This window comes from Lacisediminimonas profundi (assembly GCF_008831265.1).
In the GTDB taxonomy this organism is placed as follows: domain Bacteria; phylum Pseudomonadota; class Gammaproteobacteria; order Burkholderiales; family Burkholderiaceae_D; genus Lacisediminimonas; species Lacisediminimonas profundi.
The window spans coordinates 171,737-228,984 of the sequence record NZ_VTTH01000001.1 but is presented as its reverse complement, the minus strand read 5'-3'; the positions used below and the strand labels follow the sequence as shown (position 1 = coordinate 228,984).

Below are 57,248 nucleotides of genomic sequence, written 5' to 3'. Positions count from 1 at the left end.
CCATGTCACCGCCAATGATGCAAACAGCATCATTCCCGCCAGCAACCAGGGCGAATAGTCTCCGTCACGGGGCCCCGGCATGGCAGGCTCAACGCCGGATGATGACGATGGAAAATCTGGTGGCTGCATCTGCGTTCTGACTGGAGCAGCCCTGATTGGTTTCCCTGCAACAGCCCGCTTCGGGACGTTGCTTGCCGATTCGCAAGAGATGCCTCGAAAAGCGGCAGCCCTCCGCGCGCTGACTACCTTCCTACCAGTAGGTGAACAGCATTTTCGTCGCCAGCGCATACAGAAGGAAAGCGAAGATGCGCTTGAGATGGAGCACCGGCAAACGGTGCGAAACGCGCGCGCCCAGGCGGGCAGTCAGCATGCTGCCGCTGGACACACCGGCCAGTGCAAGCAGGGAAACGAAGCCAAGCGCGTCAGCCGGAAGGTGCGGTGTGCTCCAGCCTGAGACCAGGTAACCGATGGTACCGACCATCGCCACCGGAATGCCCAGCATCGAGCCGGTGCCGATCGCCCTGTGGATGGGTATGCCGCACCACAACATGAAGGGCACGGTCAGGAAAGCGCCGCCAGCCGATACCAGCCCGCAAATGATGCCGATGGCAAACCCCACGCACAGCAGCGGGATGGGTCCGGGCACGGTGCGGCCGGGAGACGGCTTACGGTTCAACAGGATTTGCGTGGCGCCGGCATACACGATCACGGCAAAGGCCAGCGCCAGCGCGCGCTGCTCTATCCATCCCGCTGCCAGCGCAGAGGCCAGGCTACCCGCCACCATGCCTGGCGCGATTTTCCAGACCAGGGCGAAGTCGACCGCGCCCAGCCGCGCGTGGGCGCGCGTGCTGGCCGCGGAGGTGAACATGATCGACGCCATTCCCGTGCCCAGCGCCAGGTGGACCACATGGTCCGGCGCAAATTGCTGGGCGGTGAACAGCGCCGCCAGGATCGGCACCAGCATCATGCCACCGCCAATGCCCAGCAGGCCCGCCAGGAATCCGATGATGGCGCCAGCAAGGCAGTAAGCAGCAAACCAGATCATATTGTTCCTGTTATCGAAATAGGCAAGGGATGGAGGCAATAAAGGGAAAGAAGGGGGAAATCAGCGCAACCAGTGGACTGCGGCCGAAAAAGTCAGGAACGAGAGCGCAGTCGAGATCATGATGATGCGCGCGATCCGGCCATTGTCCGCGCCGAAGCGTTCCGCCAGCATCGACACGTTGCTGGCGCTGGGCAGGCAGGCAACCAGCACCATCACGGTGATCGCGAACCGGTCCAGCGGGACACCCGCCGACACCGCCACCGTGGCCCCCGCCAGCACCAGCGCCGGATGCAGCACCAGCTTGGCCACGGCGATCGGCAGATAGTCGGCCAGCGGCGTCGCCTTGCTGCTGTTGGTACGGGAACGCGCCAGCACGGCGCCGATCGTAAACAGGGCAACCGGCGACGCGGCATCGGCCAGCATGTCCAGCGTCTGCATCAGCGGCTGCGGCAGCGCCAGCGCCAGGGCTGAACTGAGCCCGCCAAGCAGGATCGACCACGGCATGGGATTGAGCGCCACCCCCTTCAGCGCCTGGCCTGCGGCCGAGCGCGCGCCACGGCTGCCAGCGCCATCCAGCCGCGACAGGGCAATGCACAGCGAGCTGGTGATCACCAGGTCGACCAGGATCGTGACGATCGCGGGCCCCGCCGCCCGCTTGCCGAGCAGCGCAACCAGCAGCGGCACGCCCATGAATCCGGTATTGGGAAAGGCAGCGACCAGCGCGCCGAAGGCGCTGTCGTTCCAGGTGAGTTGCGCGCGCCGGGCGGCGAACACAGCCAGGCCGACCATCAGCAGCGCGCACAGCAGGTAGACGAAAAATACCCCCGGGTCGAGCATTTCCCTGATCGGGGTCTGGGCGCCAAAGCGGTACAGCATGCATGGCAGCGCAAAGTACAGGACGAAGGTATTCAGGCCGGGTATGGCGGCCAGCGGCAACAGCCCGCCGCGGGCGGCCAGATAACCGCACAGCACCAGCGCGAAGAAGGGAAACGTGACGACGAATATGGACAGCAAGGTGGATGTTCTGCTTTGCGGATCGATGCCGGATTATAGAGGGCGCAGCGGGTGGCGTGTTTCCGGCCTGCAATGAGGTGAAATGCAGTTCATAATCAGCCGACCCGGCGGATCGGCCCGGATCGGAGTTGAGCGGCGGCCGGGGATGCGGACGAGCACAGGGAATACGATGAAGATATTGATACTGGGAGCAGGCGGCGTAGGCGGCTATTTCGGCGCGCGCCTGCAAGAAGCCGGCGCTGATGTAACCTGGCTGGTCAGGCCGAAGCGGCTGCAAGCCTTGCGCGAAAACGGACTGCGGGTCGAAAGCCCGGCCGGCAAGCTGCATTTGAAGGTGCAGCTGGTAACAGCGGAAACCGTCACGCCCGACTACGACCTGGTGATGATGGCGCCCAAGGCCTACGACCTGGAAGACAGCCTGGCCGCGCTGGACCGCGCGCTGCAGGGGCGGGCACTGTTGCTGCCGTTCCTGAATGGCCTCACCCATCTCGAGCTGCTCGACCGCCGCTTTGGCCGCGAAAGGGTGGCGGGCGGCGTCGCCCATATCGGCGCGATGCTGGGTCCGGATGGCACGATCATGCATCTCAACCAGTTGCATAGCCTGACCGTGGGTCCGCGAGCGCCCGGGCAGGCAGCCCTGCTGAAGACATTTTTCGAGCTGTGCCAGCGCACCCGCTTCGACGCGATATATGTAGATGAGCGCACGGATAGCATCGAACAGCATCTGTGGACCAAATGGACCTTCCTGGCCACGCTGGCTGGCTCGACCACGCTGTATCGGGGATCGATCGGAAAAATCATGGCGACCGTCGAGGGAGAAGCGCTGGTCCGCGAGATGTACGAGGAATGCCTGGCCGTCGCCGCGGCCCATGGCCATCCGGTGCCGGCGCAAGGCAGGAGCAGCGCAATGGCCGTGCTGGCGCAGCACGGCTCCGATTTCACGGCATCGATGTACCGCGACCTGATGTCAGGGCAAAGGACCGAACACGAGCATGTGCTTGGGGAGATGTGCAAGATGGCGGCAGCGCAGGGACTGGCCGCGCCGCTGATGCGCGCTGCCTGGTGCCACATGCAAGTGGAGAACCCCCGGCCAGAAAGGGAATGAACAGCAGGGCATGAACAGCAGGAAAGGCGGGCAGGCCGGCCTGCCTTTCGGCCTCAATCCACGATGAACAGCTTGGCGCCGCCCGGAGCGCGCGAACGGTGCGACTCCGCCCCGTCCGCCACCTGGTAACTCATCCCGGGCTTCAGCACGAAGCGCCGCCCATCCTGCAGTTCGGTGTGCAGCTCCCCTTCCAGGCAAAACAGGATGTGCCCTTTCTCGCACCAGTGATCGGCCACATATCCGGCCGAATATTCGACCACCCGCACCCGGATATCGCCGAATACGCGGGTGCGCCACAGCGCGGTTCCAAGGTCCCCCTTGTGCTCGGTCCGCTCCACTTGGCTCCAGTCCGTGGTGCCGAAGGGAATGTCCTGCATGCGCATGATGCTCTCCTTGGGGACGGCAGCGGCAATGCCGCTTGCCCCTATTCTTCCACTTATTCTTCCACTTCAGCGATCAGTTCGATCTCGACGCAGCTGCCCATCGGCAGTTGTGCCACGCCGAACGCCGAGCGGGCGTGGCGGCCACGTTCGCCGAACACCTCGACCAGCAATTCCGATGCCCCGTTGGTGACCAGGTGCTGCTCGGTGAAATCCGGCGTGGAGTTCACCAGGCTCATCACCTTGACGATCCGGCGCACCCGGTTCAGGTCGCCGCCGCAGGCGTCCTGCAGCGTGGCCAGCAGGTCGATCGCGACCGAACGCGCGGCGGCCCTGCCCTCCTCGGTCTGCATGTCGCGCCCGAACTGGCCGACCCAGACCTTGCCCGCCTTCTTGGCGATATGGCCGGACAGCAGGACCTGGTTGCCGCTGCGGGCGTGCATGACATAGGCGGCCGCCGGGGTGGCGACAGCGGGCAATTCGATCTGCAGTTGCTTCAGTTTTTCGTAAACGGACATGGACACTCCAGCGGGATCGGAAGAAACTGCCACCAGCAGCGGTGGCAAAAAGCGATTTTAACCCTGTCGATTGAAATCCGGCGCTTGAAATCCCGGATTCCGTCCCCACCTCCCCCGCCACCTGTCACAAACCATCCTTAGAGGAAAAAAATGGCCGTATCCGAAAAGCAGACCCTGGGTTTTCAGGCTGAGGTAAAGCAGCTGCTGCAGCTGATGATCCACTCCATGTATTCGAACAAGGAAATCTTCCTGCGCGAGCTGGTTTCCAACGCATCCGACGCCGCCGACAAGCTGCGCTTCGAAGCGATCAACAACACCGCCCTGTACGAAACCGACCCTGAACTGAAGATCCGGGTCGACTTCGACAAGGATGCCCGCACCATCACGATCGCCGACAACGGCATCGGCATGAGCCGCGACGAGGCGATCGAGCACCTGGGCACCATCGCCAAGTCGGGCACCAAGGATTTCTTCTCGAAGCTGTCCGGCGACCAGCAGAAGGACTCGGCCCTGATCGGCCAGTTCGGCGTCGGCTTCTACTCCGCCTTCATCGTCGCCGACCGCATCACCGTCGAAAGCCGGCGCGCCGGCCTGCCGGCCAGCGAAGGCGTGCGCTGGCAGTCCGGCGGCGAAGGCGATTTCACGGTCGAGACGATCGAGAAGCCTGGCCGCGGCACCGACATCGTGCTGCACCTGCGTGAAGGCGAAGACGAATTCCTGTCGTCGTGGAAGCTGAAATCGACCATCCGCCGCTACTCCGACCACATCGCCCTGCCGATCCAGATGAGGAAAGAGGCGTGGGACGAAGAGAAGAAGGAAAACGTCGTCAGCGACGAACTGGAAACGATCAACCAGGCCAGCGCGCTGTGGGCACGCAGCAAGAACGACATCACACCGGAACAGTACGACGAGTTTTACAAGCACATCTCGCACGACTACCAGGAGCCGCTGACCCACACCCATAACCGGGTCGAGGGCCGCAGCGAGTACACCCAGCTGCTGTACATCCCGTCGCATGCGCCGTTCGACCTGTGGGACCGCGAAAAGCGCGGCGGCATCAAGCTGTACGTGCGGCGCGTGTTCATCATGGACGACGCCGAGCAACTGATGCCGGTCTACCTGCGCTTCGTCAAAGGCGTGATCGACTCCAACGACCTGCCGCTGAACGTCTCGCGCGAGATCTTGCAGGAATCGCGCGACGTCAAGGCGATCCGCGAAGGTTCGACCAAGCGCGTGCTGGGCATGCTGGAAGAATTGGCCAACAGCGACGAGCAGGCGCAGAAGGACAAGTACGCGACGTTCTGGAAGGAATTCGGCCAGGTGCTGAAGGAAGGCATGGGCGAGGATGCGACCAACAAGGAGCGCTTGGCCAAACTGCTGCGTTTCGCCTCGACCCACAACGACACCGACGTGCAGAACGTCTCGTTGGCCGATTATGTGGCGCGGGCCAAGGAAGGCCAGGACAAGATCTACTATGTGACCGGCGACTCATGGACTGCGGCGCGCAATTCACCGCATCTGGAAATCTTCCGCAAGAAAGGCGTCGAGGTCCTGCTGCTGACCGACCGCGTGGATGAATGGATGCTGTCCTTCCTGACCGAATTCGAAGGAAAGGAACTGGTGTCGGTGGCCAAGGGTGACCTCGACCTTGGCAAGCTGGAAGACGAAGCCGAGAAGAAAGCACACGAAGAGACCGAAGCGCAGTACAAGGAACTGGTCGAGAAGATGAAGACATCGCTGGGCGAAAAGGCCAAGGATGTGCGCGTCACCTTTCGTCTGACCGACTCGCCGGCCTGTCTGGTGGCAGACGAGAACGAACTGTCGGGCAACCTGCTGCGGATGCTGAAGGCCGCCGGGCAGAATGCGCCGGACAGCAAGCCTATCCTGGAAATCAACCCCGATCATCCGCTGGTGCAGCGTCTGAAGTACGAGGAGGCGCGTTTCGATGACTGGTCGAGCATCTTGTTCGATCAGGCGGCGCTGGCGGAAGGCGGGACCTTGCAGGATCCAGCCGGGTTTGTGCGGCGGCTGAACGAGATGTTGCTGGCGTTGGCGGGCAAGTAATCCCGGGGGGCGGCCGTCCGTTCATGCGACGGCCGCTGTGGCCCCTGCTCCGTTTCGAGGGGTAATTGTTATCCGGGTTCGAGGTTTTGTGGTTTTGTGGTTTTGCGGCTCTTTGGCTTGCGGGTGGTGTGGCTGGGTTTGATGGTTGTGGTTGTGAAGCCGGGAGACACCCCGGCGGGTGTGTCCCTTTCTTTTCAAAAAGAAAGGAACCAAAGAAAACACCGTCAAAACCCACTTGGCCAACGCCCGCTTCGATAGCCAACCAGACTCGGATGTCTGGGCTAATCCAGTGCGACGTTCGCGAGAGATGATCCCTCGGCTGGGTGCCGCTTACCTAATCAGCCAACCCCATGAAGTGTCTTATACCGATGCCCAGCGCACCGTTGACTCTTAATGTTTTTCGAAGCTTCAAATTGGCGACTGAGGGGATCCGTTCAGGAACGGCATAGAACAGCAGAGAACGGCAGAAAATCCCCTGCGATCCCCACTCCCGCTGACAATCGGACCTCAAGAGCCAATTAGCGGCTTCGAAAACAATTGGGAGTCAACGAGCGGTGGTGTGCGGTCGGCGGCATTGAAGCGGGTTGGCTGATCCCGGTCAGAGGCGAACATGTGGCAGGAGCTTCCTCGCGAAGGTCGCACTGGTTCGGCCCAGACATCCGAGTCTGGTTGGCGTTCGGAGCGGGCGTTGGCCAAGTGGGTTTTGACGGTGTTTTCTTTGGTTCCTTTCTTTTTGAAAAGAAAGGGACACACCCGCCGGGGTGTCTCCCGGCTTCACAACCACAACCATCAAACCCAGCCACACCACCCGCAAGCCAGAGAGCCGCAAAACCACAAAACCGATCAACCACGGCCATGGGTGCTGATCACAACAGGGAGTATCGAATGCGAATACTTTTGACCGGCGCCACCGGCTTCATCGGCCGCCATCTGCTCGAAGCGCTGGTCGCCAGCGGACACCAGGTAGTGTGCGCAACAAGGCGCCCGCCCACGCTGCCTAGCGCCGCCACACCCGGCGTATCGGAAATCGCCGTCGATTTCACCCGCGACCATGACAGCGCCGAATGGCTGCCCCGACTGGCCGGCGTCGATGCCGTCATCAACGCAGTTGGCATCATCCGCGAACAAGGCAAGCAAACTTTCGACGCCATCCATCACCGGGCGCCGGTTGCCCTGTTCCAGGCCTGCGCGAAGGCTGGCGTCAAGCGCGTGATACAGGTTTCGGCCAACGGCGCTGACGAAAACGCGGCCAGCCGCTACCACCTCAGCAAGAAGCAGGCAGATGACTTCCTCGCCGCACTCCCGCTATCGAGCGCAATCGTCCAACCCTCTGTAGTTTATGGCATCGACAGCGGCGGCGCTGCGCTGTTCAATACGCTCGCCTCGATGCCGCTTGTCGGCCTGCCCGGTGGCGGCGTGCAGGGACTGCAGCCAGTCCATGTCGATGACCTCGTGCAAGTCGTGATGCGACTGCTGGAGACGACTGAACATGTCCCGCCCGGCAAACGCATCCCGGTGGTCGGCCCGGTGCCGCTGACACTCAAATCATTCCTCGTCGAGCTCGGCAATGCGATGCAGTTGCGCAGACGCTTGTTCTTCCCGGTACCGATGCCGCTGGTACGGCTGGGCGCCAGCCTTGCCGGAAAACTGCCGGGCAGCATGCTGGATCCGGAAACCTTGGCGATGCTGGAGCGCGGCAATACCGCCGACCCTGCCATCACCATGGCACTGCTGGGAAGAGCGCCGAAAGCGGTATCCGGTTTCATCGGCCCGGCCGAGCGAGCGGCAGTGCGCAGGCGGGCGCTATTCAACTGGTTGCTGCCCTTGCTGGGCATTGCGGCCGTGCTTGCGCTGGCGATCGCGTTCTATCTGGTAGCGCGAATGTGATCCTTGAGGTCTCGCGCATGCGCCAGATTCCCGGCCCGGAAACTCACTAGCCTGGAACCTTCGTTTTCTTCGACATGGAACAAACCCGGTTCCGTGCGATGCTTGCCGTGCCCGGTGCGCACGCCTATAACGAAATCGCCTACTTCCTTCAAGGAGAGCGACATGGCACGCCAATATATCGATTGCCGGGAGTTCCCGAGCGAAATGAATTGCAGCATCTCGATCGCAGCGGATGACGAGGACGAATTGATTGCCGCTGCCGTCCAGCACGCCGTCACCGTACACGGACATCAGGACACCGCCGAGTTCCGGGACCAACTGCGGCAATGCATGCACCAGGGCACCCCACCGGTGGAGCGCCCCAAGATCGCCGTATGAGTGCTTCAGGCGAAGATCTCGCCTGAAGCGCGCAGTCTCTCACCCATTTTCCTTGTCGGAATCATCCGGGCCTGCATCATCCGAGAAGGAGTCATCAGACCATGCCGAACTGTCCTGGATCAACTGGCCTGTCAGGATCTCGGTGATCTCGGTCAGTACGCGCTCGGATTCGGTATTGCGCAGCCAGTCTGTCAAGATCATGGCGAGTAGCCGTTCGTATCCTTCCTTTCCGCTCGCACGCTCCACGGTCAATGGCTGATATCCCTCCAGCTGGAGAACCAGCGGTTTCCCTGCGGGTCCCAGGCATGCGGCCTCGATCAGCGGGCCAATTTCCACCCAGTTGATCTGCGCCCTGTCACACTGCACAATGTGAAAGCGTTCCAGCGAGGTGTTCCGGCGCAAGGACTCCTGGAGCATCGCCAGGCATTGCTTGACTGTCCCTGCATCGAGCCACAACTCCTGCAGTCGCGGATTGCCGAATACATGTTCCACAAGCTGCCGCGGATCGGCCATCTCGATATCGGTGAAGCGAATGTCGAGCAGCCTGATCGACCGCTGCAAGGCGAAGGCCCGCGCGAAAGCATCCGCTTCAACGGCGGTCAGGACCAGGTGCTTCAGGCCCAGCGCTTTGAGGTGTGGATGCAGCGCGAAAAGATTCGTCAACTCGCCGCAAATGTCTTGCGCGAACTCGACACCGAAGAAATCGAGCTCAAGGAAGCGTAGCACCGATGCCGATCCGAAAGCCGAAAGCACTGCGCGGGCCTCATCGTTTTCAATCCGGTTGAGTCGCAAGGTATGCAGGTGCGGCTGCGCAGCCAGCCAGGCCGCTGTCAGCCAGCCGCTGACCGGACCCGGGTCATTGAGCACGATGGATCGGCAGGACATGGATTTCGGGATCTCGTTGCTGCGAAAGGTCCATGGCACAAGCAGCGTGCATGACTTGGCGCCGATTGACTGCCGTGTGCCGCGCAGCCTGTTCGGGCTGATATCAAAGCGCCAGGCCGGATCCTGCGCCAGTCGCTCGATGACACTGGCGAATCCGGGCACCCACCTGCGCAGGGACATGGGCGACAGCGGTGACCTGCCTATCGTGACCTGCCCACCATGCCAATGATTCGCCAGGGCATCGGCCAACTGCTGCATGGACGCGGCAGCCTCTTCTCCTCCCCACGGCCCATCGCGACTCACGGCCCGGAAGCGGATGAGGGCCTTGCAGTTACTGCTTCCGAAAAATTGTGCGAGACCCTTGCAGTCGCTCAGGTCAATCAGGTCAAGGGCCTGGATGGTGATTGCTGGTCGACGACCGGACCACGCAAGTTGCTCCAGATCCCTGCCGCGAACCACAGCCAGGCTCGCAGCCTTCCAGCCTGTCAACCCGGCGAGCAGCGCAATTGCCATCGACGGCTGCGCCATCCTGTCCAGAAAAACAAAGCCGGATTGCCGGGCCGCAGAACGAACCGCTTCTTCAGGCGTGGCGCCATTCCTGATCGCGTGCGCATGAAGCATCTCTGCGACGCATGCCGAAGCATACGAGAACGAAGAATCGAGATAGCCGTCCAGGGCCCCGCGCCAGGTTTTCGATACCAGCCTGAGGTCGCGGATCTGCTTTGGCCAGGACCCCTGGGAACGCCGGTCAAACTGGAGGTGCATGATGGTCCAGAGCACGTCCTCGGGCATGCGGCAAACCGGGCCGACAACGGGTACCTGCGCCAGAGTGGCAATGGCATCGCCGGTTGCCGGTGGCTGGTGCGCCGGGGCCGGATTGGCTCGCGGGGATAATCGCTGGGTATTCATCGTCACCTCATTCGGAAAGGTCACTTCGTGCAATGCTGGCCGGAATCGGTTCCGTCGATCCGGTCCTGCCCCGGGAAACATCCTGGAGATTTTGATTCACATCAACCGAAGTTGCCGGTAGGCTACCTATCATTTGCCCATTCACCCGCCCTCTCGCTTCCGCCCAACATGCTCCCCTCGCAATTGAACGAGTTTCTCCACCGCCGGGCCCGGGCCATACTGTTCGTCCTGGTCGCCCTGGCCGTGCTCACCGCCGTGGGCTGGCGCGCCGCGATCGGACCGGTCACCCCTGCCTTGGCGGTCGAGCGTGCCGACCTGATCCAGTCCGTGGTCGCCAGCGGCAGGATCGAGACGCCGCTACGGGTGGACGTCGGCAGCCAGCTGACCGGGACGGTTGCCGAGGTGCCGGTAGCGCAGGGGCAGGCGGTGAAGAAGGGCCAGTTGCTGATCGCCCTGGAGAGCAGCGAGCAGAGGGCTGCGGTCGAGCAGGCGCGCGCCGGCGTGTCCCAGGCGCAGGCGCGGCTGGCGCAACTGGACACGCTAAGCCTGCCGGCTGCCAGGCAAAGCCTGAACCAGGCTGAAATCAACCTGAAAAACACGCGCCGCCAATATGAGCGCACGCGCGAACTGCAACAGAAAAACTTTGTCGGACAAGCCGCACTCGACGATGCACGCCGCAACCTCGACATCGCTGAAAGCCAACTGCAGTCGACCCGACTGCAAGTGAAAAGCAACGAGGGCGGCGGCGCCGACCGCCAGCTGGCCCGTGCGGCACTGGAACAGGCCAACGCCACCCTGGCCGCGGCGCAGGCGCGGCTGGCCCTGACCCGCATCGTTGCGGCCCATGACGGCGTGCTGATCACCCGCAATGTCGAACGCGGCGATGTGGTCCAGCCGGGCAAGGTGCTGATGGTGCTGTCGCCGGCCGGCCCGACCCAGCTGGTGCTGCAGATCGACGAACGCAACCTTGCACAATTGCGCCTGGGCCTGGAAGCACTGGCCTCGGCCGATGCCTTCCCCAGCGAGCGTTTCCCGGCTCGCATCGCGTATATCAATCCGGGCATCGACGCCCAGCGCGGCTCGGTCGAAGTGCGGCTGGACGTGCTGTCGCCGCCGGCCTATTTACGCCAGGACATGACGGTCTCGGCCGATATCGAAGTGGCGCGCCGCAGCAAGGTGCTGACGGTTCCGGCAGATGCGCTGCGCGAAGCCTCATCGACGCCCTGGGTCATGAAAGCAGCGGATGGCCGCGCGACCCGGCAGCCGCTACGCCTGGGCCTGCGTGGCACAGGCAAGGTCGAGGTGCTGGATGGCCTGCGCGAGGGCGACCTGGTGCTGCCGGCAACAGCAAGCTTTGCTGAAGGCGCGCGGATCCGTGCCCGGGCAGATGGCAGCGACAGGACAGTCCGGTGAGTAATCTGCTGCCGTTCGAGTGGATAGCCGCCCTGCGCTTCTTGCGCGAGGGGCGGCTGCAATCGCTGTTCATCGTGCTTGGCGCAGCGATCGGCGTGGCCGTGATCGTGTTCATGTCGGCATTGCTGGACGGCTTGCAATCCAACTTGTTCAACCGCGTACTGTCATCGCAAGCGCATATCGTGCTGGAGCGGCCGCGCCAGGTCGCCCGCCCATTGCGCTCGCCCGCCCCTGGCGAAGCGCTCACGATACGCCAGCAGACGCCACCCCAGCGCCTGGTCTCGATCGACCAGTGGCAGAAAGTGCGGGATGAAATGCAGCTGCGCAGCGACGTCCGCGCGGTATCGCCGACATTGAATGGCTCGGGATTCGCGATTCGCGGAGACGCCAGCCAGTCCATCGTGCTGACCGGAATCGATCCCGAGCAGTACGTGCGCATCGTTGCCTTGCCCGAGAAGATGGTCGCAGGCACCTGGCGCCTGACCAATGCCGACATCCTGATCGGTACCGAACTGGCGAAGAACCTCGGCCTGCAACTCGGCGACAAGCTGCGCGTAGTTTCGCCCACCGGCAGCGACCGGACCCTGAACATCGTTGGCCTGTTCGACCTGGGCGCCCGCACCGCCAACCAGCGCAATGTCTTCGTGCTGCTGTCGACCGCGCAAAACCTGGCCGGCCTGCCCGGCGGCGTCACCAGCATCGACCTCACGGTTCACCAGCCATTCGAGGCGGAAACGATCGCCCGGGCAGTGGCCGGCCAGACCGGGCTGGAGGCCACCAGCTGGATCGAGAGCAACAGCCAGTTCTTCCTCGCCCTGCGGGCCCAGAACATGAGCAGCGCCATGATCCGCTTCTTCGTTGGCCTGTCGGTCGCGGCCGGCATTGCCAGCGTGCTGGTGGTGTCGGTGGTCCAGCGTTCGCGCGAGATCGGCATCCTGCGCGCGATGGGCGGCACCCGCGGACAGCTGATGCGGGTGTTCCTGATCCAGGGCGCGTTGGTCGGCCTGCTGGGTTCCTTGACTGGCAGCGCGATGGCAACACTGTTGCTGGCCGCATGGAAGCTGGTGGCGCGCAATCCGGATGGCAGCTCCTTGTTCGTGATTACGATCCCGCTGCAGTTGTACCTCACTGCGGCGGTACTGGCCACGGTGGTAGGACTGCTGGCAGCGGTGACGCCGGCGCTGCGCGCGGCGCGACTGGAACCGGTGGAGGCCATCCGTGGCTGAGCCGGTCCTGCGCCTGGTCGGGATCCACAAATCCTATGCGATCGGCACGCCGGCCGAGACCGAGGTATTGCACGGCATCGACCTGGAACTGCAGCGCGGCGACTTCGTCGCGCTGATGGGACCTTCCGGATCCGGCAAGAGCACGCTGCTCAACATCATCGGCCTGCTCGACCGTCCGACCAGCGGCAAGCTGTACGTGCAGGGCCGCGATACTTCGGCCATGGACGACGCCGAGATCACCCGGCTGCGCGGACACAGTATCGGATTCGTGTTCCAGCATCACCACCTGATCACCGCGTTCACCGCGCTGGAGAACGTGATGATGCCGATGCTGCTGGACCGGGGCCGGGCCAACGCAGCAATGCGCGCCAAGGCGCTGGACCTGCTGACCAAGGTCGGCCTGGAACGCTGGGCCGACAACAAGGCTGATCGCCTGTCGGGTGGGCAGCAACAGCGGGTTGCGGTTGCGCGCGCGCTGGCACAGGAGCCGCCCATGATCCTGGCCGATGAGCCGACCGGGAACCTCGATACCAAATCGGCTGATGGTGTGTTCCAGTTGATGCGGGATGTGTGCCACGAGAGCGGCAGCGCGTTCTTGCTGGTGACGCACAGCCTGGAACTGGCGAGCCGGTGCGACCGGATCGTCGAACTGGTGGACGGTAGCCTGGTGTCGCAAGGGGACTAAGCCCGGTCCCGGGCTTGCGGCCAGCACATTTTGCGCTTGCATGGCACTATTGCCCGCTGGCTTGCTTACAAATTGAAACAGTTGACGGCCGGCAGAAAAAGCCCGGAAACATCCCGGGCGCAGGATTCCTCGCATGAGACGGATTCCGGGGCGCAAGGACGCGCAAGCAAACACCCCGAGCAATCCGGTTGCGACCACAAACAAGGAAATACGCATGGACAGACGGGACCCGGCAGCCGATTCGCGCACGAGCGCCAGCAGGAAGGGGAAATTCCCGCTCGGAACAGTGATCGCCCTGCTCTCGGTGGCCTTGCTGGCGGCGCTGGTCTGGTACCTGACCAGTAATGCCGGCAAAGCGAAGCCGGGCGCACCAGGGACGGCGCAGACCGCCAGCACCGGCGCGAGTGCTGCAGGTGCTGCAGGTGCTCCCGGTGCGGCGGGTGCTGCCGGTGGAGGCGCGCGCCCGGCTGGTGCGGGCGGCGGCCGCGCTGCGGCCACCACGGTTGGCGTCGCGCGCGCCGAAAGCGCCGACATTCCGGTGCAAGTCGACGCGCTGGGCACCGTGACATCCCCGGCCATGGCAATCGTGCGTGCCCAGGTCTCGGGCGTGCTCCAGAAAATCCATTACACCGAAGGCCAGGCCGTCAAGGCCGGACAACTGCTGGCCCAGATCGATCCGCGGCCGTTCGAAATGGCGCTGATGCAAGCCAGCGGCCAGCGCCAGCGTGACGAAGCACAGCTGGATAATGCACGGGTGCTGCTCAAGCGCTTCAGCACGCTGCTGGAGCAGGACTCGATTGCGCGCCAGGAGGTCGAGGCCCAGGCCGCGCTGGTAAGGCAACTGGAAGGCACGGTGATGACTGACCGCGCCAACGAAGGAACGGCCAGGCTGAACCTGGGCTACACCAGGGTGACGGCGCCGATCGCCGGCCGGGTCGGGCTGCGTAGTGTCGACCTTGGCAACATCACCGGCCCCAACGATGCCAATGGCTTGGTCACCATCACCCAGGTTGCGCCGATCGACGTCGTGTTCGCGGTGCCGCAGGACCAGCTTCCCGCGCTGCGCCAGCAACTGAAAGCCGCCGACAAGATGACAGTGACCGCATGGGACCGGGACCGGACCAGGCTGCTGGCGACCGGCCGCTTCCTCGCGCTCGACAACCAGATCGACGCACAAACCGGCACTGCGCGCGCCAAGGCACGCTTCACAAACGAAGATTCGACACTGTTCCCCGGCCAGTTCGTCAACGTGCGCTTGCAGCTGCGCACCATTGCCGACACCGTGCTGGTGCCGATCTCCGCGCTGCGCCATGGCAGCAGCGGTGATTATGTCTATGTATTCAACCCGGAAACCAAGACAGTGAAGCTGCGCCCGGTCCAGGCCGGCCGGATCGTGGGTGACAAGGTGCAGATCGTGTCGGGCGTGAAACCCGGCTGGCCGGTGATTACCGAAGGTGCGGATCGCCTGCGCGACGGCTCGCCGGTCAACCTGCCGGGTGACCGGCCCGGCGCACGCGGCATGCGCGGCCAGGGCGGCGCTGGCCAGGCTGGCCAGGCCACGCCGGCAGGCACTGCAGCCAATGCGGGGGCGCAGGCAGCGCCCGCCGCCGGGTCAGCTGCGGCGGCTGCGGCGCCATCGGCCGCGCCCGCAGGACCTGCCGCGGCCGGAAGCCAGCGCCAGTCCAGCCCGGCGGATGCCGCGGCGCCGGCTCGCGAACAACGCCGTCGTCCTGAAGGACAGGCGCAATGAGCATGCTGCCTCCCCGCACCGCAGCTGAGTACCCTCGCAGATGAGTCCATCCACACCGTTCATCCGGCGCCCGGTTGCCACCGGCCTGCTGATGCTGGCCATCGTGCTGGCCGGATTGCTGGGCTTCCGGCTGCTGCCCTTGTCGGCGCTGCCGCAGATCGACTATCCGACCATACAGGTACAGACTCTCTACCCCGGCGCCAGTCCGGAAGTGATGAGCCAGACCGTGACCGCGCCGCTGGAGCGGCAGTTCGGCCAGATGCCCGGGCTGGCGCGCATGAGCTCGACCAGCGCCGCGGGCGTGTCGCTGGTAACGCTGCAATTCGATCTTGGCCTGGGGCTGGATGTCGCGGAGCAGTCGGTGCAGGCTGCAATCAATGCCGGCGGCTCGCTGCTGCCGGCGGACTTGCCGGCGCCGCCGGTGTACGCCAAGGTCAACCCGGCCGATGCGCCAGTGCTGACGCTGGCGATCACCTCCGACACCCTGCCGCTGACCGAGGTCCAGAACATCGTCAACACGCAGCTGGCGCTGAAGATCAGCCAGGTCAACGGCGTTGGCCTGGTCACGCTGTCGGGCGGACAACGGCCGGCAGTCAGGATACAGGCGGACAGCCAGGTGCTGGCCTCGTATGGCCTTGGCATGGATACGATACGCACCGCGATCGCCGCGGCCAATGCCAACAGCGCCAAGGGCAGCTTCGATGGCCCGACCCGGCTGTTCATGATCAATGCCAATGACCAGCTGCAGCAGGCTACCGAATATCGCGACCTGATCATTGCCTGGCGCAACGGGGCGCCGGTGCGGCTGTCGGAAGTGGCAAAAGTGGTCGACGGCGCCGAGAATGCGCGGCTGGCCGCATGGTCGGGCAACAAGCAGGCCATCATCCTGAACGTGCAGCGCCAGCCCGGCGCCAACGTGATCAGCACGGTGGACGCCATCAAGGCGCGCCTGCCCGAGCTTCAGAAAGGGCTGCCGGCGGCGGTCAGCCTGGATATCCTGAGCGACCGCACCACCGGCATCCGCGCCTCGGTCAAGCATGTGGAAATCGAATTGCTGCTGGCGGTGGTGCTGGTAGTGCTGGTGATCTTCGCCTTCCTGCACAGCGTGCGCGCCACCGTGATTGCCAGCCTGGCAGTGCCGATCTCGCTGATCGGCAGCTTCGGCCTGATGTACCTGCTGGGCTACAGCCTGAACAACTTGTCGCTGATGGCGCTGACCATCGCCACCGGTTTCGTGGTCGACGATGCGATCGTGATGATCGAGAATATTTCCCGCTACATCGAGGAAGGCGAGTCGCCGATGGAGGCTGCATTGAAGGGCGCCGCGCAGATCGGCTTCACCATCGTGTCGCTGACGGTATCGCTGATCGCGGTGCTGATTCCGCTGCTGTTCATGGGCGATGTGGTGGGCCGGCTGTTCCGTGAATTTGCGGTGACGCTGGCAATCACCATCGTGATCTCCGCCATCGTCTCGCTGACGCTGGTACCGATGCTGGCCAGCCGCTGGCTGGAGCCGAAAGAGCAGCGGGAAAACGCGCATTCGCCATCATTCTTCAGCCGCATCGGCGGCGCGATACAGCGCGGCTTCGAGCGCGTTGTCGGCCATTACGACCGCAGCCTGGTGTGGGTGCTGGAGCGCCAGTCGCTGACGCTGCTGGTGGCGCTGGCCACGCTGGTGCTGACGGTCGCGCTCTATATCCTGATACCAAAGGGCCTGTTCCCGACGCAGGACACTGGCCAGCTGAAACTGCGGGTGCAGGCCGGGGAGTCGGTTTCGTTTGCCAGAATGAGCGAACTGCAGCGACTGGTGGCGGCGCGCGTGCTGCAAGACCCGGCGGTCGAATCGCTGAGCTCGGTGGTCGGCGTCGACGGCGCCAACAACACCATGCTGCACACCGGCAGCATGCTGGTCAACCTGAAGCGCGATCGAAGCGACTCGCAGCAGGCGATCATGGACCGGCTGCGCGAAAGCGCAAGCCAGGTTGCCGGCATCACGCTGTACCTGCAACCGACCCAGGACCTGACCATCGACGCCGAGAGCGGGCCGACCCAGTTCCGGCTGTCGATGGAAGGCGTCGACACCGCCACCGTTCGCGACTGGGCCACCCGCCTGGCCACGCGCATGCGGGAGTTGCCGCAACTGCGCAATGTGCACAACGATGTGGGCGCCCGCACCAGCGCCGCGGTGGTCCGGATCGACCGCGACACGGCATCCCGGCTGGGCGTCAGCGCGGCGGCAATCGACGATGCGCTCTACAACGCATTCGGCCAGCGCATCGTGTCGACCATCTTCACGCAGAGCAACCAGTACCGCGTGATCCTGGAGGCGCAGCAGGCCGGGCTGGCCTCACCCGAGGGCTTGGGCCAGTTGCCCTTGCGCACCAGTTCCGGCAAGACCACGCCGCTGTCATCGGTAGCGCGCATCGAGGTGCAACAGGTGCCGCTGCAAGTCACCCACGTCGCGCAATATCCGGCAACCACGCTCGGCTTCGACACCGCGCCCGGGGTGTCGCTGGGCACGGCAGTGGAGGCAGTCCGGCAAGCGACGCGTGACATCGAGCTGCCGGCTGCAGTCAGCATCGATTTCCTCGGGGCAGCAGGCGCTTACCAGGCATCGCTGTCCAGTCAGCTCTGGCTGATCCTGGCTGCGGTGATCTGCGTCTACATCGTGCTCGGCGTGCTGTACGAGAGCTACATCCACCCGCTGACCATCCTGTCCACCCTGCCCTCTGCCGGCGTCGGCGCGCTGCTGGCGTTGATGCTCGCGGGTCATGAACTGGGTGTGATCGGCATCATCGGCATCATCCTGCTGATTGGCATCGTGAAGAAGAACGCAATCATGATGATCGACTTCGCCATTGATGCCGAACGCAATCAGGGCAAGTCGCCGCGCGAAGCGATCCACCAGGCTGCGCTGCTGCGGCTGCGGCCGATATTGATGACGACCATGGCCGCGCTGTTTTCGGCGGTGCCACTGATGCTCGGCTTCGGCGAGGGCGCCGAGCTGCGCCGGCCGCTGGGCCTGGCCATTTTCGGCGGACTTCTGGTGTCGCAGGTGCTGACGCTTTACACCACGCCGGTGATTTACCTCGGCTTCGACCAGCTGGCGCGGCGCTGGGGCCGGCGCCAGCTGGTCGAAGGCGATGAACCCGCGGCCGCGGCTGCCGGAGAGAACGCGTGAACCTGTCCGAGCCCTTTGTCAGGCGGCCGATCGCCACGGTCCTGCTGACCGTCGGCCTGGCGCTGGCCGGCATCGCGGCATTCTTCGTGTTGCCGGTGGCGCCGCTGCCGCAAGTCGATTTCCCTATCGTATCGGTGTCGGCAACGTTGCCTGGCGCCAGTCCGGAAACCATGGCGACCAGCGTCGCCACGCCGCTTGAGCGCCGGCTGGGCGCGATCGCCGGAGTCAATGAAATAACCTCATCCAGCGGCACCGGCAACACCCGCATCAGCCTGCAGTTCGACCTCAACCGCAAGATCGATGCCGCCGCGCGCGAAGTGCAGGCCGCGATCAACGCCTCGCGCGCCGACCTGCCTTCCACGCTGCGCAGCAATCCGACCTACCGCAAGGTCAACCCGTCCGACGCGCCGATCATGATCCTGGCGCTGACCTCGCCTACGCTCAGCCCGGGGCAGGTGTATGAATCGGTTGCCAACATCGTGCAGCAGAAGCTGTCGCAGGTAGCGGGCGTCGGTGATGTCGAACTCGGCGGCGGTTCCTTGCCGGCGGTCCGGATAGAACTGCTGCCCTATGCGCTCAACCGGCTCGGGCTATCGATGGAAGACGTGCGCGCTGCCCTGCAGTCGACCTCGGCCAACCGGCCCAAGGGCCGCATCGAGACCGAGGACGAAGGCTTCCAGGTCTATTCGCAGCCCGCCGGCCAGGGCAAGGGACGGCCGACTGCGAGCGATTACAGCGACCTGGTTGTTGGCTGGCGCAACGGCTCGGCTATCCGGCTGTCCGACGTGGCGCGGGTAATCGATGGCGTGGAAGACACGCGCACGCTCGGGCTGTTCAACGGCCAGCCGGCAGTGATCGTGCTGCTGCGCCGCCAGCCGGGCGCCAACGTGATCGAAGCGGTGGACAGCGTGCGCGCCCTGCTGCCCGAATTGCAGGCGCAATTGCCGGGCGACGTGAAGATGCAGGTGGCATCGGACCGTACGCTGTCGATCCGTTCCTCGCTGCACGAGATCGAACTGACCCTGTTGATTTCGGTGGTGCTGGTGGTGCTGGTGGTCAGCGCCTTCCTGCGCTCGGTGCGCGCCACCGTGATTCCGGTGGTCGCCACGCTGGTGTCGCTGGCCGGCACCTTCGGCGCGATGTACCTGATGGGATTCTCGCTCAACAATCTGAGCCTGATGGCGCTCACCGTCGCCACCGGCTTCGTGGTCGATGACGCCATCGTGGTGCTGGAGAACACCAGCCGCCACATCGAGCAGGGCATGGACCGCTTCAAGGCGGCGCTGCTGGGCGCGCGCGAAGTCGGTTTCACGGTGGTGTCGATCAGCCTTTCGCTGGTGGCGGTATTCATTCCCCTGTTGTTCATGGGCGGCCAGGTCGGCCGCCTGTTCCGGGAATTTGCGCTGACGCTGTCGGCTGCAGTGCTGATTTCGCTGGTGATCTCGCTCACCACCACGCCGATGATGTGCGCCTGGCTGCTGAGATCCGGACCGCAAGCGCGCCGCCCGGGACGCATCTCGGCCGCCTTCGAGCGCGGCTTCCAGCGCATGCAGGACACCTATGCAAAAGCACTCGACTGGGCACTGGAGAACCAATGGCTGGTGATGTTCGTGCTCGGGTGCGTGGTGGTGATGAATGTCTGGCTGTTCATGGCGGCGCCCAAGGGGTTTTTCCCGCAACAGGATACCGGCCAGTTGAATGGCGGACTGCGCGCGGACCAGAGCATTTCCTTCCAGGCCACGCAGGCCAAATTGCGGCAGCTGGTCGATATCATCCACAAGGATCCCGCAGTCGAGACCGTGACCGGTTTCACTGGTGGCGCGCGGGCCGGCGGCGGCTTCGTTTTTGTCTCGCTCAAGCCGCGCAGCGAGCGCCAGGAAGGCGGCCAGGCAGTGATCGCCCGCTTGCGGCCGCAACTGGCCGCCATCAGCGGCGTGACCCTGTTCCTCAATCCCGTGCAGGACGTGCGCATGGGCGGCCGCCAGAGCAATTCGACCTACCAATACACGCTCAAGAGCGACAACCTGGCCGACCTGCGGCGCTGGGCCGGGCAACTGGCACAGCAAATGAAATCCGAGAAGGTGCTGACCGACGTCGACACCGACCAGCAGGACAATGGCGTGGAGACCTATGTCACCGTCGACCGCGACCGGGCCGCCCGGCTCGGATTGACCGCACGCGATATCGACAATGCGCTGTACAACGCCTTTGGCCAGCGGCAGGTGGCGACGGTCTATGGCGAACTGAACCAGTACCGGGTGATCATGGAAGTCGATCCGGTTTATGCACGCAGCCCGGCCGCGCTCAACGACGTCCATGTGCCGGTGCGTTCGGGCGCGGTTTCCGGCGTCAGCAGCGTTCCGAATGCGCCAGGAACCACTGCCGCAAGTGCGGCGACTGCGGCAACTGTGGCAGCCACGGCGGCCGCGACCGCAACAATGGCAACGCGCACCATTGCCAATCCCGGCCTGCGCGACCCCTCCACCGGCCAGGCCGTCAACACCGGCGCCAGCGTGATGGTGCCCTTGTCCACTGTTGCCAGCTTCAGTCAGCGCGGCACCGCCAGCGCCATCAACCATCAGGATGCGCAGATCGCGACCACCATCTCGTTCAACCTGGCCGAGGGCAGCAGCCTGTCCGACGCCGAACAGGCAATACGAGGGGCAGAAGCGGCGATCGGCATGCCCGGCAATGTGCGCGGCAGCTTCCAGGGAACAGCGCGCGCCTTCCAGGACTCGCAGGCAAGCCAGGGCCTGCTGATCGGCGCTGCACTGATCGTGATCTATATCGTGCTCGGCATCCTGTATGAAAGTCTGGTGCATCCGGTGACGGTGCTGTCGACCCTGCCGTCGGCCGGGGTTGGCGCAGTGCTTGCGTTGCTGCTGTTCAAGATGGAATTTTCGATCATCGCGCTGATTGGCGTATTCCTGCTGATCGGCATCGTCAAGAAGAACGCGATCCTGATCATCGATTTCGCAATCGAAGCCGAGCGCACGCGTGGCCTGGCGCCGCTGGATGCCGTGCGCGAAGCCTGCCTGCTGCGCTTCCGGGCGATCCTGATGACAACGCTGGCGGCCGCATTGGGCGCGCTGCCCCTGGCAATCGGCTTTGGCGACGGCGCCGAACTGCGCCGTCCTCTGGGCGTGGCGATCGTTGGCGGCCTGATAGCCAGCCAGGTGCTGACGCTGCTGACAACGCCGGTGGTTTACCTGATGCTGGACCGGCTGCGCCGCAAGAGCAGCACGGGTGACACGGGCGGCAAGCAGGCGAAACTGGCCGGCGCCGCCAGTCCGGCATGAACAAATATGGATACCCTTCAAGGCATGACCCGAAGCACCAAACCATGACAAAACCATTTCCTCGCGTTGTCCTGAAACCACTGGCCGCGCTTCTGCTGCCACTGATGCTTGCCTCCTGCGCCGTCGGACCGGACTACCAGCGTCCGGCGGCTCCCGCTGCAACGCGGTACAAGGAAGCTGGCGACTGGGTCAGCGCCGCACCGGCCGATGCAATCGAACGCGGCGCCTGGTGGGAGCTGTTCGGCGACCCGATCCTGAATGAACTGATGCCGCGCGTCGCGGTATCGAACCAGAACGTGGCTGCTGCCGCTGCCGCCTATGCGCAAGCGCGGGCACTGGTGACGCAGCAACGGGCGGCGCAATTCCCGACTGTCAACCTGTCGGGCCAGGGCACCCGCAACGCCAGCGACAGCACCACAGGGACCGGTACGACGGTGCGCGGCGGCACCACCATGCAGGTCAACCTCGGTGCCAGCTGGGAGCCGGACGTCTGGGGCCGGCTGGCACGCGCTGCTGAAGGCGCACGCGCCGGCGCTGACGCCAGCGCGGCTGACCTGGCGACGGCGACACTATCGGCGCAGGGCGAACTGGCCGCGAACTATTTCTCGCTGCGTGCGAGCGATGCGCAGTTAGCCTTGCTGCGCGAGACGATCGCCGGCTACCAGCGCGTGTTGCAGATCGCGAAGAACCGTTATGACGCCGGCGTGGCGCCGCGCACCGACCAGCTGCAGGCACAAACGCAACTCGCCAATGCCCAGTCCGACGAGCTGGGCCTGACCCGCCAGCGCGCGCAACTGGAACACGCGATCGCAGTGCTGACCGGCGTTGCGCCTGCGGAATTTGCGCTGCCGCCTGCGCCTGCATGGAAGCCCTCGTTGCCGGCGGTTCCTGCAAGCCTGCCCTCGGTGTTGCTGCAGCGGCGGCCCGATATTGCGGCGGCTGAACGGCGGGTTGCCCAAGCGAATGAACAAATCGGGGTTGCCCAGGCTGCGTGGTACCCGAATCTCGGGCTGAGTGCTTCCTACGGCCTGGGCGCGAGCACGCTAGGTGACCTGTTCAGTGCGCCGACCACCGCCTGGTCCCTGGGCTTGTCCGCCGTACAGACGGTATTCAATGCCGGCCTGACGCGGGGACGGGTAGAAGCGGCGCGTGCCGCATGGGAGCAGACGGTGGCGCGCTACCGGCAAACGGTACTGACGGCATTCCAGAACGTGGAGGACCAGCTGGCTGCAACCCGGGTGCTTGCGGGACAGCTTGAGCAGCGGCGGCTGGCATCCGCATCCGCCGACCAGGCAGAGACGCAGTTCCTGAACCGCTATCGTGCCGGGCAGGTGTCCTATACGGAAGTGGTGACGGCGCAGGTGGCTGCGCTGAATGCACGACGCGCATTGACGCAGGCCCAGGCGGATCAGTTGACGACTGCGGTGGCCTTGATCCAGGCCCTGGGCGGGGGATGGCGGATGCAGGGCGGGTAACGGGAGCGGTCCTGGCGTGCGCCGGCCTGCGCTGTCAATCGAGATGTGGGTAATGATCAGCCCGCAGCCCCGCGGGGCAGCTACGGTAAAATGCCCAACTAACCGAATCGCCCCCACCTCCAATGAGCAACGACAACAAAAGCCCCGCCGCTGCCCCGGCATCGAATTTCCTGCGCGGCATCATCGAATCCGATCTCGCCACCGGCCGCCATGCCAGCCGCACCGATGCCAACGGCAACCCACTGCCCCAGGTCATCACCCGCTTTCCGCCGGAACCCAACGGTTACCTGCATATCGGCCATGCCAAGTCGATCTGCCTGAATTTCGGGCTGGCCCGCGACTATCAGGGCCAATGCCACCTGCGCTTTGACGACACCAATCCGGCCAAGGAAGAACAGGAATACGTCGACACCATCATCGACAGCGTGCACTGGCTCGGATTCGACTGGAATGACGGCAAGAACCAGCACCTGTATTACGCCAGCGATTATTTCCCGATGCTGTATGCGATGGCCGAATACCTGATCGGCGCCGGCCATGCCTATGTCGACAGCCAGACCGCCGAGCAAATGGTTGCGGCGCGCGGCGACTTCAACACGCCGGGCCGCGATTCGCCGTTCCGCACGCGCACGCCGGAAGAATCGCTGGCGCTGTTTCGCCGCATGCGCGCCGGCGAATTCGGCGACGGCGAGCATGTGCTGCGGGCAAAGATCGACATGGCCTCGCCCAACATGAATCTGCGCGACCCGGCGATCTTTCGCATCCGTCATGCCCACCATCACCGCACCGGAGACCAGTGGTGCATCTACCCGATGTACGACTACACGCATCCGATCTCGGACGCGCTGGAAAACATCACCCACTCGATCTGCACGCTGGAGTTCCAGGATCACCGTCCCTTCTACGACTGGGTGCTGGAGCGCCTCGCCGAAGGCGGATTCTTCAAGAAGCCGCTGCCGCATCAATATGAATTCGCCCGCCTGAACCTGACCTACGCCATCACCAGCAAGCGCAAGCTGCTGCAACTGGTCGAAGAAAAAATCGTCGACGGCTGGGACGATCCGCGCATGCCCACCATCGTCGGCATCCGCCGCCGGGGCTACACGCCGGAATCGATACAGATGTTTTGCGAGCGCATCGGCGTGACCAAGTCCGACAGCTGGATCGACATGAGCACCCTCGAAGGCGTCTTGCGCGAGGACCTGGACCCGAAAGCGCCGCGCTCGGCCGCGGTGCTGCGTCCGCTTAAGCTCATCATCGACAATTTCCCGGAGACCCTGGTCACCGAATGCAGCGCCCCGGTCCATCCGCACTTCCCGGAACGCGGCGTGCGCCGCTTCCCGATCAGCCGCGAGCTGTGGATCGAGGAAGACGATTTCATGGAACAACCGGCCAAGGGCTATTTCCGCCTCTACCCCGGCAACAAGGTGCGGCTGCGCTACGGCTATGTGGTCGAATGCACCGGCTTCGACAAGGATGAAACCGGCCGCGTCACCGCCGTCCACTGCCAGTACTTCCCCGACAGCAAGAGCGGCACCGAAGGCTCGGCGAACTACAAGGTCAAGGGCAATATCCACTGGGTCAGCGCAGCACATGCGGTGCAAGCCGAAGTGCGCTTGTACGACCGGCTGTTCGCCGATCCGCATCCGGACGCCGGCGGCCGGGATTTCAAGCAAGCCCTGAATCCGGCGTCCATGGAAGTGGTGCAGGCCTGGCTGGAGCCGGGACTGGAGCGGGCGCAGGCGGAAGACCGCTACCAGTTCGAGCGGCACGGCTATTTCGTCGCGGATCGAAAAGACTCGAAGCCGGGCAAGCCGGTGTTCAACCGGATCGTGACCCTGAAAGATTCCTGGGCCCCCGCCAAGGGATGACAGCTGCTCGATGCTGGGCTGCTTTCGGCTTCTGGCCGCAAGCAGCCCAGCATGCATTCAACGCCGCATTCAAGCCCGCATCGCCCTCACCGACACCAGCGCCACCCCCGCGCACGTAATTGCAATCCCCACCGCCGTCAGCCATGTCGGCACCAAGCCGAACATCACCCATTCCAGCAACACCGCCACCACCGGCGTCAGGAACAGCAGGCTGGTGACCCGGGTCGCCTGTCCGCGGCGCATCAGCATATGCAATACGTTGGTCGCAAGTATCGAAGCAAATACCACCAGGAACAGGACCGACGCGAGCAACTGCCAGCTCCAGCGCACGACAAAGCCTTCCACCACCCAGGCCAGCGGCGCCACCAGCAGCAGCGAGGCGGAAAACTGGATAAGCCCCGCCACCCGCAGGTCGGCATGCGGACAATGGACCCGCTGGTACAAGGTGCCAACCGTGATGGACAGCAAGGAGATGGTCACCGCGACCAGGCTGCCCATCGCCATGGCCTGGAAGCTCAGCTTGGGCCAGACCACCAGTGCCACGCCAGCCAGCCCCATCATGATCCCTGCCCAGTGGTACCAGGCCAGCCGCTCCCCCATGCGCCGTTGTGCGAACACTGCGGTCAGCAAGGGTTGCAAGGCCAGGATCAGCGCGGTGTTCCCGGCCGACATGCCGAAGTATTGGGTGTAATGGCTGCCGGCGAGATTGACTGCATGCATCAGCACCCCGGCAACGCAGAGATGCCCGAGTTCGCGCATGGAACCCGGCCACCGGCATGCCGAAAACAGGACCAGCGGCACCATGCAGACCAGGCCCACCGCATAGCGCAACGAGAGAAAGGTGAATGGCGCGGCATACTGCATGCCGACCTTGCTGGCGAGATAGCCGGAACCCCAGATGATGACAAAGTACCAGGCCAGGAACGTGTCGAAGCCGGCCGGCCGCTGCGTGCTGGCGGGGGACGCGCCGGATGAAGCAGATGCGGCGCCTGGCTGGTCGATCTGCATCGCTCAGGCGAGCAGGAACCAGCCCAGCACCGCGCCGACCGCCAGCAGCCACAGCAGCGGCATCCTGGTGCGCCAGACGATCAATGCGGAAACGAGGGTGATGAGCCACAGGATCCAGTCACTGGCAGGATCGCTATGGCCGCTGGCCATGATCCAGCCGGTTGCAATCAATATGCTGATGGTGATCGGCGACATGCCCTGCTTGAAGGCGCGCACCGAGCGCAGGTCGCGGTTGCGATGCCCCCATTGCGCAGCCATGTAGGTCAGGATGGCACTGGGCAGCATGATGCCGGTCATGGTGATCACGATGCCGAGCAGGCCCCACCACATCGAGCCGTTGTTGACGCCGACCATCCAGCCCATCAGCGCGACAAACAGCACGTTCGGGCCCGGCGCCGCCTGCGCGATCGCGATCGAGGCGTTGAACTGCGGATCGGTCAGCCAGTGCCGCTCGTCCACCAGGTAGCGATGCATATCGGGCGTGGTAGTGATCGCGCCGCCGACTGCCAGCAGCGAAAGCATCAGGTAATGACCAAACAGGGACAGCCAGTCGGCTGCATGCAAATCCAGTGTCATGCCTGCCCCTTGTCCCGCAGGGCGCGCCAGGCGGCAGTGCAGGCAACGATGCCCAGCGCGGGCAGCACCAGCATCATGGGCCAGCGCAGCCAGGCGATCGCAACGAAAGCCGCGGCCATGAGCAGCAAGCACACCGGCATGCCGAGCGGATTGTACTTGAGCGCCGGCGCCAGCTTGAGACCGGTCGAGATGATCAGGCCGGCAGCAACGGCGCCCATTCCACGCAGGGCGCCGGCAACCCCGGGATGATTGGAAAGCTGCGCATAAGCGATCGCCAGCAGCAGCACCACCAGCAACGGCGCTGCAAGCATGCCGGCCAGCGCAACCAATGCGCCGCGCAAGCCGAAATAGCGGCCGCCGATCATCAGCGCAAGGTTGATGACGTTGGGGCCGGGCATGATCTGCGCCACGGACCATTCCTCGACGAATTCCTCGCGCGTCATCCAGCGCTTCTTTTCCACTATTTCGCGCTGGACTATGGCCAGCACGCCGCCAAAACCCTGCAGGGCCAGCAGCGTGAACGAGATGAACAGGTCGGACAGGGACTTCGGCTGGTTGCGCGATTCCGAAGCCGGAGCAGGGGGTGTTTGCATGCCGATATTATAGGCCGGCTGCCATTAGCGCATCGGCCGGCGAGCGCCTCCTTGCATCTGTTCGTGCAATTCATTCATAATTGCGAGCTTCCCCCCGGCATCGTCGGCCATTGCGCCGACCATATCCGTTACGCTCTTGACTGGAAACTCCATGCGCACCTTCAACTTCAGCGCCGGCCCGGCCGTGCTGCCCGAATCCGTACTGCGCCGCGCCGCCGATGAAATGCTCGACTGGCATGGCAGCGGCATGTCGGTGATGGAGATGAGCCACCGTGGCCGCGAGTTCATCAGCATCTTCGACAAGACCGAGGCCGACCTGCGCCAGCTGCTGGCCATTCCGTCGAACTACCGGGTGCTGTTCCTGCAGGGCGGCGCGATGGCCGAGAACGCCATCATCCCGATGAACCTGCTGGGCGGGCGCACGAAAGCCGATTACGTCAACACCGGTGAATGGTCGAAGAAATCAATCAAGGAAGCCGGCAAGTACTGCACGGTGAATGTCGCCGCGTCGGCCGAAGACCGCAACTTCACCTACGTCCCGCCGCAGCAGGACTGGAAGCTGGACCCGGACGCCGCCTATGTGCATGTCTGCACCAACGAGACCATCGGCGGCGTCGAATACCACTGGGTGCCCGATACCGGCGCCGTGCCGATCGTTGCCGACATGTCGTCCCATATCCTGTCGCGCGTGATCGACGTCTCGCGCTATGGCGTGATCTATGGCGGCGCGCAGAAGAACATCGGCCCGGCCGGGCTGACGCTGGTGATCGTGCGCGACGACCTGCTGGACCGGGCGCTGCCGATCACACCCTCGGCCTTCCACTGGAAAGAGCAGGCCGAAGCCGGCTCCATGCTCAACACCCCGCCCACCTACGGCATCTACATCGCCGGCCTGGTATTCGAATGGCTGCTCGAGCAGGGTGGCGTGGCGGCGATCGAGCAACTCAATATCGCCAAGGCGGCCCTGCTGTACGACTACCTCGACCGCTCCGGCTTCTATGTCAATCCGGTTGCGCGCAGTGACCGCTCGCGGATGAACATTCCTTTTCATCTGCGCGACCCGAAACTGGATGGCGAATTCCTGCGCGGCGCCGAAGCCAACGGCATGGTGCAGCTGAAAGGCCACCGCGTGGTGGGCGGCATGCGCGCTTCGATCTACAACGCGATGCCGATCGAAGGCGTGCGCGCGCTGGTCTCCTACATGCAGGAGTTCGAGCGCACCCACGGCTGACGCCAGCGCTCCTGGCAGGCTGGCCGTCCTAGCGTCCGGCGAACTCGTAACGTTCGCCTTGCCGCAGGAAACTGAGCCGGGCGCGCAGGCCTGCCGCCTGAGCCTGCCGCTCGAAATCCCCGATCGGCGATCTGAACACATCATAATCATCGAAGTGGATCGGCACTGCATGCCGCGGAGCGACGATCTGCATCATCCGGACGCCCTGCTCCGCGTCCATCGTCACCCTCCCCATGCCGGTCGCCTTCATGCCGCCCAGGTGCAGCAAGGCCAGGTCGATATCCGGATAGCGCCGCGGGATGTCCTTGATCGCATCATGCAGCAGCGTGTCGCCGGTGATATAGATCCGGTACGCAATGTTGCCTTCGGCCGTGATGAAATCCAGCATGCTGCCCATGGCCTCGGGCAGCGCCCACGCCAGCAACAACGGTCCGCGGCGCGCAGGCATGCTGGTAATGCGCAACATGGCATCGCCTTTTCGTATCGTCATCCGGTCCCAGGTCGCAAGCCCGAAGCGGCGCCTGAATCCGGATTCGCCGAGCACGCGGGCCGCTTCCGGCGTGGTGACGATCGGCATGTCGCGCGCCAGTTGCTGCTGCAGCAAGGGGTCGAGATGATCGCCATGCATATGGGACAGCAGCACCAGGTCGATGGCGGGCAGCTGCTCGAACTCGATGGCCGGATCGGTCAACCGCTCCGCGGACAGTCCTGCGCCAAGACTTGCCTGCTCACCCTTGCGCAGGAAGTCGGGATCGGTCAGGACGGTAAATCCGGCGAACTCCAGCAGCACCGTGGCGCTGCCGATGAAGGTGACCGTGCCCCGGCTGAAGTCGGTCGCCCCGGCCGGGGTTTCCGTGGGCAATAGCAGCGCACGTTCGCCGTCGGATGCCCGCTCCTGTGCCTGTGCGACAATGCCGGCAAGCAGCATCAAGCACAACGCCAGCAATGGAAACGCGTGTTTCGGCCTGCAAGACGCCATGCGCAGCCTCCTTGATCCGGCGCTCCAGCTTATAGCCGGACCATGGACGACCATTTGGCGCGGCGCAAATCAATCCGGAACCGCCATGCCGCACCTGAATTTGCGCTGTGTTCGTATCCAGGCTCGCGGCAAGCACTAAGCTGATCCCATGCACAAGCATTCTTGCTTCACTGATTGCCATCTTAATTCCTCGCGGCAGGCTGGCGGAGGGCCGGCATGACGCTGCGCGATCCGCGGATCGCCCGGATAGTGCAGCATCCCCTGGTGTTTGCCCTGCAGACACTGCGCGCATTCCGCGCCAACCAGGGATTGCTGCTGGCCGGTGCCGTCGCCTATTACGCACTGCTTTCCATCATTCCGCTACTGTTCCTGAGCGTGATCGGCTTGTCCCACATCGTCGACCAGCATGAACTGCTGCTGACGGTGCAGCGCTACCTCGAATGGGTTGCCCCGGGCCAGTCGGCGCCGCTGATGGCGGAACTGTCGAATTTCCTGGCGCATCGCGAATTGCTGGGGCCGGTGCTGTTGCTGACCATGCTTTTCTTCAGCTCACTCGCCTTCACGGTGCTGGAAAATGCCATGTCGGTCATCTTCATCCACCGGGTTGCGATCCGGCGCCGCCACTTCCTGGTCTCGGCCCTGATGCCGTACTGCTACATCGTGGTTCTTGGACTCGGCCTGCTGCTGGTAACGATGGTGTCGGTGTCGCTGCAAGCGATCGGGCAGGAAAGCGTCATGCTGCTCGGACGAATCTGGCCACTGGCGGGACTGTCGGGATTCCTGCTGTACCTGCTCGGGGTAGTCGGTGAAATCCTGTTGCTTACCTCGGTCTACCTGGTGATGCCGGTTGGACGGCTTTCGTTTTCCCACGCGCTGATCGGCGGCGTGACTGCCACCGTGCTGTGGGAAATCACACGCCATGTGCTGGTCTGGTATTTCTCCGCGCTATCGCAGGTCAGCGTCGTGTACGGCTCGCTGACGACAGCCATCGTAGTGCTGTTCAGCCTGGAACTGGCTGCCACGCTGCTGTTGTACGGCGGACAGGTGATTTCAGAATTCGAACGCATAGGCACCGAACCGATCGCACGCCAGCCGGAGCCGGTTCGGGTCGATCCTCAGTAGGGATGCCCACATTCGATGTTCAGAGCATGAACCTGCATCCGCTCAAGCCAGATCGCCGGGCGTGTCGATATCCCTGTGGATGCCCGGGTCCATCACTTCCACCTTGTGCACGGGAAAGTTGGCCAGCAAGGAACGCGCCCCCTCGTCGCCGCGCAGTTGGCGCAAGGCCGCCAGGTGATGCCGGCTGAATGCCACCGGATTGCCGCGCCGCCCCTCAAAAGTCGGCACCACGATGTCGTGGCCCTGCTCCACTGCGTCACGCAACTTCTGCAAAGTGTCGGCAGCCACGAAAGGCATGTCGGCCAGCGCGATCAGCCAGCCTTGCGCATCGCCCGCAAGCGCCAGCCCTTGCTGCAATGACGCCGCCATGCCCTGGTCGGCGTCCAGGCACACCGTGGTTTCGCAGCCGGCATCCTGCAGCACCTGCAGCAACTGTTGCTGGCCTGGCCGGACCACAGCCACCACCCGGTCGACCACCGCTTTCAGGTTACGGGCGGATTGCCCTGCAACCGGCTGGCCGCCGGACAGTCGCTGCAACAGCTTGTCCTGCTGGCCTGCAGGATCAAAGCGGGTGCCGCGGCCGGCGGCGAGAAGAATGCCAACGATGGGAGAGCGCAGTGTGTTCATGCGCGGGAAGGTTATCACCACTTTCCGATCCGGGCCGTACGTCCGAAACGGCCCATCCGGCGGGTCGACCATCCCGAACGCCGAGGTGTAGACTGTAGGCCTAATTTGACGGTCAAACAGGCTATGGACAGCATTGATCTTGAAGTTCTGAAAACATGCGCGCAATGGATAGACGCCGGGCGACGCTGCGAGTTGATCACGGTGATCAAGACCTGGGGTTCCAGCCCCCGCCCCGAAGGGGCCACCCTGGCCATCTGCGACGACGGCCGGGTGGTCGGCTCGGTGTCGGGCGGCTGCATCGAGGACGACCTGATCGACCGCGTGCGCAAGCATGGCATCACACGCACCAGGCCTGAAATCGTTACCTATGGCATCACGGCGGACGAAGCGCACCGCTTCGGATTGCCCTGCGGCGGCACCATACAATTGGCGATCGAGCCGCTGTCGGCGAGCAGCGGCATTGCCGACATGCTGGAGCGTCTTGGACGCCATCAGCTGGTGGCGCGCCGGCTCGACCTGCAAAGTGGTGCGGTCTCGCTCAGCGAGGCACGGCCGGGCATGAACCTGCAGGTGTCGGAAACCACGCTGACTACCATCCACGGCCCGCGCTGGCGCCTGCTGATCATCGGCGCCGGCCAGCTATCGCGCTTCCTGGCCCAGATCGCGCTGGGGATGGACTACCACGTCACGGTTTGCGACCCGCGCGAAGAGTACCGCGAAGGCTGGCAGGTGGAAGGCGTGGAAGTGGTGCATGAAATGCCGGATGACCTGGTGGTCTCGATGCGCCTTGACACCCGCAGTGCGGTGGTGGCACTGACCCATGATCCAAAGCTGGACGACCTGGCATTGATGGAAGCGCTGAAGTCCGATGCGTTCTACGTCGGCGCCATAGGCTCGCGTTCGAACAATGAGAAACGGCGCGAACGCCTGAAAGAATTTGACCTGACCGACGAACAGATCGCGCGTCTGCACGGTCCGATCGGCCTGTACATTGGCAGCAAGACGCCATCCGAAATTGCCATCTCGATCCTGGCCGAAATGACTGCCGTGAAGAACGGCGTGACGCTTCCCGACGAGGTGCGCGTGGCGCATGCAAAGAGCGCAATGAAGGTCGGCAATTCGGAAGACGTCTGCGGCGTACGCACCGCAGAGTAAGCGCCATTTCCTGCCGGCCAGCCCGCCACCGGCGGGCTGCGTTCAGTCAGAACAAGTCATCCTTTTCGTCTGCTTTTTGCTGGTTCCTGTCTTCCAGCATGCGCCTTCCGCGTATGCGCTCCCGATTGATCTCCGCGTGCCGCTCCGGTGTCATCGGAGGCGCGGTCATCAGATCTTTCAGAGGCGCCGTATTGTTGTAGTCCTTCTTCGAGCGAGATAGCAAAGACTTCTCCTGATTCTGTTCCAGAAACAAACTTGTCGCCAGTAAAGGATAGACCGAAACGGGCAGGCAATCCAGCCCTGATTTTCAGCATCTACTGCGGCACCGCAAACTGCACCTTGCGCTGGGTGGCCAACATGGCATCGCGGACGTGAAACACTTTCGCTACTGTGCATGTCCAAGCAGCTACACCTGAACCATCCCGGATTCCACATACCTCAAGCGGAGCGGCCATGCAGAAGGAGAATCATTCCAGATCGAGTCCCGAGCTGGAGGAAATCAACGAAAAACTGCGCAAGGATGTCCTGCGTGGACTGGAGCCCTACGGCGCCAGGCCCGAGGCCGACCTGGCGGACATGGCGCCGGGCGAGCGGACCAAGTGGCTGTTCTGGAACCTGCATGAACAACTGGATGAAATCCGGCAGATGGAGCCGACTCTGATCGGACAGGTGATGGGGACCCAGCTTACGGTCTGCGACGGGCAGTCGATGTGGAGCGACAAATGCAAGCTGGAAAAGCGGCTGGAGCTCAACTGCAAGTGGCATTTGCAGTTGAATCTGGTGGCGTTCCAGACCGACCGGCTGCACGAACTCGGCGATGGCTGGATCAACCTGGCGATAGGCGACGAGCCGCCCGGGCATCCCAACCTGCAAAAGGGGCAAAAGGCTTACCTCGACGCCGACCATTCCCTCTACCCCAACCAGCTATTCCTGGACGGCTGGATCAGCGAGGGCGTCTGGCACGAGATCAAGCCGCAGCTTTACAGTACCAATCCTGCTTGCCGCACTGACATTGTCATACTCGACAACTATCTTTTCCCGGTCAAGCGCATCAATGAATTCGTATCGGGACCGGTGGGGTCGATCGGGATTACCAATATCGAATTCAGGACGTTCTCGCATCCTGCCGAAAGACGATTGACACGCCGGGAGCCACGCCCGAGGAGCTGACCCGGACATGCCGGTGGCCAGGATGGCCACCAAAAAAAACGGAGCCCGAGGGCTCCGTTCTCTTGTGCCCGGCCGCGCCCGGCAAAGCCGGACAAGCCGCGCACTTCAAGCCGTGAAACTTAAGCTGCTTTCGCTGCTTTTGCTTTCTTGGCTTTCTTTGCTTTCTTGGCTTTCTTTGCTTTCTTGGCAGGCTTTGCATCGGCAGCAGGTGCCGATTGTGCAGCAGGTGCAGCCGGGGTAGCAGGAGCGGCCGGAGTAGCTTGAGCGAATGCGCCGGTTGCGAAAGAAGCAGCGATCAGGAGAGCGATCAGTTTTTTCATTTGTGTTCCTCGTTGAGTGGCCGTAGAGGGTCTACGTACTACCTTAACGAGAGCGGCTGCCAGACTGTTGACACGACGAACGAACTTTTTGAAAAAAAAAAGACCGGGAGGCTTTCCCGGTCTCTCGTGCTGCGCACTTGTCGTTTCACCATCAGCGCACGTGCTCAAGTCAGGTGCTTCAGTGCAGGTGCTTCAATACATGTGCTGGCCACCATTGATGGCAATATTGGCACCGGTAAGGAAGGCGGCCTCGTCCGAAGCCAGGTAGGCAACCAGGCCCGCCACTTCCTCCGGCTTGCCCAGCCGTCCCATCGGAATCTGCGGAATTATCTTGCTGTCCAGGACCTCCCTCGGAATCGAGGTGACCATCTTGGTCCCGATGTAGCCCGGCGAGATCGTGTTGACGGTCACGCCCTTGCGCGCCACCTCCAGCGCCAGCGCCTTGGTGAAGCCGTGCATGCCGGCCTTGGCCGCCGAGTAGTTGGTCTGTCCGAACGCGCCCTTCTGGCCATTGACCGACGAGATGTTGATGATGCGTCCCCAGCCGCGATCGACCATGCCGTCGCACACCGGCTTGGTCATGTTGAATACCGAATCCAGGTTGGTCCTGATCACGGCGTCCCAGTTGGTCTTGTCCATCCTCTTGAAAGTCATGTCGCGCGTAATGCCGGCATTATTGACCAGCACATCGATCGGTCCCATATCCTTGCCGATCTGGTCGATGCATGCTTCGGCCGAAGCGTAGTCGGCGACATCGCAGGGATAGGCATGGAACTGGAACCCCTGCTCCCGCATGCCGTCCAGCCATTCCTGCGACCGGGTATTGCCCGGGGAATGAGTGGTCACCACCTGGTATCCCAATGCCGCCATCTTGATGCAAATTGCCTCGCCCAACCCGCCCATGCCGCCCGTGATCAACGCAATCCTCGCCATGACTGTCTCCCTCTAGAATGGAAATGAAAATAATTGGATGAAGCGAGCACACATGCGCAAGCAGGCGCCAGACTTTACGCTTTACGGCATGATAGACCGAGAACGGACGTTCGCCTACTGGTGGCGTGAGTAATGGGAACCCGAAGCATTCGATGGGTGTACAGATGATCTGAGGTCGCACAATCTCGCATGAACTTGCCGCAGTCATCGCAAGGAAACTGCGCTCACCGAACACAGGTTCTCAGCGGCACGGCACCCCGGTCCAAACAGGATGCCGCGCTTGAAAATGGGGCTGGAGCCAAGTTCTGATAGCCCCCCCTTGCGCGGCCCGCGGCGACCCGCGGCAAGTCGCCGGAAAACGTTAAAGCCGGGCCGCCTTGAAGGTATTGCATGCACTCACGCGGCCGCTCTCGATGCCGCGGCGGAACCAGCGCACCCGTTGTTCCGAGGATCCGTGTGTGAAGGAGTCAGGCACTGCATAGCCTTGCGACTGGCGCTGCAATGCATCATCGCCGATTGCAGTCGCGGCGTTCAGCGCAGCCTCGACATCCCCTGCTTCCAGGATCCCGCGCGCCTGGTCGGCATTTTTTGCCCACACCCCGGCAAAACAGTCAGCCTGCAATTCAAGCTTCACCGAGAGCGCATTTGCCTGCGCCTGCGAGCCGCGCCGGCGGGCATTGTCCACCTGCTGCATGATGCCCATCATGTTCTGCACATGGTGCCCCACCTCGTGTGCGATCACATAGGCCTGGGCGAACTCGCCGGAAACGTGAAAGCGCTGCCGCATCATCCGGAAGAAAGTGAGGTCGATGTAGACCTTGCGGTCGCCGGGGCAATAGAAGGGACCGGTGGCGGCGGTCCCGGTACCGCAGGCGGTCGGCGTCTGCCCGCTGAATAGCACCAGCCGCGGCTGCTGGTAGGTGGCGCCGCCTTCGCTGAATATCCTGCCCCAGGTGTCCTCGGTGTCCGCCAGTACGGTGGACACGAAGCGGGCGGTCTGGTCGCCCGCCGGCGGCTGCCGTGCCGGTGCCTGTACCTGCTGCGGCGCCAGTCCGCCGCCGCTCAGCAAGTTGAGCACAGTTGACGGGTCGATACCGAAGAACAGCGATGCCAGCAGCGCGATCACCACGCTGCCTATGCCGATCGTGCCGCCTCCGATCGGCAAGCCACCACCGCCACGCCGGTCTTCAACATTATCGCTTTCGCGATTGCCTTCCCACTTCATCGCCAGCCCCCGGCTTCCAACCGGCCCCGCCGGGGCGCACAAATCGCCACAACATCCATCTCGCCGTTCCCGCTCATGTCCACGTTTATCCCATTCTCATCAAGATTCATGCAATTAGTCATCCTGCCTCGCATCACAATGCACGAATTCCGCATAGCCATTAGGAATCCTCCTACGAAGGTCGGCCAAATTCCTATAACTCACTTCAGCCAGCGCTGATTTTCTTTCGGTTATCGAACCGACATACTGCAATCGTTCATTTGCAGAAACAAGCCTGACCGAAACAACAAGTTTGACTCAAGTCGAAAATACAGGAGAACACCGTGCTGGCAACTCAAAACACCATGAATGCCCCAATGAACCGGGCCGCCGAGGCGGCTTGGCAGCGTTCGGCCAAGCTTTGGTCCAACCTTAACGAAGTTTGCGACCTGTTGCGCATCAGCTGCCCCGGTGCCACACTCGACTCCGATTTCGCATTCCAGCACGTCCAGTTCAAGACCGGCCAGCGCATCCATACGATCGGCCAGCCGTTCGACATGCTCTACATCGTCAACTCCGGTTTCCTGAAAACCGTCATGATCGACGAGTCCGGCAATGAGCAGGTACTGTCCTTCCCGATGAAGGGCGACCTGTTCGGCATCGATGGCATCCACAGCAAGCAGTACACTTCCGAAGCGGTGGCGCTGTCCTCATGTGACATCATACTTCTGCCGTTCAAGAAGTTCTCGGCGCTGGGCCGCTCCCATCCTGAACTGGAGACCGCCATCTACAGCGTGATGAGCCGGGAACTGGTGCGGGAGCAGGCGATGGTCAGCATGCTCGGTTCGCTATCGGCCGAAGCCCGCGTCGCGCGTTTCCTGGTATCGCTCTCGGACCGCTTCGGCGCGATGGGCTACTCCAACAAGGAATTCAACCTGCGCATGACCCGCCACGAAATCGGCAGCTACCTCGGGCTCACGCTGGAAACCGTCAGCCGTACTTTCTCCGCCTTCAACGAGATCGGCCTGATCGCCGTCGACCAGCGCGCAATCGGCATCAACGACATCGGCACCTTGCGCACACTGCGCCGCCTGCCACCGTCCCGTTCGCGCGCCAAGCAGCAAGCACAGGCACAGGCCGTTCCCGCAGCCGGCGCCTGACGCCATGCCAGGTACGGATAAAAAAAGGCCCGGCTTTTGCCGGGCCTTTTCAGTTCAGGGAAGTTGCAATCCAGAAAGTCTCCATATGGTGTGTCGGGCGCCATGATGCGGCATCATGCCGCAGCCCCGGCGCAAACCCGGGCAGCAGCACACACTGCCCGGATCAACGCCGGCTCTTGACGCGGTCGAGCAGCTCGGCGCTAGCCTGCGGCCGGATCTCGGTGATCGTCAGCACCAGTCGCTTGCGCTCTGCGATGTCGATGGTTTCGGTGCAATCGACAGTCCAGAAATCGAGCTGCGCCTCGGACGGCAACAAGGTTGCCAGCGAGTTGATGCGATTCTGGTGCCAGATCAGGCGGCGGCGGATTTCGTTCGTGTCCATGCCTTCATCATAGGCATGCTCATTCCCGCCCCACCTGCGCCGCCTCAAACCCTGCACTGACCGCGCACAAGAGTGCGAAGCTTTGCGCGGACACTGCCCGGCGCCGGTTTCCTCACGCCACGCTTGTTTCGCAATCAGCCGACATGCCGGATATCCTTCCCCGACAGATGAATCGATTCCCGGATCGCAATATGCATTGCACGCATTGGCCCGCTATTCAAGCTCGGAAAGATCGATCTGCCAGGCCTTGACCAGCAAGGCCTTGACGAAGCCGCTGGTACGCGCGTCGATCTCGATGAAGTCGTCGCCGAAATCCTTGCTCAGTGTGTATTGCAGCTGGATGAATTTCCCGATCCTGCGGTAATACTGATACTGCCCCATGGTCTCTCCCGCGTCCTCGACACCCACGACCGCGCCGTCGTCGGCGTGAAACACATAAGTCATCAGGGTGTGTCGCTGGCCTGTCTGTATGCGGTCCTCCCGATAGATCAGATAGCGCCCTATCGGTTCAAGACAGGTCATCTGGCGCGCATAGGCCGGCTCCAGCACCGGACCATCGCCGTTGATCAGCAGCTCGATGCGCCCAAGGCCTTTCTGCAAGCTTATTTGCAGGTCGACCGTTTCGTCCGTGCTGACCTCATCCTCGGCCTCCGGCGCCAGATCGGGATAGTGGCAGCGCAAGGACATGTGCGCCGAGTGGTAGCGCACAGGGGTGTAGCCATCGGGCAGCTTGAATTCCGCCCGCAGCATGGGGCTGGACAGCTCCAGTTTATTCATACTTACCTTTCATCTCGACCAAATTCTCTCGCCCTGATCCATCTGGACAACAGGGCATTTGAAGGGACGGCATCCTAGGCGGACGGCCGCACGAATGAAACAAAAATTAGTGCTCTACCAAATGCTTTGTGACAACTACGTGCGATAGATGAAGATTTGTTCGGAACGAACGATCCGATCTTTTCGAACGCGCACCAAAGATCGGATCGAACATTTGAGCCATGCGACGCACGCGTGATGGAAACCCACCCCCCAAAAAAAAGAAAGAACCGTTATGGTCCACCGTGGGTTGCCGCCAAAAAAGGGAGACGAGCGAACCACTCACCTATCAGCGGATGGAAAATGGCATCAAGCAAAGCATTCCGGCCATGCAGGCAGCCGAATCTGACTATCTCGTCTGATAAACGGACATGGATCAGCGCGAGCCGCAATCGGGTACGGAGCGGCAGGCAGCCTGGCGAGCTTGCGTGCTGGCACTGCTTCCGGTCACGCGGCGGCGGGACCGGAGGCCGCGATTGATGGGAGGAAAAGAAAACGGGGGTGCGGACAATTTCCGCACCCCCGCATTCGGTCACAACATGCCGCCAGCGCGGGCTGCGCTGACAGCTAACAGTACTGCCACTACTTCAGCAGTGCCCTGGCCTCTTCCAGCAGTTTCTTGCCGTCATACCCCTTGGCGCTCACATCCTTGATCCATTCATTGATCACGCCCTCGGAAGCCTTCTGCCAGCGCTGCAGTTCGGTAGCCGGAACCACATAGAAAGTGGCCTTGTATTTTTCCGATACCTTGCGTCCGGCCACGCCCGCTTCGGCGAATATCTTGCCGGCCCGGGCCGATGCTTCGGCGCCGCTGTTGTCGTCGATCACCTTCTTCAGGTCGGCCGGCAGGCTGTTATAGCGGGCCTGGTTCATGCCGAAGATGAATACCGAGTTGGACAGCTGCGGCATCGAGGGATCGGTCTCGATGTGATGTCCAACGATTTCCTCGAGCTTGATCGAGGGTGCGACCTCCCACGGCACCATGGCGCCGTCGATCACACCCTTGGCCAGCGCTTCCGGCGCCTGCGGCAAGGGCATCGGCACCGGCGTGGCGCCGAAGGCGGCAATCATCTTGGTTGCCTGCCGGGTCGGCGCGCGCAGCTTCATGCCGCGGAAGTCGTCCAGCGTCTTGATCGGTTTCTTGGTCGTGTGAAAGATGTTGCCGTCATGCAGATGGAACACGATCGGCTTGACGCCCTCGTATTCCTTGGTGGCATTCCTGGTCGCGTATTGCCACAGCGCGCGGCTGCCGGCTTCGGTGGTTTTCACCATGAACGGCAGTTCAAAGGCTTCCGACACGACGAAGCGGCCGGCTTGGTAACCCGGCAGGGTCCAGACGATGTCGGCAACGCCATCCTTGGCCTGGTCGAACAGCTGGGGCGGCGAACCACCAAGCTGCATCGACGGATAGATCTGGCACTTGAGGCGGCCCTTGGATTCCTGGCCGATCTTCGCGCACCACGGCTCGATGAACTTCACATGCGCCGTCGAACTCGGCGGCAGGAAGTGATGCACCTTCAGGGTGATGGTTTCCTGCGCGGAAGCGGCGCCGCAGGCCGCCAGCAGGCTTGCCGCCACAAGATTGAGTACGAGGGGGGAACGCTTTTTCATGTTTGTCTCCATGGTTTTCTGTGATTTCTGTGAAACGGCGGGCTAGCTGCGCAGGGCATGCACGAGGTACAAGGAAATTACGGGGAAGAACACCAGCAACACGATACGCACAAGGTCGGACAACAGGAAGGGAACGACGCCCATGAAGGTGTCCCTCAGCGGCACGTCCTTGGCCAGCTTGTTGATGATGTAGATGTTCATGCCGACCGGTGGATGCACCAGGCCGATCTCGACCACCATCAGCGCCAGGATGCCGAACCAGATCGACTTGTCCTGCACCGGCATGCCCCAGAAATCCAGCCCCATCACGACCGGGTAGAAAATCGGGATGGTCAGCAGGATCATGGCCAGCGAATCCATCACGCAGCCCAGGAAGATATAGATCAGCAGGATAGCGAACAGCACCGACAGCGGCGGCATGCCACTGTTCTGGACCCATGCCGCCAGCTCGGCCGGCATCTGGGTGATGGCGAGGCCGGAATTGAGCATGTCGGCGCCCAGCAGCACCAGGAAGATCATGGCCGTCGCCTGCGCAGTGCCCAGGATGCTTTTGACCAAGCCGTCCATGCGCATGCCGCCGGTAACCACCGCCAGGATGCCGCAGGCAGCGGCGCCGATCGATGCCGCTTCGGTAGGATTGGCCCAGCCGTCGTAGATACCGACGATCACCACCAGGAACACCAGGATCACCGGTATCACGCCCAGCAGCGAACGCAGCTTTACGCCCAAAGGCGGATTGACGCCGGCCGGGCCGGCTTCCGGATTGAGCGCGACCACGATGCGGATCACCAGCATGTAGCCCAGCATGGCGATGATGCCGGGGATGACCGCCGCCATGAACAGCTTGCCGATCGACTCCTGGGTCAGCACGGCGTAGATCACCAGCGGCACCGACGGCGGGATCATGATGCCGAGCGTGCCGCCTGCTGCCAGTGCGCCGGTGGCAAGCGAGCCTGAATAGCGGTAGCGCTTCAGTTCCGGCAAGGCCACCTGCCCCATGGTGGCCGCGGTGGCCAGCGAGGAACCGCAGATGGCGCCGAAACCGGCACAGGCGCCGACTGCCGCCATGGCGACACCGCCGCGGAAATGACCGACAAAGTTGTTGATGCAGTTGAACAGGGCGCGCGACAGTCCGCCGTGGGTCGCGAACTGGCCCATCAGCATGAACAGCGGAATCACGGCCAGGTCGTAATTTGAAAATCGCGAATAGGCCAGGTTCTTCAGCGAATTCAGCAGCGGCATCCACTCGCCGCCATTCATCACGACGAATCCGCCTGCGCCGACCATGAACATGGCAACGCCAATGTGCACGCGCACCACCAGCAGCGCCATCAGGATGCTGAACATGATCATGCCGATAGCCATGCCGCTCATGCCGCCGCTCCTTCGGATCGCGCCAGCCGGAATTCCTGGCCCGCGTTATACAAGCCGGCGGCGGCAAACAGCACGAAGCTGGGAACCATGGCAGCCCATGCCGGCCACACCGGCCAGGACAGCATCATCGACGTTTCTCCAACCAGGCGCAGCGAATTGGCGGCGACACCGGTACGCCATGCGATCAGCGCCGCGACCAGCGCCAGCAGCAGATGGGACACGGCATCCATGATGCGGCGGCTGCGGAGACTGGCATTGGCGGTAAAGAAATCGACGCGCAGATGACCGGCAATCATTTCGCAATAGGGCAGCAAGGCGGCAGAGGCAACGGCAGTCCCCATTTGCAGCATCTCGATATCGCCAGGGACGGGGGCTGCCATCAGCTTGCGTCCGACTATCGACACCAGGGACATCAGCACCAGGAAAATGAACAGCAGCCCGCCGGCGAGAGCGAAGCCCTGGGCCAGCCTGAACAGCAGATTGCCAGCCGGTCCGCGATCGGGAAGCTGTTCCTGTTGCGGCGTTACAGTTACACTGGGCTCATGCATCGCATCTTCCCCGGTGCACTATCGCGAGTCCTTGATGGTCGCCCACTGCCATTGATCTCCTCCTTTTTCTCTTGTCGGTTTCCCGGTCTGGCGCCGGATAGACGAATTGCGAACTGCGCGAACTCCACGAATTGCGCATCATAGCGCGCCGGCACTGCAGCAGGAACACCTGCCGCAGCCGCTTTGCAATATATATTCAGAACGGATATTGCGGCGGCGTGTCCTTGATGGTCACCCACTGCCATTGGGTGAATTCATCCCAGTTCGCGGGGCCGCCGACACGGGTGCCATTGCCGGACGCGCCGCGCCCGCCAAACGGGATGTGCGGCTCGTCGTGCACGGTCTGGTCGTTGATATGCAACAGGCCGGTATTGAGCCGGTTGCCAACCGCCATGGCACGCCCGACCGAGCGCGACAACACTGCTGCCGACAGGCCGTATTCGGTCTGGTTGGCCAGTGCCACCGCTTCGTCATCCGACGCAAACGTGGTGATGCTGGCGACCGGCCCGAATATCTCTTCGTCGAAGGCACGCATGCCGGGCTTGACGCCGGTCAGGACGGTCGGCTTGTAGAACAGCTTGTCGTAGCTGCCGCCTGCGCGCAAGGTGGCGCCCGCAGCCACCGAGTCCTGCACGATGGCGTGCATGTGCTCGATCTGGCGGCTGTTGATGACGGGTCCGAATGCAACCTGTCCGCTCATCGGATCACCAACCGGAAGATGGCTGGCCTTGTCGGCCAGCCGGTCGGCAAGCGCCCCGGCAATTTTTTCATGCACCAGGATGCGGCCGGTGGCCATGCAGATCTGCCCCTGGTGCAGCCAGGCGCCGAATGCCGCATTCGATGCCGCCAGGTCGAGGTCGGCGTCGTCGAGGATGACCATCGAATTCTTGCCGCCCAACTCCAGCGAGACGCGCTTCAGGTGACGCCCGCACAGTTCGCCGACGCGGCGGCCGGCAGCAGTCGATCCGGTAAAGGCCACCATCGCGATATTCGGATCGGAACAAATCGCCTCGCCGACATCCACGCCGCCGGGCAGCAGTTGCAGCAGGCCGGATGGCAGCCCCGCTTCTTCCAGCACCCGCGCGATCAGCACGCCACCGGAAACGGCGGTCTGCATGTCCGGCTTCAGCACGACCGCATTGCCTGTCGCCAGCGCCGGCGAGACAGCGCGGATCGACAGGATCAGCGGAAAATTGAAGGGCGAAATCACGCCGACCACGCCGTGCGGCAAGCGGCGCGCAAAGCTCATGCGTCCGTTATTGCTGGGCAATACCAGGCCCTGCGGTTCGGTCACCATCGCTGCGGAGGCATTCAGGATGCCGATCGCCATTTTCAGTTCGACATCCGCCTTGGGCCGGATGGCGCCAGTCTCGCGCATGATCCATGGCGCAAACAATTCGATGTTCTGTTCGAACAGCTGGGCGGCGCGGCGGAACACGGCGGCGCGTTCTTCATAGGGGGTCGCCTGCCATTGCGCCTGTGCCTCGCGGGCGCGGGCGGCGGCACGCGCCACGTCAGCCGGGCCGGCGCGGCCAAGCGTGGCCAGCGTCGCCCCGCTTGCCTTGTCCATCACGTCGAAGCTGCCCTGCTCGCCGGCGGTCCAGCCGCTCAGGAACAGCTTGCCTTTCCAAAGTGCCTCGCTCAGTACATCGTTCGTGCTACCCATGCAATCCTCCGTCGTGATTTGTCTGCGTGTGTCTTTGTTTGCCTGCGCTTGCTTTGCCGGCGCTTGTCTTGCCTGCGCTTGTCTTGCCTGCGCCTATCCTTGCCTGCGCCTATCCTTGCCTGCGCCTATCCTTGCCTGCGCCTATCCTTGGCTTGTTACAGTACCTGTGCGGATATCTTCGTGATGCTCACGTCCACCACCGCGCTCCTGCCGTCGCGCACGCATTGCAGCGCCTGGCGCAGCGTCTCCCTCAGTTGCTCCCGATCTTCGACGCGGTAGGCCTCGGCGCCGCCAGTCGCTGCAGCCAGGTCGGCCAGCCTGGCGCCGGCGCCTGTCGTGACCCAGAAGGAATCGCTGCTGCTGGCCCTGCCCTGCGGGTGGACCCAACTGGTGGAAAGCTTAGGGGAATGCCATCCGCCATTGTTGTAGATGATGGTCAGGAAGGGTGCATCGTAGGTGCCGGCGACCCAGTAGGCGCTGCCGGGCACGCCGAACACATAGCAGCCGTCCCCCACCAGCGCGATCACTTCGGCGTCGGGCCTGGCCAGGCGCGCGCCGATCGCCGCATTGATGCCCCAGCCCAGCCCGCTGCCGCCGCTGGCAAAGTAGGTGCCGGGGCGCTCCAGCTTCAGCACGGCAGGAATCAGTTCGGTCGAGGATGGCTCCTCGAATATGACGACACTGCGCTCATTGATCAGTTCGGCTACCGCTTCGGTCAGCTCGCGCGGCGTGATGGCTCCGGCTGCCGGCGGCGTGGCGGCGTGCTGCAGGCCGCTGCGGGCCTGCGCCAACCAACTGCGCCGTTGCGCTGCGCCTTCGATGCTGCGGCCGCTGCTGGCTTCCAGCAATTGCTCCAGCACCCGGGCGCTGTCGCCCTGCCAGCTGCGCTCGCACGGAAAATGCCAGAAACCCAGGCCTTGCTTGAGCGCGTCCTCATCGATATGGAACAACCGCGCCGTCGGCGATGGCTGCACGCTCGACATGATCCAGGGCACGTCGACGTCGATCATCAGGATCAGGTCCGCTTGGTCAACCAGCGCATTGCGGCTGTGGCTCAGGTGATGCGCATGGGTGCCGGGGAAGTTCATGTACTGCGGGCTGACTTCGCACACGCCGAAAGCGAAACGTTCCGACAGTTGCGCCAGCGCTTGCACCGCCCCGGCCTGGCGCCCGAGGTAACTGGTGATCACGATCGGTCGTTGCGCCGTGGCCAGCGCATCGCACAGCAGCGCGATATCCTGCGCCGGCAGTCCCGGGCCGGACACTACCGGCCAGTAGCGGCGCTGCTCGCGCTGCTCGCTGCCCAGCAGCGATGGCGCTTCCCAGACCTCGCGCGCGCCGGTCAGGTAGACCGGGCCCTGCGGCGCGCTGCTGGCCAGCTGCACCGCCCGCATCACGATGCCATCCACCATTTCCGCGGCCCGCACTTCATACGACCATTTCATGTACTGCGCCACGATCTCGTGCTGGCGCGGCGTGTCCTGCGTGTAGTGGATGAATTCGTTGCGCGAGCCGGTGCGCTCCCCGCTGACCGTGACGGGCGAGAGCCCGGCGACGATGACAGCCGGTACCCGGCCGCGGGCTGCATTGTGGATCGAGCAGCCAAGGTTCTGGGTGCCGACATCGACATGCACCAGCACCACTTGCGGCTGGCGCGTGATCATGGCGAAGCCGTGCGCCGCCGACAGTGCTGTCATTTCATGCGGGCAGACGATGATCTGCGGCATTGGCGTTGGCGTTGACTTTGACTTTGCCGCGCCCTCTTCCTGCAGCGCGGCAAATGCTTCGATGAAGGCGGGGTGGTCGCTGCCGAGATTGGTGAACAAATAGCGGGCGCCGAGTTCGGCGCACAGCGTCAGCAGTCGCCGTGCGGCGCTGCCGGGTTCCTCGTGCTGCATGTTGTCTCCTGCATTTGTTTTGCAGATGCTAGCACCGCTTCGCGCTTAACGGTATCGCGGTATCGCGGTGTGGCGGTATGGCGCGCGCACACAAAAAACCCGCGGCTGCGATTGCAGCCGCGGGCAAAGTCCAACTCTGGAGTGTCGCGTAAGACAATTTCAATATAAACCATGCCGTTGCAGATGCAGCCCGTTTTACAAGTTCTTACACCGCCAGCATCATCAGTCTGCTATTCACCGCTGGCAGCGAGCCCCTAGAACAGCGCACCGCGCGCGGCGACCGGCCAGATTTGCTCTACCCGGCCGGCACGGCAGGCGACCATCCAGTCGTGCAGGTTGACGGTTGGATCGCAATGCCCGGGGATCAACTGAACCTTGTCACCAACTGCAAGCGGCACGGCATCCGGACCCGGCACCACCACGGCATGCTCGTCGGACAGGCTCTTGACGCTCCAGCCCGGCCGTGTCATGCGCGGCAATCCCTGGTCGACCGCAAATGCCTTCAGTCCGCCATCCAGGACGGCATGGCCCGGCGTGACGCTGATCACGGTGCACAGCACCGTCAGTGCATGCCGCAGCGGCGGCTCGCCGGCATCGCCCTGGTTGCCGGCATAGTCGAGGTCCATCAGCACGTAGGATCCGGGCTGCACTTCGGTGTACAGCCCGGAATCCGATTCATGTGGATAGGTGCCGGTACCGCCACCGGTGACCGTGCCGCAGCTGAAGCCATCGGCGGACAACACCGCAATCACCTCGCGCAGCCGGACGACCGCGGCCTGGACCGCGTCCCTGCGTTCCTGTGGCAGGCGCATATGCTGGGCCGAGCCGCGAAACGCGTGGAGTCCGGCGAAACGCAGTGCCGAACCGGCTTCCCGTATCAATCTTGCCAATGCAAGGGCACTGCCGGCGTCCGGCACGCCGCAGCGCCCGTGCCCGATATCGACTTCAATCAGTACGTCGATGCTGCAGCCGCCCGTCCGGGCAGCCGTCGCCGCCTGCACGACCTGCAAGGGATGGTCGACGCAGATGCCCACGCGCACGCCGGACGCTGCCATCGCAGCGACCCGCTCCAGCTTGCGCATGCCGACCAGTTGATTGGTGACCAGGATGTCGGTGAAGCCGGCTTGGGCGAACACCTGCGCCTCGCTTGCTTTCTGGCAGCATATACCGACCGCCCCGGCTGCCAGCTGCAGACGCGCCAGCGGCGGGCACTTGTGCGCCTTCACGTGCGGACGGACGGCCAGGCCGGCGGCACGGATCCGGCGGTGTACCTGGTCCAGGTTGGACTGCATTGCATCCAGATCAAGCAGCAATGCGGGCGTGTCGATTTCGTCGAGTGAATGGCCGGCGACTGCAGGTGCGTCCACCGGACGATTCATCGGATCGCCTTCAGCCATGATCCTGTCCCAGCAATTCGGGGAAAGTCTTGCGCAGCTTGGCGACCTTGGGAGCCACCACGAAGGCGCAGTACCCCTGGTTGGGGTTGTTGCGGAAATAGTTCTGGTGGTAGGCCTCGGCCTTGTAATACGTGGTGGCCGGGCTGAGTTCGGTCACGATCGGCGCGTCCCACACCTGCGCCATCTCGGCAATCACCCGCTTCGCAATCTCCTGCTGCTGCGGAGTGTGGAAGTAGATCACCGAGCGGTACTGGGTACCGGCATCGTTGCCCTGCCGGTTGAGCGTGGTCGGGTCATGTATCGTGAAAAATATCACCAGTAACTGGCGGTAGCTGATCAGGTCGGGATCGAAAGTCAGGCGCACTACCTCGGCATGCCCGGTGGTGCCGCTGCAGACCTGTTCGTAGTCCGGATTGTCGATCTTTCCGCCGGTATAGCCGGACTCCACCTGCAGCACGCCCTTCACTTCCTGATAGACCGCTTCCAGGCACCAGAAGCAGCCGCCGCCCAGCGTTACGGTTTCGGTCGCCATCAAGATTCTCCGTCAATGTCAGTGTCGATTGGAATGTGAATTCCGCTTACCGGTACTGTAACCGAATCGCTGCGCGGGTTCGTTGCCTGTGGCCAAATGACTACGGTAGCGCCCTCCCTATCAAGGCTGATCATTACCCATAACCGTGGGTGAGCGGTTTTGTGGTTTTTCGGCTCTTTGGCTTGCGGTTCGTGTGGCTGGGTTTGATGGTTGTCGGTGTGAAGCCGGGAGACACCCCGGCGGGTGTATTCCTTTCTTTTGAAAAAAGAAAGGAACCAAAGAAAAATAGGTCAAAACCCACTTGGCCAACGTCCGCTTCGATAGCCAACCAGACGCGGATGTCTGGGCTAATCCAATGCGACGCTCGCGAGAGATGATCCCTCGGCTGTGTGCCGCTTACCTAATCAGCCAACCCCATGAAGTGTCTTATACCGATGCCCGGCGCACCGTTGACTCTTAATGGTCTTCGAAGCTTCAAATCGGCGACAGCTCTGTTCAGAGAAACGCAAAGAACGGCAGAGATTCCCATGGATACCCGCGCCCCTGGCCTGAGCATTACCCATATTCGGCATTCATAGCGCAGATCGGGGCACGCCAAGAACGCTCCCGCCCTTTCAAGGGGAAGGAGCTACAAGGTCGATCGGGCATCGACGCTCTTGCAGGATGCGGATCTGCCTACTCCATCGCCAGCGGAATGCCCTGTGCCAGCGCCGGCAGTATCTGCTGGCGCAAGCGCTGCGGATCGAACAGGGCTTGCGCTGTCGGCCAGGCGGCCGGGGCGCCGGCGTGATCGAGCAGGGAATCGATGCTGAATGCGGCTTGCCGGGCGTGCGGGGCTTCCGGATCCAGTTGCAGCAGGCTGATGTCCGCAGTCGATTCCCGGCAGTCGCGGGCCTCGTGATCGCAGCGGCTGGCAAACAAGGTCGACAAGGGGAGGCAGGCGCAGAAATCGCCGGACTGCAGCGCCGGCATGTCGTCATCATGCAGCAGGAGCCTGGCGTCATGCTGCTCCGCAATGTTGCCGGCCTGCCCGATCATCGCGGCGCTTTCCAGCGGCACCAACACCGCCCCCAGTCGCGCCAGCGCCAGCCACAGCACCAGCGCATCCGGGTGGGCATGTCCTGCATAGATCACGACATCGCCCGGTTCGACCAGCCATTCCCCCTGCATCCGGGCGCTACTGCGCTCGATGCGCGACCACAACTTGCGGAAGGTGGTGAGGCGATGACGCGGCGACGAAGTGGCGACGCGGTCGGGAATTTCGCGGCCGTGGGCGCGCAAGGTTTCAAAAAGGTTCATGGCATATGAGCTGGAGCACGCCAGATTCTACTCACGATGCCAGCCGGCGCAAAAGAAAATGCGTTTTTCGGCATAATGGAGCCCTCCTCCTGATGTGTACCACGATGTCCTCCCCATTCCCGCCGGCCCATGCACCTGATTTTGATACCCGCCATTTTCGACTTGCGCTGTCGCAGTTTGCGACCGGCGTGACCATCATCACTACCCGTCTGGACGATGGCAGCTTCATGGGACTGACCGCCAGCTCCTTCAATTCAGTGTCGCTGGATCCGCCTCTGGTGTTGTGGAGCCTTGCCACCCGGTCAAACAGCTTGCCGGTGTTCACCGACAATTCGCACTACGTGATCAATGTGCTGGCCGGCGATCAAGCCGGACTGGCGGACCGATTCGCGCGGCGGTTCGACAACCGTTTCGACGGCGTCGACTTCGAATTGTCGCGCACCGGCCTGCCGGTCCTGAAAGGCGTCGCCGCCTGGTTCGAGTGCCACAACCGCAGCCGTTACCCGGAAGGCGACCACGTCATCTTCGTCGGCGAAGTCGAGAGCTGCGCCGTCGATCCGAAGCCTGCGCTGGTATTCCACGGCGGCCGCTTCGTCAGCACGGCCTGAGTCGACATGCAAGACCTGATCGGCACGCTTGCCGGGATCATGACCACCGCCGCCCTGGTGCCGCAGGTCCTGCAAGCCTGGCGCACGCGCCGCGTCAACGATGTGTCGCTCGGCATGTACGTGGTGTTCAGCATCGGCGTGGCCTTGTGGCTGGCCTACGGGGTAATGACCTCGTCCTGGCCGATGATCATTGCGAACGTGGTGACCCTGGTGCTGGCGCTGGCGATCGTGGTGATGAAATTGAAGTGGGGATGAAGTCGCTAGGCCAACAAGCGAGACAGTACACCCACCGAGTCAAAGGCCGAGCGCCGCAGCCGGTCGTTGACGGCTTCCCAGCCGGAACCGGTCGGCGGCGCTTCCACCACGATCAGTTCCGCACCTGCATGATCCAGGGCACGCAGCCTGGCGTACAAATCATGGGCATAGGGGGCAGGCTCGGCCTGCATTCGTATCGTCGCGAGTATTGTCCCGGAAACTGCATTGGCCGGCAGCGCAGAATGATGCATCAGGGCTAGCCGGCGCCCCTTCGCAGTCAGTTCCTGCAAGACCTGTGCAAGCTGTTCTCCCGGCACCAGCGCCAGTGCCGTGGCGGGCGCGTAATGCGCATCCAGCGTGCCCGACGCGCGCGGTGCAGCAAGGTCCGGCAAAGCGACTGCGCAACCGAGCACATCACCGATCTCCTGTGCCGACAGCCGCCCTGGCCGCAGCAACACCGGCCCGTGCGAGGACAAGCGCGACAGGTCGATGATGGTCGATTCGATACCGACCTCGCTTTGCCCGCCTTCCAGGATGCAGCCAATCAAGGGATGCGATTCGCCGAACTCCTCGCGCACATGCTGCGCAGTGGTCGGGCTGACATGGCCGAAGCGATTGGCCGATGGCCCGGCAATGCCGCCCTGCCCTTGCCTGAATTCATGCAGCAGCGCCAGCGCCACCGGATGTGAAGGACAGCGCAGGCCGATCGTGTCCTGGCCGCCGGAGACCGTATCTGGAATCCCGGCCGCGCGCTTCAGGATCAGGGTCAGCGGACCCGGCCAGAAAACCTCGATCAACCGCCTCGCCTCGTCGGGAATGTCCGCCGCCCAGCGCGCCAGGTCGGCTTGCGGAGAAAGATGCACGATCAGCGGATGATCGGAAGGCCGACCCTTGGCCTCGAAGATACGGGCAACCGCTGCCGGATTCTCGGCGTCGGCGCCGAGTCCGTACACGGTTTCGGTCGGGAACGCGACCAGCCGACCCTGTTCCAGCAGGCGGGCCGCAGCCTTTATCGCCGGCAGGTCGAGAGGCGGATTCCTGGTGTCGGCGCTCACCGTATCAGCCGCGAAACCGTCCGGCCGCGATGCCGAGCATCACGCAGGCGTCGCGGAAGTGCTGCTGCGCCTCTTCCAGCGTCGGCGCAACGAAGGTGACATGGCCCATCTTGCGTCCGCGGCGCGGATCGTCCTTGCCGTAAAGATGCAGGTTGGCGCCGGGCAGTGCCAGCACTTTGTCCCAGCAGGGCTCGAGCGGATCGTCGTCGCCATTGAACCAGATGTCGCCAAGGATATTGAGCATCACCGCCGGCGAATGCTGGCGCGTCTCGCCCAGCGGCAGTCCCGCCATCGCCCGCACCTGCTGTGCGAACTGGCTGGTGACGCAGGCGTCGATCGTGTAATGACCACTGTTGTGCGGCCGCGGGGCCATCTCGTTGACCACCAGCGAACCATCCTGCAACACGAAAAATTCTATGCACAGCACGCCGACGTAACCGAGCTGTCCGATGATGGACAGCGCTGCCGCCTGCGCCCTGCTCGCGCATTCCGCAGTCACGTTCGGGCCGGGTACGGTGGTGGTGAACAGGATGCCGTCGCGATGCACGTTCTCGGCAATCGGGTAGACCACCGCCTGGCCATCGGCGCCGCGCGCGGTCAGGACCGAAACTTCATAGGCCAGCGGCAGCATTTTCTCGAGCACGCAGGGCACGCCCTTCAGGTTCTCGAAGGCGTCGCGCGCCTGCTGGCGGGTGGTGACGCGGACCTGCCCCTTGCCGTCATACCCCATGCGCACGGTCTTCAGGATGCCGGGCAGCAAATCGTCGGGTATGCCTGCGATGTCCTCCACCGACAGGATTTCACGATAAGGGGCGGGCAGCACGCCGGACTGGCCGGCGCATTGGGTGAAGAATCGTTTTTCGGCGATGCGGTCCTGGGCGATCGACACGCACTCGGCCGCCGGCGCGACCACGATGCGCTGCGCCAGGTGGGCCAGGCTCTGGGCCGGAACGTTCTCGAATTCAGTCGTGACGGCCACGCATTGGGCGGCCAGTTCGTCGAGCGCGGCCGGGTCGTCGTAACCGGCGCACAGCAGGTGATCGGCAGCCTGGCCCGCCGGGCAGTCACGCGCCGGTTCCAGCACGGCGACCTTGTAGCCCATTGCCTGCGCAGCGTGCGCGAACATGCGGCCGAGCTGGCCGCCTCCCATCACGCCCAGCCATGCGGGCGGCGTTGCAGATGGCAGGAAAGTGGCGTGCTTGCTGCTCATTCTGGTAGTGCCATGGCGCGCGCGACGTCGCTTTGCTTGCGCCGGAACGCCTCCAGCTTCTCCGCCAGTGCGTCGTCGGTGGTGGCAAGCATGGCGACCGCAGCCAGCGCGGCGTTGGCGGCACCCGCTTCACCGATCGCAAATGTCGAAACGGGAATCCCGCGCGGCATCTGCACGATCGACAACAGCGAGTCTTCTCCCCGCAGGTATTTGGACGGGACCGGCACGCCAAGCACCGGCACGATGGTCTTGGCGGCCAGCATGCCGGGCAAGTGCGCTGCACCGCCGGCGCCGGCGATGATCGCGCGCAGGCCGCGTCCGCGCGCGGCCTCGGCATAGGAAAACATGTCGTCCGGCATCCGGTGCGCCGACACCACGCGGGCCTCATGCGCAATGCCGAATTCCTTCAGGATCGCCACGGCGTGCTGCATCACATCCCAGTCCGACGAGGAGCCCATCACCACGCCGACGACCATGCCTGCGCCTGCACCTTGTGCTCCCTTGGATCCGTTGCTCATATCAATCCTTCAGTTTCTGTCCGGTCAGGCGCTCCAGCGCCTCGCGGTATTTTTCACCGGTCTTTGCGATCACTTCGGGCGGCAGCGTCGGCGCCGGCGCCGACTTGTTCCACGAGGTCACGGTTTCGAGGTAGTCGCGCACGAATTGCTTGTCGAACGACGGTGGCGAAATTCCCGGCTGGTAGGAATCGGCTGGCCAGAAGCGCGACGAATCGGCGGTCAACACTTCGTCCATCAGGTGCAGCGTGCCGTCCTGGTCCAGGCCGAATTCGAATTTGGTGTCGGCAATGATGATGCCGCGCGTGGCCGCGTAGTCGGCCGCAGCCTGGTAGAGCGCAATGCTGATGTCGCGGATCTTGTTGGCCAGGTCGGCGCCGATGCGCTGGGTCATGTCGGCGAAACTGATGTTTTCGTCATGCTCGCCGAGTTCGGCCTTGGCCGCCGGCGTGAACAGCGGCTCGGACAGCTTGTCGGCCTGGCGCAGGCCGGCCGGCAGCGCAATGCCGCACACCGAACCGGTCTGCTGGTAGTCCTTCCACCCGGATCCGATGATGTAGCCGCGCACCACGGCTTCCACCATGATCGGCGTCAGTCGCTTGGCCACCACGGCGCGGCCGCGCACCTGTTCCACTTCACCTGGCGCGACCACGGTTTCCGGCTCGATGCCGGTCAGGTGGTTCGGCACGATGCCAGCGAGCTTGTCAAACCAGAAGTTCGACATCTGGTTCAGGACCCGGCCCTTGCCCGGAATCGGCTCGTTCATCACGACGTCAAAAGCGGACAAGCGGTCGGTGGTGACGATCAACAGCTTGTCGTCGCCGACCGCATAGTTGTCGCGCACCTTGCCGCGGCCCAGCAGCGGAAGGGAGGTAATGGTGGACTGGTAGAGGCTGCTCATGGGATGGTCCGGATTGTGTGCATAGTCAAAAGTTTTTGCCCGCCGGCTCTTGCGAGGACGGCGGGCGATGGATGCTGCAGGCAGGACCAGCGCTTACTGGACGATCTGCGCCAGTTCGCCCTTCTTGTAACGCTCGGCCATCTGTTCCAGCGACATTGGCTTGATGCGGCCGGCCTGGCCCTCGCAGCCGAACGACAGGTAGCGTGCCTTGCAGACCAGCTTGGCTGCTTCGCGCGCCGGCTTCAGGTAATCGCGCGGATCGAACTTGGACGGATTCTCCATCAGGTAACGGCGGATCGCGCCCGTCATCGCCAGCCGGATGTCGGTGTCGATGTTGATCTTGCGCACGCCATGCTTGATGCCTTCCTGGATCTCTTCGACCGGCACGCCATAGGTTTCCTTCATGTCGCCGCCGAATTCGCGGATCTCGGCCAGCAATTCCTGCGGCACCGACGAAGAACCGTGCATCACCAGATGGGTGTTGGGAATGCGGGCGTGGATTTCCCTGATGCGGTCGATGGCGAGGATGTCACCAGTCGGCTTGCGCGAAAACTTGTAGGCACCATGTGAAGTCCCGATCGCAATCGCCAGCGCGTCGCACTGGGTCTGGCGGACGAAATCGGCGGCCTGTGCAACGTCGGTCAGCAACTGCTCGCGCGTCATCTTGCCATCGGCGCCGTGGCCGTCTTCCTTGTCGCCCATCATGGTTTCGAGCGAACCCAGCACGCCGAGTTCTGCTTCCACGGTGACGCCGATCGAATGCGAGAACTCGACCACCTTGCGCGACACTTCGATGTTGTATTCGTAGCTGGCGACCGACTTGCCATCTTCCATCAACGAGCCGTCCATCATGACCGACGAGAAGCCGGACTTGATCGCCGCCATGCAGACCGCCGGCGACTGGCCGTGGTCCTGGTGCATCACGACCGGAATGTGCGGATAGGCTTCCACCGCCGCCGAGATCAGGTGGCGCAGGAAGGCTTCGCCGGCATATTTGCGGGCGCCGGCCGAGGCCTGCATGATGACCGGGGCGTTGACTTCGTCGGCCGCCTGCATGATCGCCGTCACCTGTTCAAGGTTGTTGACATTGAACGCTGGCAAGCCATAGCCGTTCTCGGCGGCGTGGTCCAGCAATTGGCGCATTGATACGAGAGGCATGTTATTTCTCCGGATATAAAAATGAATTCAGTGGTCGCCGACTTTCATGATCTTCAGCGCATTGGTGCCGCCGCTCTGCCCCATGGGCTCGCCCCAGGTGACGACTATCATGTCACCTCTGGCGACCAGCCCCTTGGCCAACAGCAAGTCCTGCGCCGCTTTCAGCACTTCCTCGCTGGGCGCGGCTTGCGACAGTTCCATCGCCGTCACGTTGCGGTAAAGGGCAGCCTTGCGCGCGGTCGCCAGGTTGGGCGTCAGGGCGTAGATCGGGACGTCGATGTCGTGCCGGCTCATCCATAGCGCCGTGGAACCGGATTCGGTCAGCGCAATGATGGCCCTGACCCGCAGGTGGCAGGCGGTAAACAGTGCACCGTACGCAATGGACTGGTCGATGCGGCTGAAGGTGACGTTCAGGAAATCGGCATCGAGCTGGAAATTTTCCGATTTCTCGGCTTCCAGGCAGATTGCTGCCATCGCCTCGACCGTCTCGACCGGGTAGCGGCCGGAAGCGGTCTCGGCCGAGGTCATCACGGCGTCGCTGCCATCCAGCACCGCATTTGCCACGTCCGAGACTTCGGCGCGGGTCGGCACCGCATTGACGATCATCGATTCCATCATCTGCGTGGCAGTGATGGTGAGTTTGTTGGAATGGCGCGCCATCCGGATCATGCGTTTTTGCAGCGCCGGAACGGCAGCGTTGCCGACTTCGACCGCAAGGTCGCCGCGGGCCACCATGATGCCGTCGGAATGATCGAGTATGTCCTGCAGCGCCGGTATGGCTTCGGCGCGCTCGATCTTGGCGATCATCAGCGGCCGATGGCCGAAGGGCTCGCCGGCGATGTTGGCCAGCTGGCGCGCCATCACCATGTCGGTGCCGCTCTTGGGAAACGAGACCGCGACATAATCGGCCTTGAAGCTCATCGCCGTCTTGATGTCTTCCATGTCCTTGGCCGTCAGCGCCGCTGCGGTCAGGCCGCCGCCCTGGCGGTTGATGCCCTTGTTGTTGGACAGCTCGCCGCCGACCCGCACGACGGTGTGGATCTGGCTGCCCTGCACCCGCTCCACCACCAGCACGATCAGGCCATCATTGAGCAGCAGCACGTCGCCGACCTTGAGGTCGCGCGGCAACTCCTTGTAGTCAAGGCCGACGATGTCCTGCGTGCCCAGTTCGCATTCGGCATCAAGGATGAATTTCGCGCCCTTCTCCAGCTGCACCTTGCCCTGCTCGAACTTGCCGACCCGGATTTTCGGGCCCTGCAGGTCGGCCATGATCGCGATTTCCCGTCCACAGGCGGCCGCCACTTTACGGACCAGCGTGGCACGGTCGATATGGTCCTGCGCCTTGCCGTGCGAAAAATTCAGGCGCACCACGTCCGCGCCCGCACCGATCATCCGCATCAGCGTCTCTTCGTCGCTTGATGCGGGGCCAATGGTCACCACGATTTTGGTCGCTCTTTGCATGCCAGTCCCTGTTTTTTAGCTTGTCCTGCCACCCGGTGCTGCCGCCATGTCCTGCCGCCCTGTACTGCCGCCCTGTACTGCCTCCCTTTCTTGCGATCAGGCTGCGCGTTGCTCCAGAATGTCGACTGCCGGCAGCGTCTTCCCCTCCAGGAACTCCAGAAAGGCACCGCCACCGGTGGAAATGTAGCCGACCTTGTCGGCAATGTGGTACTTCGCAATGGCGGCGAGGGTATCGCCACCGCCTGCGATGGAAAATCCAGGCGACGCGGCGATGGCCTCGGACAGCACCCGGGTGCCTTGGCCGAACTGGTCGAATTCGAACACGCCGACCGGGCCATTCCAGACTATGGTGCCGGCCGTTTCCAGTTGCTGTGCCAGCATGGCTGCCGTCTGCGGCCCGATATCGAGGATCATGTCGTCCGCTTCGACGTCGGCGACCGCCTTGACCGTCGCCTTTGCCGTGGCCGAAAACTCCTTGGCGCAGACGACGTCGACCGGAATCGGCACCGAGGCGCCACGTTTCTTCATCAGTTCGATGATCGTGCGGGCTTCGCCCACCAGGTCGGGTTCGGCCAGCGATTTGCCGATCTGCAGGCCAGCCGCGAGCATGAAGGTATTGGCAATGCCGCCGCCAACGATCAGGTTGTCGACCTTGTCGGCCAGCGTGCGCAGGATGGTCAGCTTGGACGACACCTTGGAGCCACCGACGATCGCGACCAGCGGACGTCCGGGCTGGTGCAGGGCACGGCCCAGCGCATCCAGTTCGGCTGCCAGCAGCGGACCGGCGCAAGCGACCGGCGCGTATTTTGCGATGCCATGCGTGGTCGCTTCGGCACGATGGGCAGTGCCAAACGCGTCATTGACGTAGACGTCGCACAGGCGCGCCATTTTCTGCGCCAGCTCGTCGCTGTTCTTTTTCTCGCCCTTGTTGGTCCGGCAATTCTCCAGCAGCACCACGTCGCCTGGAGCAACGTCGACGCCATCGACCCAGTCCTGCCGCAGCGGCACCGGACGGCCAAGCAGTTCGGACAGGCGCTGCGCAATCGGCGCCAGCGAGTCTTCCGGCTTCAGTTCGCCTTCAGTCGGCCGCCCGAGATGGGACGTGACCATAACCGCGGCGCCGGCTTCAAGCGCCTGCGCGATCGCCGGGACCGAAGCGCGGATGCGCGTATCTTCGGTGATATTGCCGGCATCGTCCTGCGGGACGTTGAGGTCGGCACGGATGAATACGCGTTTGCCGCGCAGTTGGCCTTGTTCGGCCAGATCGCTGAAGCGCTTGAATTGCATGTGGGCCACGGGATATATGTACGGAAAAGCCGGTATTCTACCCCAGCCCCCGACTGCCAAAACCGTTTTGTCAACCGCCGCTGGCGGCTACAGAAACAGGCGCAGCAGGGTG

52 protein-coding genes (2 of these 52 running past the window's edge) are annotated in these 57,248 nt (G+C 63.3%); 19 read left to right on the top strand and 33 right to left on the bottom strand.

Going from position 1 to position 57,248, the window contains the following annotated elements:
• The 3 genes from FVE66_RS01035 to FVE66_RS01025 all read right to left on the bottom strand — a co-directional run.
• On the bottom strand, nt 1–81 hold the beginning of the coding sequence (locus tag FVE66_RS01035) for a bifunctional diguanylate cyclase/phosphodiesterase (protein WP_161993150.1). 2,763 nt of this gene lie to the left of the window's left edge; 81 of the gene's 2,844 nt are visible here — the first part of the coding sequence; the start codon lies at nt 79–81; the stop codon falls past the left edge of the window.
• Between the two features lie 169 nt (nt 82–250).
• Complete coding sequence (locus FVE66_RS01030) at nt 251–1,045, bottom strand: sulfite exporter TauE/SafE family protein (protein ID WP_151445534.1); 795 nt, start codon at nt 1,043–1,045, stop codon at nt 251–253.
• A gap of 60 nt (nt 1,046–1,105) precedes the next feature.
• Entirely contained in the window at nt 1,106–2,059 is a 954-nt protein-coding gene (locus FVE66_RS01025; protein ID WP_151445533.1) for an AEC family transporter, read from the bottom strand.
• Between the two features lie 169 nt (nt 2,060–2,228).
• Here FVE66_RS01025 and FVE66_RS01020 point away from each other — a divergent pair, with 169 nt between their 5' ends.
• Nucleotides 2,229–3,164 (top strand): ketopantoate reductase family protein, encoded by a 936-nt coding sequence (locus tag FVE66_RS01020; RefSeq protein ID WP_151445532.1) that lies wholly within the window; start codon nt 2,229–2,231, stop codon nt 3,162–3,164.
• A gap of 53 nt (nt 3,165–3,217) precedes the next feature.
• Here FVE66_RS01020 and FVE66_RS01015 read toward each other — a convergent pair whose 3' ends face one another.
• Entirely contained in the window at nt 3,218–3,547 is a 330-nt protein-coding gene (locus FVE66_RS01015; protein WP_151445531.1) for a DHCW motif cupin fold protein, read from the bottom strand.
• A gap of 53 nt (nt 3,548–3,600) precedes the next feature.
• Nucleotides 3,601–4,062, bottom strand: coding sequence for a RidA family protein (locus FVE66_RS01010; protein ID WP_151445530.1), 462 nt, complete (start codon nt 4,060–4,062; stop codon nt 3,601–3,603).
• A 150-nt stretch (nt 4,063–4,212) separates the two neighbouring features.
• Between FVE66_RS01010 and htpG the strand changes: the two genes are divergently transcribed.
• From htpG to FVE66_RS00995, 3 genes are all read left to right on the top strand, one after another.
• Nucleotides 4,213–6,126 (top strand): molecular chaperone HtpG, encoded by a 1,914-nt coding sequence (gene htpG, locus FVE66_RS01005; protein WP_151445529.1) that lies wholly within the window; start codon nt 4,213–4,215, stop codon nt 6,124–6,126.
• Between the two features lie 885 nt (nt 6,127–7,011).
• Complete coding sequence (locus tag FVE66_RS01000) at nt 7,012–8,013, top strand: complex I NDUFA9 subunit family protein (RefSeq protein WP_161993149.1); 1,002 nt, start codon at nt 7,012–7,014, stop codon at nt 8,011–8,013.
• A 162-nt stretch (nt 8,014–8,175) separates the two neighbouring features.
• Entirely contained in the window at nt 8,176–8,391 is a 216-nt protein-coding gene (locus FVE66_RS00995) for a DUF1059 domain-containing protein (RefSeq protein WP_151445527.1), read from the top strand.
• Between the two features lie 39 nt (nt 8,392–8,430).
• Here FVE66_RS00995 and FVE66_RS00990 read toward each other — a convergent pair whose 3' ends face one another.
• Nucleotides 8,431–10,185: a leucine-rich repeat domain-containing protein gene (locus FVE66_RS00990; protein ID WP_151445526.1), complete on the bottom strand. Its 1,755-nt coding sequence runs from the start codon at nt 10,183–10,185 to the stop codon at nt 8,431–8,433.
• 183 nt (nt 10,186–10,368) lie between these two features.
• Between FVE66_RS00990 and FVE66_RS00985 the strand changes: the two genes are divergently transcribed.
• The 8 genes from FVE66_RS00985 (at nt 10,369) to FVE66_RS00950 (ending at nt 25,085) form a co-directional block, all read left to right on the top strand.
• Nucleotides 10,369–11,598, top strand: a complete 1,230-nt coding sequence (locus FVE66_RS00985) for an efflux RND transporter periplasmic adaptor subunit (RefSeq protein ID WP_241672955.1) — start codon at nt 10,369–10,371, stop codon at nt 11,596–11,598.
• Nucleotides 11,595–12,824 carry an ABC transporter permease gene (locus FVE66_RS00980; protein ID WP_151445524.1) on the top strand — a complete coding sequence of 410 codons (1,230 nt, stop codon included), beginning with the start codon at nt 11,595–11,597 and terminating at the stop codon, nt 12,822–12,824. The genes FVE66_RS00985 and FVE66_RS00980 overlap by 4 nt, the downstream gene beginning before the upstream one ends.
• A complete protein-coding gene (locus tag FVE66_RS00975; protein ID WP_151445523.1) occupies nt 12,817–13,509 on the top strand; it encodes an ABC transporter ATP-binding protein in 693 nt (230 codons plus the stop codon). Before FVE66_RS00980 ends, FVE66_RS00975 begins: the two co-directional genes overlap by 8 nt.
• A 214-nt stretch (nt 13,510–13,723) precedes the next feature.
• Nucleotides 13,724–15,259 carry an efflux RND transporter periplasmic adaptor subunit gene (locus tag FVE66_RS00970; protein WP_151445522.1) on the top strand — a complete coding sequence of 512 codons (1,536 nt, stop codon included), beginning with the start codon at nt 13,724–13,726 and terminating at the stop codon, nt 15,257–15,259.
• 40 nt (nt 15,260–15,299) lie between these two features.
• Nucleotides 15,300–18,440: an efflux RND transporter permease subunit gene (locus tag FVE66_RS00965; RefSeq protein ID WP_151445521.1), complete on the top strand. Its 3,141-nt coding sequence runs from the start codon at nt 15,300–15,302 to the stop codon at nt 18,438–18,440.
• Nucleotides 18,437–21,739, top strand: a complete 3,303-nt coding sequence (locus tag FVE66_RS00960; RefSeq protein WP_151445520.1) for an efflux RND transporter permease subunit — start codon at nt 18,437–18,439, stop codon at nt 21,737–21,739. The genes FVE66_RS00965 and FVE66_RS00960 overlap by 4 nt, the downstream gene beginning before the upstream one ends.
• 44 nt (nt 21,740–21,783) lie before the next feature.
• Nucleotides 21,784–23,214 carry an efflux transporter outer membrane subunit gene (locus FVE66_RS00955; RefSeq protein ID WP_151445519.1) on the top strand — a complete coding sequence of 477 codons (1,431 nt, stop codon included), beginning with the start codon at nt 21,784–21,786 and terminating at the stop codon, nt 23,212–23,214.
• A 122-nt stretch (nt 23,215–23,336) separates the two neighbouring features.
• On the top strand, nt 23,337–25,085 hold the full coding sequence (locus FVE66_RS00950; RefSeq protein WP_151445518.1) for a glutamine--tRNA ligase/YqeY domain fusion protein: 1,749 nt from the start codon (nt 23,337–23,339) through the stop codon (nt 25,083–25,085).
• 69 nt (nt 25,086–25,154) lie between these two features.
• Here the strand turns inward: FVE66_RS00950 and FVE66_RS00945 are convergent, their stop codons facing one another.
• The 3 genes from FVE66_RS00945 to FVE66_RS00935 are packed head-to-tail and all read right to left on the bottom strand — an operon-like array spanning nt 25,155 to nt 27,262.
• The gene (locus FVE66_RS00945; RefSeq protein WP_151445517.1) at nt 25,155–26,093 is read right to left on the bottom strand and encodes a DMT family transporter; all 939 of its coding nucleotides are present in this window, start codon (nt 26,091–26,093) and stop codon (nt 25,155–25,157) included.
• 3 nt (nt 26,094–26,096) lie between these two features.
• Complete coding sequence (locus FVE66_RS00940) at nt 26,097–26,669, bottom strand: chromate transporter (protein ID WP_151445516.1); 573 nt, start codon at nt 26,667–26,669, stop codon at nt 26,097–26,099.
• Nucleotides 26,666–27,262, bottom strand: coding sequence for a chromate transporter (locus FVE66_RS00935; protein WP_151445515.1), 597 nt, complete (start codon nt 27,260–27,262; stop codon nt 26,666–26,668). Before FVE66_RS00935 ends, FVE66_RS00940 begins: the two co-directional genes overlap by 4 nt.
• A gap of 151 nt (nt 27,263–27,413) precedes the next feature.
• Between FVE66_RS00935 and serC the strand changes: the two genes are divergently transcribed.
• Nucleotides 27,414–28,493, top strand: a complete 1,080-nt coding sequence (gene serC, locus FVE66_RS00930; protein WP_151445514.1) for a 3-phosphoserine/phosphohydroxythreonine transaminase — start codon at nt 27,414–27,416, stop codon at nt 28,491–28,493.
• A gap of 28 nt (nt 28,494–28,521) precedes the next feature.
• Here the strand turns inward: serC and FVE66_RS00925 are convergent, their stop codons facing one another.
• A complete protein-coding gene (locus tag FVE66_RS00925) occupies nt 28,522–29,472 on the bottom strand; it encodes an MBL fold metallo-hydrolase (protein WP_206668697.1) in 951 nt (316 codons plus the stop codon).
• Nucleotides 29,473–29,688: 216 nt separating this feature from the next.
• Here FVE66_RS00925 and FVE66_RS00920 point away from each other — a divergent pair, with 216 nt between their 5' ends.
• Nucleotides 29,689–30,594 (top strand): YihY/virulence factor BrkB family protein, encoded by a 906-nt coding sequence (locus FVE66_RS00920; RefSeq protein WP_151445513.1) that lies wholly within the window; start codon nt 29,689–29,691, stop codon nt 30,592–30,594.
• Nucleotides 30,595–30,636: 42 nt separating this feature from the next.
• On the opposite strand, the gene FVE66_RS00915 is transcribed toward FVE66_RS00920, so the two are convergent.
• Entirely contained in the window at nt 30,637–31,221 is a 585-nt protein-coding gene (locus FVE66_RS00915) for a nucleotidyltransferase family protein (protein ID WP_151445512.1), read from the bottom strand.
• A 123-nt stretch (nt 31,222–31,344) separates the two neighbouring features.
• Between FVE66_RS00915 and FVE66_RS00910 the strand changes: the two genes are divergently transcribed.
• Entirely contained in the window at nt 31,345–32,376 is a 1,032-nt protein-coding gene (locus tag FVE66_RS00910) for an XdhC family protein (protein WP_151445511.1), read from the top strand.
• A gap of 56 nt (nt 32,377–32,432) precedes the next feature.
• Here FVE66_RS00910 and FVE66_RS20360 read toward each other — a convergent pair whose 3' ends face one another.
• A complete protein-coding gene (locus FVE66_RS20360) occupies nt 32,433–32,690 on the bottom strand; it encodes a hypothetical protein (protein ID WP_206668696.1) in 258 nt (85 codons plus the stop codon).
• 139 nt (nt 32,691–32,829) lie between these two features.
• On the opposite strand from FVE66_RS20360, the gene FVE66_RS00905 reads away from it, so the two are divergent.
• Entirely contained in the window at nt 32,830–33,546 is a 717-nt protein-coding gene (locus FVE66_RS00905) for a hypothetical protein (protein ID WP_151445510.1), read from the top strand.
• A gap of 119 nt (nt 33,547–33,665) precedes the next feature.
• Here FVE66_RS00905 and FVE66_RS00900 read toward each other — a convergent pair whose 3' ends face one another.
• The 3 genes from FVE66_RS00900 to ypfJ all read right to left on the bottom strand — a co-directional run bounded on the left by FVE66_RS00900 (nt 33,666) and on the right by ypfJ (nt 36,024).
• Complete coding sequence (locus FVE66_RS00900) at nt 33,666–33,866, bottom strand: hypothetical protein (protein WP_151445509.1); 201 nt, start codon at nt 33,864–33,866, stop codon at nt 33,666–33,668.
• 192 nt (nt 33,867–34,058) lie between these two features.
• On the bottom strand, nt 34,059–34,799 hold the full coding sequence (gene phbB, locus FVE66_RS00895; protein ID WP_151445508.1) for an acetoacetyl-CoA reductase: 741 nt from the start codon (nt 34,797–34,799) through the stop codon (nt 34,059–34,061).
• A 361-nt stretch (nt 34,800–35,160) separates the two neighbouring features.
• A complete protein-coding gene (ypfJ, locus tag FVE66_RS00890; protein WP_151445507.1) occupies nt 35,161–36,024 on the bottom strand; it encodes a KPN_02809 family neutral zinc metallopeptidase in 864 nt (287 codons plus the stop codon).
• A gap of 344 nt (nt 36,025–36,368) precedes the next feature.
• Here ypfJ and FVE66_RS00885 point away from each other — a divergent pair, with 344 nt between their 5' ends.
• Nucleotides 36,369–37,163 (top strand): Crp/Fnr family transcriptional regulator, encoded by a 795-nt coding sequence (locus FVE66_RS00885; RefSeq protein ID WP_421829118.1) that lies wholly within the window; start codon nt 36,369–36,371, stop codon nt 37,161–37,163.
• A gap of 163 nt (nt 37,164–37,326) precedes the next feature.
• Here FVE66_RS00885 and FVE66_RS00880 read toward each other — a convergent pair whose 3' ends face one another.
• The 10 genes from FVE66_RS00880 to FVE66_RS00835 form a co-directional block, all read right to left on the bottom strand.
• Nucleotides 37,327–37,545: a hypothetical protein gene (locus tag FVE66_RS00880; protein WP_151445506.1), complete on the bottom strand. Its 219-nt coding sequence runs from the start codon at nt 37,543–37,545 to the stop codon at nt 37,327–37,329.
• A gap of 213 nt (nt 37,546–37,758) precedes the next feature.
• The gene (locus FVE66_RS00875; RefSeq protein ID WP_151445505.1) at nt 37,759–38,322 is read right to left on the bottom strand and encodes a hypothetical protein; all 564 of its coding nucleotides are present in this window, start codon (nt 38,320–38,322) and stop codon (nt 37,759–37,761) included.
• Between the two features lie 621 nt (nt 38,323–38,943).
• The gene (locus FVE66_RS00870; protein ID WP_151445504.1) at nt 38,944–39,972 is read right to left on the bottom strand and encodes a TRAP transporter substrate-binding protein; all 1,029 of its coding nucleotides are present in this window, start codon (nt 39,970–39,972) and stop codon (nt 38,944–38,946) included.
• A gap of 42 nt (nt 39,973–40,014) precedes the next feature.
• On the bottom strand, nt 40,015–41,346 hold the full coding sequence (locus tag FVE66_RS00865) for a TRAP transporter large permease (protein WP_151445503.1): 1,332 nt from the start codon (nt 41,344–41,346) through the stop codon (nt 40,015–40,017).
• Nucleotides 41,343–41,894 carry a TRAP transporter small permease gene (locus FVE66_RS00860; protein WP_151445502.1) on the bottom strand — a complete coding sequence of 184 codons (552 nt, stop codon included), beginning with the start codon at nt 41,892–41,894 and terminating at the stop codon, nt 41,343–41,345. The genes FVE66_RS00865 and FVE66_RS00860 overlap by 4 nt, the downstream gene beginning before the upstream one ends.
• Before the next feature lie 196 nt (nt 41,895–42,090).
• The gene (locus FVE66_RS00855) at nt 42,091–43,560 is read right to left on the bottom strand and encodes a benzaldehyde dehydrogenase (RefSeq protein WP_151445501.1); all 1,470 of its coding nucleotides are present in this window, start codon (nt 43,558–43,560) and stop codon (nt 42,091–42,093) included.
• A gap of 155 nt (nt 43,561–43,715) precedes the next feature.
• Complete coding sequence (locus FVE66_RS00850; protein ID WP_151445500.1) at nt 43,716–45,458, bottom strand: thiamine pyrophosphate-requiring protein; 1,743 nt, start codon at nt 45,456–45,458, stop codon at nt 43,716–43,718.
• A 254-nt stretch (nt 45,459–45,712) separates the two neighbouring features.
• A complete protein-coding gene (locus FVE66_RS00845; protein WP_241672954.1) occupies nt 45,713–46,855 on the bottom strand; it encodes a DSD1 family PLP-dependent enzyme in 1,143 nt (380 codons plus the stop codon).
• Complete coding sequence (gene msrA / locus FVE66_RS00840) at nt 46,848–47,387, bottom strand: peptide-methionine (S)-S-oxide reductase MsrA (protein ID WP_151445499.1); 540 nt, start codon at nt 47,385–47,387, stop codon at nt 46,848–46,850. Before msrA ends, FVE66_RS00845 begins: the two co-directional genes overlap by 8 nt.
• A gap of 675 nt (nt 47,388–48,062) precedes the next feature.
• Nucleotides 48,063–48,686 carry an AMP-binding protein gene (locus FVE66_RS00835; protein ID WP_151445498.1) on the bottom strand — a complete coding sequence of 208 codons (624 nt, stop codon included), beginning with the start codon at nt 48,684–48,686 and terminating at the stop codon, nt 48,063–48,065.
• A 104-nt stretch (nt 48,687–48,790) separates the two neighbouring features.
• Here FVE66_RS00835 and FVE66_RS00830 point away from each other — a divergent pair, with 104 nt between their 5' ends.
• Complete coding sequence (locus FVE66_RS00830) at nt 48,791–49,294, top strand: flavin reductase family protein (protein ID WP_151445497.1); 504 nt, start codon at nt 48,791–48,793, stop codon at nt 49,292–49,294.
• A 6-nt stretch (nt 49,295–49,300) separates the two neighbouring features.
• Nucleotides 49,301–49,549: a SemiSWEET family sugar transporter gene (locus FVE66_RS00825; protein WP_151445496.1), complete on the top strand. Its 249-nt coding sequence runs from the start codon at nt 49,301–49,303 to the stop codon at nt 49,547–49,549.
• A 5-nt stretch (nt 49,550–49,554) separates the two neighbouring features.
• Here the strand turns inward: FVE66_RS00825 and FVE66_RS00820 are convergent, their stop codons facing one another.
• From FVE66_RS00820 to FVE66_RS00785, 8 genes are all read right to left on the bottom strand, one after another.
• A complete protein-coding gene (locus FVE66_RS00820; protein ID WP_151445495.1) occupies nt 49,555–50,604 on the bottom strand; it encodes an L-threonylcarbamoyladenylate synthase in 1,050 nt (349 codons plus the stop codon).
• 4 nt (nt 50,605–50,608) lie between these two features.
• Entirely contained in the window at nt 50,609–51,814 is a 1,206-nt protein-coding gene (locus tag FVE66_RS00815) for a 5-(carboxyamino)imidazole ribonucleotide synthase (RefSeq protein WP_151445494.1), read from the bottom strand.
• Nucleotides 51,811–52,332, bottom strand: coding sequence for a 5-(carboxyamino)imidazole ribonucleotide mutase (gene purE / locus FVE66_RS00810; protein ID WP_241672953.1), 522 nt, complete (start codon nt 52,330–52,332; stop codon nt 51,811–51,813). The genes FVE66_RS00815 and purE overlap by 4 nt, the downstream gene beginning before the upstream one ends.
• Nucleotide 52,333: 1 nt before the next feature.
• Nucleotides 52,334–53,230, bottom strand: a complete 897-nt coding sequence (locus tag FVE66_RS00805; RefSeq protein ID WP_151445493.1) for a phosphoribosylaminoimidazolesuccinocarboxamide synthase — start codon at nt 53,228–53,230, stop codon at nt 52,334–52,336.
• Nucleotides 53,231–53,323: 93 nt separating this feature from the next.
• Nucleotides 53,324–54,388, bottom strand: a complete 1,065-nt coding sequence (gene fba / locus FVE66_RS00800; protein WP_151445492.1) for a class II fructose-bisphosphate aldolase — start codon at nt 54,386–54,388, stop codon at nt 53,324–53,326.
• Nucleotides 54,389–54,415: 27 nt separating this feature from the next.
• Entirely contained in the window at nt 54,416–55,849 is a 1,434-nt protein-coding gene (pyk, locus tag FVE66_RS00795) for a pyruvate kinase (protein ID WP_151445491.1), read from the bottom strand.
• A gap of 96 nt (nt 55,850–55,945) precedes the next feature.
• A complete protein-coding gene (locus FVE66_RS00790) occupies nt 55,946–57,136 on the bottom strand; it encodes a phosphoglycerate kinase (protein ID WP_151445490.1) in 1,191 nt (396 codons plus the stop codon).
• A gap of 87 nt (nt 57,137–57,223) precedes the next feature.
• Nucleotides 57,224–57,248, bottom strand: partial view of an AzlD domain-containing protein gene (locus FVE66_RS00785; protein ID WP_151445489.1) — the final stretch only. It continues 296 nt past the right edge of the window; 25 of the gene's 321 nt are visible here — the last part of the coding sequence; its start codon lies off the right edge, out of view; the stop codon is at nt 57,224–57,226.

Bases quoted from the DNA above. Each gene is read 5' to 3' on its own strand.
- FVE66_RS01030 (WP_151445534.1), bottom strand. From the start codon at position 1,045: ATGATCTGGTTTGCTGCTTACTGCCTTGCTGGCGCCATCATCGGATTC.
- FVE66_RS01020 (WP_151445532.1), top strand. From the start codon at position 2,229: ATGAAGATATTGATACTGGGAGCAGGCGGCGTAGGCGGCTATTTCGGC.
- FVE66_RS01015 (WP_151445531.1), bottom strand. From the start codon at position 3,547: ATGCGCATGCAGGACATTCCCTTCGGCACCACGGACTGGAGCCAAGTG.
- FVE66_RS01010 (WP_151445530.1), bottom strand. From the start codon at position 4,062: ATGTCCGTTTACGAAAAACTGAAGCAACTGCAGATCGAATTGCCCGCT.
- htpG (WP_151445529.1), top strand. From the start codon at position 4,213: ATGGCCGTATCCGAAAAGCAGACCCTGGGTTTTCAGGCTGAGGTAAAG.
- FVE66_RS01000 (WP_161993149.1), top strand. From the start codon at position 7,012: ATGCGAATACTTTTGACCGGCGCCACCGGCTTCATCGGCCGCCATCTG.
- FVE66_RS00995 (WP_151445527.1), top strand. From the start codon at position 8,176: ATGGCACGCCAATATATCGATTGCCGGGAGTTCCCGAGCGAAATGAAT.
- FVE66_RS00990 (WP_151445526.1), bottom strand. From the start codon at position 10,185: ATGAATACCCAGCGATTATCCCCGCGAGCCAATCCGGCCCCGGCGCAC.
- FVE66_RS00970 (WP_151445522.1), top strand. From the start codon at position 13,724: ATGGACAGACGGGACCCGGCAGCCGATTCGCGCACGAGCGCCAGCAGG.
- FVE66_RS00965 (WP_151445521.1), top strand. From the start codon at position 15,300: ATGAGTCCATCCACACCGTTCATCCGGCGCCCGGTTGCCACCGGCCTG.
- FVE66_RS00955 (WP_151445519.1), top strand. From the start codon at position 21,784: ATGACAAAACCATTTCCTCGCGTTGTCCTGAAACCACTGGCCGCGCTT.
- FVE66_RS00950 (WP_151445518.1), top strand. From the start codon at position 23,337: ATGAGCAACGACAACAAAAGCCCCGCCGCTGCCCCGGCATCGAATTTC.
- FVE66_RS00945 (WP_151445517.1), bottom strand. From the start codon at position 26,093: ATGCAGATCGACCAGCCAGGCGCCGCATCTGCTTCATCCGGCGCGTCC.
- FVE66_RS00940 (WP_151445516.1), bottom strand. From the start codon at position 26,669: ATGACACTGGATTTGCATGCAGCCGACTGGCTGTCCCTGTTTGGTCAT.
- FVE66_RS00935 (WP_151445515.1), bottom strand. From the start codon at position 27,262: ATGCAAACACCCCCTGCTCCGGCTTCGGAATCGCGCAACCAGCCGAAG.
- serC (WP_151445514.1), top strand. From the start codon at position 27,414: ATGCGCACCTTCAACTTCAGCGCCGGCCCGGCCGTGCTGCCCGAATCC.
- FVE66_RS00925 (WP_206668697.1), bottom strand. From the start codon at position 29,472: ATGGCGTCTTGCAGGCCGAAACACGCGTTTCCATTGCTGGCGTTGTGC.
- FVE66_RS00920 (WP_151445513.1), top strand. From the start codon at position 29,689: ATGACGCTGCGCGATCCGCGGATCGCCCGGATAGTGCAGCATCCCCTG.
- FVE66_RS00915 (WP_151445512.1), bottom strand. From the start codon at position 31,221: ATGAACACACTGCGCTCTCCCATCGTTGGCATTCTTCTCGCCGCCGGC.
- FVE66_RS00910 (WP_151445511.1), top strand. From the start codon at position 31,345: ATGGACAGCATTGATCTTGAAGTTCTGAAAACATGCGCGCAATGGATA.
- FVE66_RS20360 (WP_206668696.1), bottom strand. From the start codon at position 32,690: ATGCTGAAAATCAGGGCTGGATTGCCTGCCCGTTTCGGTCTATCCTTT.
- FVE66_RS00905 (WP_151445510.1), top strand. From the start codon at position 32,830: ATGCAGAAGGAGAATCATTCCAGATCGAGTCCCGAGCTGGAGGAAATC.
- FVE66_RS00900 (WP_151445509.1), bottom strand. From the start codon at position 33,866: ATGAAAAAACTGATCGCTCTCCTGATCGCTGCTTCTTTCGCAACCGGC.
- phbB (WP_151445508.1), bottom strand. From the start codon at position 34,799: ATGGCGAGGATTGCGTTGATCACGGGCGGCATGGGCGGGTTGGGCGAG.
- ypfJ (WP_151445507.1), bottom strand. From the start codon at position 36,024: ATGAAGTGGGAAGGCAATCGCGAAAGCGATAATGTTGAAGACCGGCGT.
- FVE66_RS00885 (WP_421829118.1), top strand. From the start codon at position 36,369: ATGAATGCCCCAATGAACCGGGCCGCCGAGGCGGCTTGGCAGCGTTCG.
- FVE66_RS00880 (WP_151445506.1), bottom strand. From the start codon at position 37,545: ATGGACACGAACGAAATCCGCCGCCGCCTGATCTGGCACCAGAATCGC.
- FVE66_RS00875 (WP_151445505.1), bottom strand. From the start codon at position 38,322: ATGAATAAACTGGAGCTGTCCAGCCCCATGCTGCGGGCGGAATTCAAG.
- FVE66_RS00870 (WP_151445504.1), bottom strand. From the start codon at position 39,972: ATGAAAAAGCGTTCCCCCCTCGTACTCAATCTTGTGGCGGCAAGCCTG.
- FVE66_RS00865 (WP_151445503.1), bottom strand. From the start codon at position 41,346: ATGAGCGGCATGGCTATCGGCATGATCATGTTCAGCATCCTGATGGCG.
- FVE66_RS00860 (WP_151445502.1), bottom strand. From the start codon at position 41,894: ATGCATGAGCCCAGTGTAACTGTAACGCCGCAACAGGAACAGCTTCCC.
- FVE66_RS00855 (WP_151445501.1), bottom strand. From the start codon at position 43,560: ATGGGTAGCACGAACGATGTACTGAGCGAGGCACTTTGGAAAGGCAAG.
- FVE66_RS00850 (WP_151445500.1), bottom strand. From the start codon at position 45,458: ATGCAGCACGAGGAACCCGGCAGCGCCGCACGGCGACTGCTGACGCTG.
- FVE66_RS00845 (WP_241672954.1), bottom strand. From the start codon at position 46,855: ATGGCTGAAGGCGATCCGATGAATCGTCCGGTGGACGCACCTGCAGTC.
- msrA (WP_151445499.1), bottom strand. From the start codon at position 47,387: ATGGCGACCGAAACCGTAACGCTGGGCGGCGGCTGCTTCTGGTGCCTG.
- FVE66_RS00835 (WP_151445498.1), bottom strand. From the start codon at position 48,686: ATGAACCTTTTTGAAACCTTGCGCGCCCACGGCCGCGAAATTCCCGAC.
- FVE66_RS00830 (WP_151445497.1), top strand. From the start codon at position 48,791: ATGTCCTCCCCATTCCCGCCGGCCCATGCACCTGATTTTGATACCCGC.
- FVE66_RS00825 (WP_151445496.1), top strand. From the start codon at position 49,301: ATGCAAGACCTGATCGGCACGCTTGCCGGGATCATGACCACCGCCGCC.
- FVE66_RS00815 (WP_151445494.1), bottom strand. From the start codon at position 51,814: ATGAGCAGCAAGCACGCCACTTTCCTGCCATCTGCAACGCCGCCCGCA.
- purE (WP_241672953.1), bottom strand. From the start codon at position 52,332: ATGAGCAACGGATCCAAGGGAGCACAAGGTGCAGGCGCAGGCATGGTC.
- FVE66_RS00805 (WP_151445493.1), bottom strand. From the start codon at position 53,230: ATGAGCAGCCTCTACCAGTCCACCATTACCTCCCTTCCGCTGCTGGGC.
- fba (WP_151445492.1), bottom strand. From the start codon at position 54,388: ATGCCTCTCGTATCAATGCGCCAATTGCTGGACCACGCCGCCGAGAAC.
- pyk (WP_151445491.1), bottom strand. From the start codon at position 55,849: ATGCAAAGAGCGACCAAAATCGTGGTGACCATTGGCCCCGCATCAAGC.
- FVE66_RS00790 (WP_151445490.1), bottom strand. From the start codon at position 57,136: ATGCAATTCAAGCGCTTCAGCGATCTGGCCGAACAAGGCCAACTGCGC.